Origin of the sequence: uncultured Tateyamaria sp. (genome assembly GCF_947487805.1) — a bacterium.
Classification (GTDB): domain Bacteria; phylum Pseudomonadota; class Alphaproteobacteria; order Rhodobacterales; family Rhodobacteraceae; genus Tateyamaria.
In genome coordinates this window covers 339,755-396,353 of record NZ_CANKXW010000002.1, presented here as the reverse complement: position 1 = coordinate 396,353, position 56,599 = coordinate 339,755, and the positions used below count along the sequence as shown (strand labels likewise).

General features: G+C 64.2%; 51 protein-coding genes (2 of these 51 cut by a window edge). 14 read left to right on the top strand and 37 right to left on the bottom strand.

The window, feature by feature from the left end:
• The 16 genes from Q0949_RS07505 to alr form a co-directional block, all read right to left on the bottom strand.
• Window positions 1-1,011, bottom strand: the 5' portion of a protein-coding gene (locus tag Q0949_RS07505) for a peptidoglycan DD-metalloendopeptidase family protein (protein WP_299370152.1). The gene continues 177 nt to the left of window position 1, outside the view; the window shows 1,011 of its 1,188 coding nt (coding positions 1-1,011); its start codon is at window positions 1,009-1,011; the stop codon falls past the left edge of the window.
• Window positions 1,012-1,080: 69 nt separating this feature from the next.
• On the bottom strand, window positions 1,081-1,740 hold the full coding sequence (locus Q0949_RS07500; protein WP_299370150.1) for a protein-L-isoaspartate(D-aspartate) O-methyltransferase: 660 nt from the start codon (window positions 1,738-1,740) through the stop codon (window positions 1,081-1,083).
• A complete protein-coding gene (surE, locus tag Q0949_RS07495; protein ID WP_299370148.1) occupies window positions 1,737-2,519 on the bottom strand; it encodes a 5'/3'-nucleotidase SurE in 783 nt (260 codons plus the stop codon). Before surE ends, Q0949_RS07500 begins: the two co-directional genes overlap by 4 nt.
• A gap of 107 nt (window positions 2,520-2,626) precedes the next feature.
• On the bottom strand, window positions 2,627-3,274 hold the full coding sequence (locus tag Q0949_RS07490) for a class I SAM-dependent methyltransferase (protein WP_299370146.1): 648 nt from the start codon (window positions 3,272-3,274) through the stop codon (window positions 2,627-2,629).
• A 31-nt stretch (window positions 3,275-3,305) separates the two neighbouring features.
• Window positions 3,306-3,947 carry an SDR family oxidoreductase gene (locus Q0949_RS07485; protein WP_299370144.1) on the bottom strand — a complete coding sequence of 214 codons (642 nt, stop codon included), beginning with the start codon at window positions 3,945-3,947 and terminating at the stop codon, window positions 3,306-3,308.
• Between the two features lie 31 nt (window positions 3,948-3,978).
• Window positions 3,979-4,257: an amidophosphoribosyltransferase gene (locus Q0949_RS07480; protein WP_299370142.1), complete on the bottom strand. Its 279-nt coding sequence runs from the start codon at window positions 4,255-4,257 to the stop codon at window positions 3,979-3,981.
• A gap of 546 nt (window positions 4,258-4,803) precedes the next feature.
• Window positions 4,804-6,258, bottom strand: a complete 1,455-nt coding sequence (gene purF, locus Q0949_RS07475) for an amidophosphoribosyltransferase (protein ID WP_299370843.1) — start codon at window positions 6,256-6,258, stop codon at window positions 4,804-4,806.
• Window positions 6,259-6,374: 116 nt separating this feature from the next.
• Window positions 6,375-6,947 carry a hypothetical protein gene (locus Q0949_RS07470; RefSeq protein ID WP_299370140.1) on the bottom strand — a complete coding sequence of 191 codons (573 nt, stop codon included), beginning with the start codon at window positions 6,945-6,947 and terminating at the stop codon, window positions 6,375-6,377.
• Window positions 6,948-7,160: 213 nt separating this feature from the next.
• Window positions 7,161-7,760: a hypothetical protein gene (locus Q0949_RS07465; protein WP_299370138.1), complete on the bottom strand. Its 600-nt coding sequence runs from the start codon at window positions 7,758-7,760 to the stop codon at window positions 7,161-7,163.
• Window positions 7,757-8,425, bottom strand: coding sequence for a hypothetical protein (locus tag Q0949_RS07460; protein ID WP_299370136.1), 669 nt, complete (start codon window positions 8,423-8,425; stop codon window positions 7,757-7,759). The genes Q0949_RS07465 and Q0949_RS07460 overlap by 4 nt, the downstream gene beginning before the upstream one ends.
• Window positions 8,426-8,490: 65 nt before the next feature.
• On the bottom strand, window positions 8,491-9,045 hold the full coding sequence (locus Q0949_RS07455; protein WP_299370134.1) for a CvpA family protein: 555 nt from the start codon (window positions 9,043-9,045) through the stop codon (window positions 8,491-8,493).
• A gap of 31 nt (window positions 9,046-9,076) precedes the next feature.
• The gene (gene radA / locus Q0949_RS07450; protein ID WP_299370132.1) at window positions 9,077-10,444 is read right to left on the bottom strand and encodes a DNA repair protein RadA; all 1,368 of its coding nucleotides are present in this window, start codon (window positions 10,442-10,444) and stop codon (window positions 9,077-9,079) included.
• A gap of 40 nt (window positions 10,445-10,484) precedes the next feature.
• The gene (locus tag Q0949_RS07445; protein ID WP_299370130.1) at window positions 10,485-10,925 is read right to left on the bottom strand and encodes a paraquat-inducible protein A; all 441 of its coding nucleotides are present in this window, start codon (window positions 10,923-10,925) and stop codon (window positions 10,485-10,487) included.
• Window positions 10,926-10,990: 65 nt separating this feature from the next.
• Entirely contained in the window at window positions 10,991-11,740 is a 750-nt protein-coding gene (locus tag Q0949_RS07440; protein WP_299370128.1) for an ATP-binding cassette domain-containing protein, read from the bottom strand.
• Window positions 11,741-11,807: 67 nt separating this feature from the next.
• Window positions 11,808-12,581 carry an ABC transporter permease gene (locus Q0949_RS07435; protein WP_299370126.1) on the bottom strand — a complete coding sequence of 258 codons (774 nt, stop codon included), beginning with the start codon at window positions 12,579-12,581 and terminating at the stop codon, window positions 11,808-11,810.
• A complete protein-coding gene (gene alr, locus Q0949_RS07430) occupies window positions 12,578-13,612 on the bottom strand; it encodes an alanine racemase (RefSeq protein WP_299370124.1) in 1,035 nt (344 codons plus the stop codon). The genes Q0949_RS07435 and alr overlap by 4 nt, the downstream gene beginning before the upstream one ends.
• Before the next feature lie 131 nt (window positions 13,613-13,743).
• Here alr and Q0949_RS07425 point away from each other — a divergent pair, with 131 nt between their 5' ends.
• The gene (locus tag Q0949_RS07425; protein WP_299370122.1) at window positions 13,744-14,874 is read left to right on the top strand and encodes a sterol desaturase family protein; all 1,131 of its coding nucleotides are present in this window, start codon (window positions 13,744-13,746) and stop codon (window positions 14,872-14,874) included.
• Here Q0949_RS07425 and Q0949_RS07420 read toward each other — a convergent pair.
• The 10 genes from Q0949_RS07420 to Q0949_RS07375 all read right to left on the bottom strand — a co-directional run bounded on the left by Q0949_RS07420 (window position 14,871) and on the right by Q0949_RS07375 (window position 26,157).
• Window positions 14,871-15,662: a DUF1194 domain-containing protein gene (locus tag Q0949_RS07420; RefSeq protein WP_299370120.1), complete on the bottom strand. Its 792-nt coding sequence runs from the start codon at window positions 15,660-15,662 to the stop codon at window positions 14,871-14,873. The genes Q0949_RS07425 and Q0949_RS07420 overlap by 4 nt on opposite strands.
• A gap of 125 nt (window positions 15,663-15,787) precedes the next feature.
• Window positions 15,788-17,287 (bottom strand): replicative DNA helicase, encoded by a 1,500-nt coding sequence (locus Q0949_RS07415; RefSeq protein ID WP_299370118.1) that lies wholly within the window; start codon window positions 17,285-17,287, stop codon window positions 15,788-15,790.
• 248 nt (window positions 17,288-17,535) lie between these two features.
• Window positions 17,536-18,210, bottom strand: coding sequence for an orotate phosphoribosyltransferase (locus Q0949_RS07410; RefSeq protein ID WP_299140668.1), 675 nt, complete (start codon window positions 18,208-18,210; stop codon window positions 17,536-17,538).
• Window positions 18,211-18,240: 30 nt separating this feature from the next.
• Window positions 18,241-19,275 (bottom strand): dihydroorotase, encoded by a 1,035-nt coding sequence (gene pyrC / locus Q0949_RS07405; RefSeq protein ID WP_299370116.1) that lies wholly within the window; start codon window positions 19,273-19,275, stop codon window positions 18,241-18,243.
• A 33-nt stretch (window positions 19,276-19,308) separates the two neighbouring features.
• Window positions 19,309-20,286: a phosphoadenosine phosphosulfate reductase gene (locus Q0949_RS07400; protein WP_299370115.1), complete on the bottom strand. Its 978-nt coding sequence runs from the start codon at window positions 20,284-20,286 to the stop codon at window positions 19,309-19,311.
• 104 nt (window positions 20,287-20,390) lie between these two features.
• Window positions 20,391-21,437: a glycosyltransferase family 2 protein gene (locus Q0949_RS07395; RefSeq protein WP_299370113.1), complete on the bottom strand. Its 1,047-nt coding sequence runs from the start codon at window positions 21,435-21,437 to the stop codon at window positions 20,391-20,393.
• Window positions 21,434-22,135 carry an FkbM family methyltransferase gene (locus Q0949_RS07390; RefSeq protein ID WP_299370111.1) on the bottom strand — a complete coding sequence of 234 codons (702 nt, stop codon included), beginning with the start codon at window positions 22,133-22,135 and terminating at the stop codon, window positions 21,434-21,436. Before Q0949_RS07390 ends, Q0949_RS07395 begins: the two co-directional genes overlap by 4 nt.
• A 1-nt stretch (window position 22,136) precedes the next feature.
• A complete protein-coding gene (locus tag Q0949_RS07385) occupies window positions 22,137-24,506 on the bottom strand; it encodes a glycosyltransferase family 2 protein (RefSeq protein ID WP_299370109.1) in 2,370 nt (789 codons plus the stop codon).
• Window positions 24,506-25,132: a sulfotransferase gene (locus Q0949_RS07380; protein ID WP_299370107.1), complete on the bottom strand. Its 627-nt coding sequence runs from the start codon at window positions 25,130-25,132 to the stop codon at window positions 24,506-24,508. Before Q0949_RS07380 ends, Q0949_RS07385 begins: the two co-directional genes overlap by 1 nt.
• Window positions 25,129-26,157 (bottom strand): glycosyltransferase family 2 protein, encoded by a 1,029-nt coding sequence (locus Q0949_RS07375; RefSeq protein ID WP_299370105.1) that lies wholly within the window; start codon window positions 26,155-26,157, stop codon window positions 25,129-25,131. The genes Q0949_RS07380 and Q0949_RS07375 overlap by 4 nt, the downstream gene beginning before the upstream one ends.
• Before the next feature lie 217 nt (window positions 26,158-26,374).
• Here Q0949_RS07375 and Q0949_RS07370 point away from each other — a divergent pair, with 217 nt between their 5' ends.
• Together Q0949_RS07370 and Q0949_RS07365 are read left to right on the top strand one after the other, a co-directional pair.
• On the top strand, window positions 26,375-27,283 hold the full coding sequence (locus tag Q0949_RS07370) for a MoxR family ATPase (RefSeq protein WP_299370103.1): 909 nt from the start codon (window positions 26,375-26,377) through the stop codon (window positions 27,281-27,283).
• A gap of 57 nt (window positions 27,284-27,340) precedes the next feature.
• A complete protein-coding gene (locus Q0949_RS07365; protein ID WP_299370101.1) occupies window positions 27,341-28,588 on the top strand; it encodes a VWA domain-containing protein in 1,248 nt (415 codons plus the stop codon).
• A gap of 60 nt (window positions 28,589-28,648) precedes the next feature.
• On the opposite strand, the gene purL is transcribed toward Q0949_RS07365, so the two are convergent.
• The 4 genes from purL to Q0949_RS07345 all read right to left on the bottom strand — a co-directional run bounded on the left by purL (window position 28,649) and on the right by Q0949_RS07345 (window position 35,218).
• Complete coding sequence (gene purL / locus Q0949_RS07360) at window positions 28,649-30,808, bottom strand: phosphoribosylformylglycinamidine synthase subunit PurL (RefSeq protein WP_299370099.1); 2,160 nt, start codon at window positions 30,806-30,808, stop codon at window positions 28,649-28,651.
• Window positions 30,809-31,133: 325 nt separating this feature from the next.
• Window positions 31,134-31,535 (bottom strand): hypothetical protein, encoded by a 402-nt coding sequence (locus tag Q0949_RS07355; protein ID WP_299370097.1) that lies wholly within the window; start codon window positions 31,533-31,535, stop codon window positions 31,134-31,136.
• A 222-nt stretch (window positions 31,536-31,757) separates the two neighbouring features.
• Entirely contained in the window at window positions 31,758-34,043 is a 2,286-nt protein-coding gene (locus Q0949_RS07350) for a mechanosensitive ion channel family protein (protein ID WP_299370095.1), read from the bottom strand.
• A gap of 269 nt (window positions 34,044-34,312) precedes the next feature.
• Window positions 34,313-35,218, bottom strand: a complete 906-nt coding sequence (locus Q0949_RS07345; protein ID WP_299370093.1) for a LysR family transcriptional regulator — start codon at window positions 35,216-35,218, stop codon at window positions 34,313-34,315.
• Between the two features lie 170 nt (window positions 35,219-35,388).
• Between Q0949_RS07345 and Q0949_RS07340 the strand changes: the two genes are divergently transcribed.
• The 10 genes from Q0949_RS07340 to Q0949_RS07295 all read left to right on the top strand — a co-directional run bounded on the left by Q0949_RS07340 (window position 35,389) and on the right by Q0949_RS07295 (window position 46,796).
• The gene (locus tag Q0949_RS07340; protein WP_299370091.1) at window positions 35,389-38,790 is read left to right on the top strand and encodes an indolepyruvate ferredoxin oxidoreductase family protein; all 3,402 of its coding nucleotides are present in this window, start codon (window positions 35,389-35,391) and stop codon (window positions 38,788-38,790) included.
• Window positions 38,791-38,877: 87 nt separating this feature from the next.
• Window positions 38,878-39,759: a lysophospholipid acyltransferase family protein gene (locus Q0949_RS07335; protein ID WP_299370841.1), complete on the top strand. Its 882-nt coding sequence runs from the start codon at window positions 38,878-38,880 to the stop codon at window positions 39,757-39,759.
• Between the two features lie 8 nt (window positions 39,760-39,767).
• A complete protein-coding gene (locus tag Q0949_RS07330) occupies window positions 39,768-40,577 on the top strand; it encodes an aspartate/glutamate racemase family protein (RefSeq protein WP_299370089.1) in 810 nt (269 codons plus the stop codon).
• Between the two features lie 27 nt (window positions 40,578-40,604).
• Window positions 40,605-41,633, top strand: coding sequence for an N-acetyl-gamma-glutamyl-phosphate reductase (argC, locus tag Q0949_RS07325; protein WP_299370087.1), 1,029 nt, complete (start codon window positions 40,605-40,607; stop codon window positions 41,631-41,633).
• Window positions 41,634-41,642: 9 nt separating this feature from the next.
• Complete coding sequence (gene ccmE, locus Q0949_RS07320) at window positions 41,643-42,086, top strand: cytochrome c maturation protein CcmE (protein WP_299370085.1); 444 nt, start codon at window positions 41,643-41,645, stop codon at window positions 42,084-42,086.
• Window positions 42,087-42,167: 81 nt separating this feature from the next.
• Window positions 42,168-42,779 carry a holin-associated N-acetylmuramidase gene (locus tag Q0949_RS07315; RefSeq protein WP_299370083.1) on the top strand — a complete coding sequence of 204 codons (612 nt, stop codon included), beginning with the start codon at window positions 42,168-42,170 and terminating at the stop codon, window positions 42,777-42,779.
• Complete coding sequence (locus Q0949_RS07310; protein ID WP_299370081.1) at window positions 42,770-43,342, top strand: holin family protein; 573 nt, start codon at window positions 42,770-42,772, stop codon at window positions 43,340-43,342. The genes Q0949_RS07315 and Q0949_RS07310 overlap by 10 nt, the downstream gene beginning before the upstream one ends.
• 185 nt (window positions 43,343-43,527) lie before the next feature.
• Window positions 43,528-45,492 (top strand): heme lyase CcmF/NrfE family subunit, encoded by a 1,965-nt coding sequence (locus Q0949_RS07305; protein WP_299370079.1) that lies wholly within the window; start codon window positions 43,528-43,530, stop codon window positions 45,490-45,492.
• Window positions 45,489-45,947 carry a cytochrome c-type biogenesis protein gene (locus Q0949_RS07300; protein ID WP_299370077.1) on the top strand — a complete coding sequence of 153 codons (459 nt, stop codon included), beginning with the start codon at window positions 45,489-45,491 and terminating at the stop codon, window positions 45,945-45,947. The genes Q0949_RS07305 and Q0949_RS07300 overlap by 4 nt, the downstream gene beginning before the upstream one ends.
• A gap of 72 nt (window positions 45,948-46,019) precedes the next feature.
• Entirely contained in the window at window positions 46,020-46,796 is a 777-nt protein-coding gene (locus Q0949_RS07295; protein ID WP_299370075.1) for an enoyl-CoA hydratase-related protein, read from the top strand.
• A gap of 60 nt (window positions 46,797-46,856) precedes the next feature.
• Here Q0949_RS07295 and Q0949_RS07290 read toward each other — a convergent pair whose 3' ends face one another.
• The 3 genes from Q0949_RS07290 to gltX form a co-directional block, all read right to left on the bottom strand.
• Window positions 46,857-48,611: a calcium-binding protein gene (locus Q0949_RS07290; protein ID WP_299370074.1), complete on the bottom strand. Its 1,755-nt coding sequence runs from the start codon at window positions 48,609-48,611 to the stop codon at window positions 46,857-46,859.
• 230 nt (window positions 48,612-48,841) lie between these two features.
• The gene (gene gltA / locus Q0949_RS07285) at window positions 48,842-50,137 is read right to left on the bottom strand and encodes a citrate synthase (RefSeq protein WP_299370072.1); all 1,296 of its coding nucleotides are present in this window, start codon (window positions 50,135-50,137) and stop codon (window positions 48,842-48,844) included.
• Window positions 50,138-50,238: 101 nt separating this feature from the next.
• Entirely contained in the window at window positions 50,239-51,639 is a 1,401-nt protein-coding gene (gene gltX, locus Q0949_RS07280; RefSeq protein ID WP_299370070.1) for a glutamate--tRNA ligase, read from the bottom strand.
• Window positions 51,640-51,720: 81 nt separating this feature from the next.
• Here gltX and Q0949_RS07275 point away from each other — a divergent pair, with 81 nt between their 5' ends.
• Window positions 51,721-53,814 carry a ComEC/Rec2 family competence protein gene (locus tag Q0949_RS07275; RefSeq protein ID WP_299370068.1) on the top strand — a complete coding sequence of 698 codons (2,094 nt, stop codon included), beginning with the start codon at window positions 51,721-51,723 and terminating at the stop codon, window positions 53,812-53,814.
• Window positions 53,815-54,086: 272 nt separating this feature from the next.
• On the opposite strand, the gene lexA is transcribed toward Q0949_RS07275, so the two are convergent.
• From lexA to trpC, 4 genes are all read right to left on the bottom strand, one after another.
• Window positions 54,087-54,773, bottom strand: a complete 687-nt coding sequence (gene lexA, locus Q0949_RS07270; protein ID WP_299370066.1) for a transcriptional repressor LexA — start codon at window positions 54,771-54,773, stop codon at window positions 54,087-54,089.
• A gap of 77 nt (window positions 54,774-54,850) precedes the next feature.
• Window positions 54,851-56,026, bottom strand: a complete 1,176-nt coding sequence (glp, locus tag Q0949_RS07265) for a gephyrin-like molybdotransferase Glp (RefSeq protein WP_299370064.1) — start codon at window positions 56,024-56,026, stop codon at window positions 54,851-54,853.
• Entirely contained in the window at window positions 56,023-56,496 is a 474-nt protein-coding gene (gene moaC / locus Q0949_RS07260) for a cyclic pyranopterin monophosphate synthase MoaC (RefSeq protein WP_299370062.1), read from the bottom strand. Before moaC ends, glp begins: the two co-directional genes overlap by 4 nt.
• Window positions 56,497-56,599, bottom strand: partial view of an indole-3-glycerol phosphate synthase TrpC gene (gene trpC / locus Q0949_RS07255; RefSeq protein WP_299370060.1) — the final stretch only. It continues 713 nt past the right edge of the window; 103 of the gene's 816 nt are visible here — the last part of the coding sequence; its start codon lies beyond the right edge, outside the window; it ends in the stop codon at window positions 56,497-56,499.

The window sequence follows — 56,599 nt, the reverse complement described above, 5'->3', positions numbered from 1 at the left end:
ATGGCGGATTACGATGATTGGAACACCGTCCGCGCTTTTGGTGATTGCGGCCACAGTGCCTGCGGTCGCGGCCTTGACCGGGCTGCCGGGGGCCGCCTTGATGTCGATGCCCTCGTTCCGGCCCTTGGCGTATTCACGGATGATGCTGCCCTGCACGGGCAGGCCCATCTGCGCAGGTTTGGCCGTGGCGGTGGTCTGGCCCACATCCGCGGTGGGCTTGTCCGGGTCAGGTGATCCGGGCGGCGGGTTCGCGGTGTCGTCGTCAGGCAGCGGTTTGGCCGCACTGGGCGGCAGCGGCGTGGGCGAACCCGACCCCGGCGCCGTGGTCGCCGCGGCCTGTCCCGTCGGGGGTGCCACGCGCGCCACGGGGATCAGCAGGTACTGCCCCTCGCGCACGGCAAAATCCGCGCCCAGCCCGTTCCATTCCGCCAGCGACTTGGCAGGCACCTGATAGAGCCGCGCAATGGTAAACGCCGTCTCGCCCCGTTCGACCCGGTGGCGGATCGGTTCCTGCCCGGTCTGCGGCAACGATGCCGTGGGTACCGTGCTGGCCGGGGTGGGGGCCGCGTTGTCGATGGCATTCCCGGCCAGCGTTGTCACATCGACCGAGGACGGCTGAATCGGGCCGGTGCCAATCGCACCTGTGGCGGGCGACGGTTCGGCCACACGGCGGGGCAGGGCAATAATCTCGCCCGAACGCAACGGCACGTCCGGCTCGATCCCGTTGAACCGGCCAAGCTCGTTTGGGGGCAGGCCCACCCGTGTCGCCACGTCCGTAAGCGTGTCGCCACGCTTGGCCACCGCAACCTGATAGTTCGGGTAAGAGATCACGCCGCGCGCATCGGGCCGCGGCCGGTCGGCCGTGGCATTCTGTGCTGCTTCGGCAGTGGAGAACCCGCCGCCAATCCCGCGCAGATCGAAATCCAGCGGTTCATCACAGGCGGCCAGCACCAGCAGGCCAGAGGTTGCCAATATCAGCGGCGCGCGCATGCGCGGGGTGGTCGGGATCATCTGCGTCGTCCTCTTGCCGGACCCCTCGTGAACGGAGGCCTTGTCGGTCAGCGACGTTTTACACCAGTTCTACTCTTTGCCCAAGCCCTCGAGCAGGGGAACAAAGCGGACGTCGCGCATTTCGTCATATTCGAGGCCCGTGGCGGTCTTGTGCACACGGATCAGGCTTTGCACCGCGTCCGACTGACCCACGGGCAGCACCATGATGCCGCCCTCCTTGAGCTGTGCCAAAAGCGGGCCCGGCGGGTCCTCGGCGGCGGCGGTGATGATGATCCGGTCAAAGGGCGCCTGATCCGGCAGCCCATGTGACCCGTCCGCCGTCAGCGCCGTGATCGTGTGCAGATCCAGCTCTTCAAAGATGGCGCGCGCCTCGTGGACCAGCCGCCGGTGCCGGTCGATCGTATAGACGCGCCGCGCCAGTTTCGCGAGGATCGCGGCCTGATAGCCCGATCCGGTCCCGATCTCGAGCACCTTGTCGCGTGGGCTGATATTCAGCGCCTGCGTCATCAGCCCCACCACCGACGGCTGGCTGATTGTCTGCCCACAGGCGATGGGCAGCGGCATATCCTCGTAGGCGCGTTCCGAGAAAAGCCCACGTACAAAGGGCCCCCGGTCGATTTCCTCCATCGCCTGCAACACGCGCTTGTCGGTCACGCCCTTGGACCGGAGCGCATAGAGGAACTGCATCTTGCGGGTGGCGAGGTCGTCGTCGCTGTGCTCTGCGCTCATGTGGCGATGGCCCCGAGCGTGTCCAGCATGTCATGGGCCGTCAGGTCCGCGCGCATTGGCGTGACCGAGATATAGCCATCCAGATTGACCGCCGCGTCCGTGCCTGCCGCCGTCTGCACCTGCTGGTTGCCGCCCTTGATCCAGAGATAATCGCGCCCCGTGGGCGATGTCGTCGCCTCGGTGTGAAATCCAGTGCCGGGGCGCAAGCCCTGCGGCACCAGCCGCGTGCCCTTGACGTCCCGCGCGGCGACGGGCGGCACGTTGACGTTATAGAACAGCTGATAGCCCGGCTGAGTGCTGGGCGTGGCGGCAATAATCCGCTCAACCACCGCTTTGCCATGGGTGGCGGACGCTTCAAACGGGTTGTCGAGGTCACGATTGGCGGGGCCGTAATATTGCGAGATCGCAATCGACAGCACCCCTTGCAGCGCCCCTTCGATGGCCGCGCCCAATGTTCCGGAATAGAGGGCATTCTCTGCCGAGTTGTTGCCCCGGTTGACGCCCGACAGGATCAGGTCGGGGGCCGTGTCCAGCACCTGGTGCAGCCCCGCCAGCACGCAATCTGCCGGGCTGCCCTCGACCGCAAACCGACGCGCGGCCAGCTGTTGGATCATGAATGGGCGGGAATAGGAGATACAGTGCCCCACGCCAGACTGCTCAAAGGCCGGGGCCACGGTCCAGACTTCGCCATCCGGTCCCGCAAGTGCGGTCGCGATGTCGGTCAGAACCGCAAGGCCGGGTGCCGAGATACCGTCGTCATTGGTGATGAGAATGCGCATGTTCTGCCCCTTTGCGCTTTACTAGGCGGGCGACGGTGGTGGTGGCAACGCATCGCGGGCCTCTGCATCGATTTTTTTGTGCCGCGGCACGGATCGTTGCGCACCCGCTACGCGCGCCGCGCGACATAGCCATGCGACAGCCGAGACGGGGGGCCTGCGGAAAACGGGTGCGCGGTGACGTCCCGGAACCCCGCGGCGCGCAGCATGCTCACCGCGTGCTCCGGCACGAACGCCGCATTGCCCCAGCGCCAGCGCACCAGCGCCGTACACCAATGCGGTTTCGATATGGCCATGACCAGCGTGCCGCCGGGCGCCAGCCGGTCATGCAACCAGCGCAGCGCCGCACCCGGATCCTCCAGATGTTCGACCACATGTGCGCACAGCACCACGTCCTGCGGGGGCAGGTCGGGTATGTCGGCCCCCAGTGGTGCGGCAACGGTCCGGGCAGGGTCCAGCCGGGCGTCTGCGGCCTCCAGCATGGCGGGCGAGATATCCGTCAGCGTCAGTGTGCCGGGCCGTCCGTGCCGCGCCACCCACGCGGTCGCAAAGGCCCCCGTGCCGGTGCCCACATCCAGCACCTTGGCATCTATGGCGGGGGCGGGCGTCTGCGCCATCACCTCTGCATAGGCCGTCAGGAACCCCAGTTTGGAAATCCCGTCCTGCCAGCCGGTCGCGGCGGCATCATAGACGGCGCGCAACGCGCCGCTTCGCGCCACGGGGCGGGGCCGGTCAAAGGTGGTGAAATATCTCAGCATTGCGCCATGGGGCCACGGCACGGCCCCAAGATCAAGCGCGAAGTTCCGCCAGAATGCGCGCGGCCTCGGCCTGCGGATCGGCCAGCGGGCCGCGGTCCTCGCCGGGATGGAACCGCGCGCGGGTGGCCGTGGGCATCGGCCGGGGCGTCGCGATATGCACGCGGGGCCCGGTTTTCGCGGCCTCGGCCTGCCAACTGCGCGCCAGCGCGATCTGTGCCGCCTTGGTTGCGCCATAGCTGCCATAAAAGGGCTGCCCGGCCTGCGGATCATCAAAGAACAGCGCGGTGCCGTCCGTGCCCAGCAGCGGCGCGAGATAGGTGATCAGCGTCGCGGTGGCCGTCACGTTGCCCGCCACCGACTTGGTCATGTCCTTGGCATCGATCATGCCTGCCGGGGCCAAAGGGGCCGCGTGTACCGCCGCATGTGCCCAGACGTCCAGGCTGCCCCACCGGTCGTGGATGCCACGGCACAGCGTCTGCATCGCCGCATCGTTGGTGATATCCATGGGCGCAAGCGTCGCCGCCCCTCCGGCGGCCTTGATCCGATCATCCAGCTCTTCGAGCGCGCCGGTGGTCTTGGCCACGGCGATGATGTGATGGGTGGGCGCCAGCGCGCGGGCCAAGGCCGCGCCCAGACCGCGCGAGGCACCGGTGATGAGGGCTGTTTGTGTCATGGCCGGGGTTTGCCCGTTGCGGGCACCCCCGTCAAGCGGCGGCCTGCGCCCGAGGTGTCGCAGGCATGGTCAGCACCCGCTCGCGCACGCCGCCATGCAGGATCACGGCGCTGTCGGAAATGGCAACGACAGTGCCTTGGGGCAGTGTGTCACCCATGCCTACGGTCCGGATCTGCCCTGCGGATGTGCGCAACAGCGCGCGGGGCGCTTCGGGCGTGCCCATGATCCCGATCAATTGCAGTTTGCGCAGCGGCAGCGCGCCGCGCATCGTTGCCAGATCGGCGGTGATTTCATTGGTGGTCTCGGACATATTTGCCTCCTGAGAAATGCTCGGAAGCGGGCGCTAACACACCGGTCTGCGGGGCGAAATCGGGGTCATCCGCCGTGCGCGTTCCGCCGCGCATTGACGTGCGGGCAGGTGGCAAACCTATGCCGATGCGCGCTTTCACCTGGAAATGCTACCGTTTGAATATCAGGTTCTCTGTTCCAAAGTTGCAGTTCCCGGTCTCGTACGAACGCGCACAGGAAGATCGGGTTGTCTGGACTTCGCCGTCAAAACTGCATGCAATGGTCGAGAAAGTTGTGTGCTTGTGGAGCGGCACAAGGACGAGTGCAGGGGTCGTGAATTCGGCAGAATAGTGTGCACTGTCGACTGTGCAACGCACTTGCCGCTCTTGAATGTACACCGACTTTCTGCCCACATTTTCATATGCGCGCACGGTGAGGCGGCCTTGTCCCAGAACTGTCAGGCTTTGCGAGGATGGCTTGGGCGACGCGAAAACAGGCGGGCTGGAAATCCGATCCGGGAAACAGCCGGCAAGCAGCAGAATCGCGCAACAGATTAACGCAAAGCGGTTCACTCCGCCGCCTTCATTTCGAACCCTTTTTCAATCATGTCGGCGGGCTCCACCGGGTACTCCCCGGAAAAACACGCATCGCAATATTGCGGGCTGGTGGCATCCCGGCCCTGCGCTTCGCCGACCGCGCGATAGAGACCGTCGAGCGAGATGAACTTGAGGCTATCCACGCCCAGATGCTGGCACATCTCTTCTTCGCTCATGGTCGCGGCCAGCAGCTTTTCGCGCTGGGGCGTGTCCACACCATAGAAACAGGGCCACGCGGTCGGCGGCGAGGCGATGCGGAAATGGACCTCGGCAGCGCCCGCATCCAGGATCATCTCCTTGATCTTGCGGCTGGTGGTGCCGCGCACCACGCTGTCATCCACGAGGATCACGCGCTTGCCCCGGATCAGCGCCCGGTTCACGTTCAGCTTCAGCCGCACACCCATGTTGCGGATGCTTTCGGTGGGCTCAATAAACGTCCGACCCATATACTGGTTGCGGATGATCCCCATCGCGTACGGTATGCCCGATTCCAGCGAGAACCCGATGGCCGCAGGCGTGCCGCTGTCGGGCACCGGACAGACCAGATCGGCCTCCACGGGTGCTTCCTTGGCCAGCTCGCGCCCGATATTCTCGCGGGTTTCATAGACGGACCGCCCGCCGAGGATGCTGTCGGGACGGCTGAAATAGACGTGTTCAAAGATGCAGAACCGCGATTTCTGCCGGCGGAAGGGGAACCGGCTCTCGATGCCCTTGTCCGTGATCACCACCATCTCGCCTGGCTCGATCTCGCGCACGAACTCTGCGCCGATGATATCTAGCGCGCAGGTTTCGGAACTGAGCACATAGCCCGTGTCCAGCTTGCCCAGCACCAGCGGGCGCACGCCAAGCGCGTCGCGCACACCGATCAACTTGGTACGGGTCATGGCGACAACCGAAAACGCCCCTTCGACACGGCGCAGCGCGTCTTCCATCCGCTCGGGGATGTTGCGTTGCAAGCTGCGCGCCATCAGGTGGATGATGCATTCGCTGTCCGAAGACGACTGAAAGATCGACCCGCGCTCGATCAGCTCGCGGCGCAGGGCATCGGCATTGGTGATGTTGCCATTGTGGGCAATCGCGGCCCCACCCATGGCAAACTCGCCAAAGAACGGCTGCACGTCGCGGATCGCCGTCTGGCCCTTTGATCCGGCGGTGGAATAGCGCACATGCCCGATCGACAGCGCGCCGGGCAGAGTCTCCATCACGGACTGAGAGGTGAAATTGTCGCGCACATAGCCAAAGCGGCGGGCGGAGTTGAACCCGTGGTCGGGATCATAGGCGACGATGCCGCCTGCTTCCTGTCCGCGGTGTTGCAGGGCGTGCAGGCCAAGGGCCACGAAATTGGCCGCATCCAGCGTACCCAGAACGCCAAAGATACCGCATTCTTCCTTGAGCTTGTCATCATCAAAGGGGTGAGCGGGGGGCATCAGCGCGTCGGCGTCGAGGTCGGACAAGGGGCAGCTCCGAATCCGTTGAGGGGTTAGGGCGGGGTTTAGCAAGCCCGGCCCCCACTGTCACGAAAGGATCACAAATCCCGCGCGCCTCAGGCAGCGGCCGCGTCCGGCTGTGTCATTTTACCCTCGCTCAGGGCCAAAAGGGCGCGGGTGTCGCCATATCCGAGTTTGCGGAAAAACCCTTGTGCCCCGCCGTCATGCGCATGGATCAACAGGCCTGATTGCGCAAAGATCATCTCTTCCTCGGCGAAATGCAGCGTGGCAAGGTCCGGCCCGGCAAAGAGGGTGGGGCGCACACCGCGGCATCCGCTCAAGGCCCGCAAAGGCACCGACACCACAGGCGCTTCCGACCACCGCGCAGGTGGCGTCAGGGCCACGCGGGCATCGGCAGGCAGGGCCACGTCCGAACAGGTCGACAGAACGCCGCCCGGCACATGCACCAGCGGCGCTGTCATCTTGGGCCGGCTGATCGCGGTGATGGTGGCAAAACCGCCATCCAGCGTGGCGACCCGGTCACCGGCCATCGCGTCGTCAACGCTGATCCAGCCGCGCGGGGTCTCGATCCGTGTCTGTGCGCTCAGTGTGGCACGGGCATCGCGGCGGCGGGCGGGACAGGTGGCAGGGGCAAACGTGGTAAATGCGGCGTCGTGGTTCAGGAACATGGGGTCGGTCCTCCGATTGGGCTGTTGGTTGTGATCTGGCTCAAAGGGGCACCACAAATCTGCCGCTTTTTCGTCACAACCACGGCCAAAGCCGGGCGCTGTTTCGCCACAGTGTCCAGTCGGGCGGAAACGGCGCGCACTCTCCCTAAGGGGGCCACGAAATTTACGAACCGTTTACCATGATGACGGCGGGAGGGCCGCGCGACTCAGGAGTTATTGGTCGGGTTCGACACCCGCACGGGCCAGCAGGGCGGACATCGCGTTTACCAGTTGGCCGAAATCGTCCGGGGGCGCGGCGCCTTCGGGCAGGTTGCGCGCCACCGCCAGATCCGCCGCCATCACCCCGGCACAGGTTTCCCCATAGAGCGTCACCACCCGCACAAACGCTTCGTCATGGGACAGGATGTCCGCATCGCTCAGCACACCGCGACAGAACGTCAGATGGTTCTGGAACGCCTCCACCGTGCCGCGTTTGATCGCAGACGAGGTAAAGCCAAGAAACAGCGACAGCCCAAAGGCCAGCGCACAGATCGACGCGATGATCCCCTTGCTGCGGTCCGTGCCAAACAGATAGGCCGCCGCACCGCCCGCCAACGCCAGTGCCGCCGGGATGATGTCGCCCACCGCCGCCGTGCGGCTGAGGCCCCCGGCATAGCCCGACACCAGCCCCAGCATCGCCAGTCCGGCAATCAGACCCAGCATCGGCGCTAGCTTTTCGCCGGGCGACAGCGCCTTGGCAAAGGCGAGCGTCAGCGCGCAGGTCAGCGCGAAAAACCCGATCAGGTGCGACAGTTCGAGAAAGGAATTGATCATGGCGATGTCCCCGCGCCCGACGGTGTGGTCAGCAGGATGCGCAACTGGCTGTCGGTCAGGCGATCCTCGATTTCAAACAGGGTGCTGCCGGGGGACCGGAACCCGGACCGGGCTGTGCCGGGGCAGGTGCATTTGCGGGTGATCAGCTTGGTATCGGGGGCCGTGGCAGACGGGGCGGCCAACAGGGCGCCGAGGGTCTGCTCCACATGGCCCTCGGGCGACAGGGGCGCAATCGGCACCGCGTTCAACGTCTTGGCGATCTCGGCCAGCGCCGCGCTGGGGGCGGTGCCGCTCAGCTCTGTCGACAGGGTAAAACCCGCGTCCGCATCCGGCACCACGTTCCACATCTCGCCGCCGCGCACGAAATTCTGCGCCGCGCGGTTGCAATTGCACCCGGAAGTGGCCGCGCCGATCCCCACCCGTGCCGCGCCGCGGATGTCTGTGACCCGCGTAGGCGGGCCCAGTGTCATCCGGTATCCTGTGACACCGGCGGGCGTGGCGAGGACATGACCCCGCTCCTCGCGCAGCAGGCAGGTGAGGGCGGCCAGCCTTGTGTTGGCGTCCGGTGCGGCGGCATAGGCGCTGGCCTGGAGCGTGCAGGCCTGCGCCATTGCAAGGCCCGGCGCGACCATCAAGGCCAGAGCCAACAGAAAACGATGCAGCATGGATGACCTCTTGCGGAGCATTCAACCGCAAGTGTTCCTGCAATCCGGTCCCGGATCAAGCCGGTTTATTCGATGCAGACGCCCACAAGGTTCTCATATTGCTGGGTGATCCAGCCCAGTGCCTCTTCGGGGTTCTGCTCTTCGATCTGGCCGGTAAACCGCCCGAACACTGCCGCAGACCGGCTTTCGTCGACGATTGTAAACTCCTGCCCGGTGATCACTGTGTCGTAGACAAAAAAGGCAATCGCCACGAGCAGCACACCACGCGCCACGCCAAAGAGGAACCCAAGCCCCTGGTCCAGCCCCCCCAGCGCCGAGCGCCGCACCAGCGACGAAAACAGCGGGGTGAAAAGCGACACGATGATCAACGCCACCGCAAAGACCAGCGCAAAGGCGCCGATGATGCTCAGCTCGCAACTGTCGGCCAGGAAATCACCCACCACGGGGATCTCGCGCACCAGCGGCTCGACGCGCGGCGCAAACAGGAACGCAAGGATCGCCGCGGCGATCCAGGCGGCGATGGCCATCGCCTCGCGCACCAATCCGCGCCCATAGGCCAAGAGGGCCGAGAGGATGATGACCACGGCAACGACGCCGTCAATGATGGTGAACCCTTCCATGGTCCTGCCCCTTTATTCTGCCCTGCGGCGCTTACCCTGCGCCAAATACATCACCAACGAATTCCGTCAGGGTGCTGAAGCGCTTCAGCGTCAATCCGGAAGCGCCCTGAGCTTTTCCGCCTTTGGGTGCGATGGCCGTGGTGAAACCAAGTTTTTCCGCTTCTTTCAACCTGTTTTCGGTCTGGGGTGCCGGACGAAGGGCACCCGACAGGCTGATTTCGCCAAAAACAACCGTGTCGGCGGGCAGGGCACTATCCTCGCGTGCAGACAAAAGCGCCGTTGCAACCGCAAGGTCAGCGGCGGGTTCGGAAATCTTCATGCCGCCCGCCACGTTCAGATAGACGTCGAGACCCGCAAAGGGGATGCCGCAGCGCGCTTCGAGCACCGCAAGGATCATGGCGAGCCGCCCGCCGTCCCAGCCCACGACCGTGCGCCGTGCCTGACTGTGGGGGGAGGGGGCGACAAGCGCCTGCAATTCGCACAGGACGGGCCGCGTGCCTTCGATGCCAGCAAAGACGACCGAGCCGGGCGACGGGTTGCCCCGCTCCGACAGGAACAGCGCCGAGGGGTTGGTGACCTCGGCCAGCCCCTTGCCTGTCATCTCGAACACGCCGATTTCGTCGGCGGGGCCAAAGCGGTTCTTGACCGCGCGCAGGATGCGGAACTGATGACCGCGCTCGCCTTCGAAATAAAGGACCGTGTCGACCATGTGTTCGACGACGCGGGGGCCCGCGATCTGGCCTTCCTTGGTGACGTGGCCAACGAGTACGATGCTGATGCCTTTGCGCTTGGCGAATGTGGTCAACTCGTGGGCGGCGGCGCGGACCTGGCTGACCGATCCCGGCGCGCTGTCGACGGTGTCGAGCCACATGGTCTGGATCGAATCGATGATGGCGAGGCCCGGGGCCTCGGCCTCGAGCGTGGTGAGGATGTTGCGCAGGTTGGTGTCGGCGGCCAGTTGCACCGGCGCATCGACGAGGCCCAGACGCTGGGCGCGCATGCGTACCTGCGCGCTGGCCTCTTCGCCGCTGACATAGATGGTTTTCAGCCCGTTGCGGGCAAAGCGTGCGGCGGCCTGCAAGAGCAGCGTGGATTTGCCGATGCCGGGATCGCCGCCCACCAGAATGGCAGAGGCAGGCACCAGCCCGCCGCCCAGCACGCGGTCCAGCTCGGCCACGTTGCTTTTGGTGCGGGGGGGCGGTGTTTCCTCGGCCCGCAGATCGGTGAGGGCGATGCCCGCGCCGCGCCTTGTGCCCAGCGACTTGGCCCCCGGTCCGGCAGAGAGGCCCGCGTCTTCGGTGATGGTGTTCCATTCCCCGCAGCTGTCGCAGCGTCCCGACCATTTGGAAAAGGACGCGGCACAGGCGTTGCAGGTGTAGGTGGTGGTGTGTTTCGCCATGGGCTGTCGTGTGCCTCAGCTGGGCTGCGGGGTCAAAGACTTAATCTGCGGGCGCACGGGCGCGCCCGGTGGCCCAGCTGACATAGATCGAGGCGAGGATGCAGGCGGTGAAGAGGTAGAGGCCCCATGCGGTTTCCAGACGGCCCACGCCGATGCCCTTGGCGAGCGTGATGTAGAGCGCGATGAGGAAGATGTCGGCCATGGCCAGCTTGCCCAGCACCGAGACGGCGGGGAGCAATCGCGGGCTGAGCAGGCGCCAGTGCATCAGAGCCAGCGCGATGGTTTTGAGATAGGGCGCGAAGAGCGCGAAGACGGTGACCACGAGGGCGAGGAAGACATCCGAGGCCCAGAGCGATTGCAGCCCGGTGATGACGGAAATTTCCTTGAGGTTGAAGAGGGGCAGGAGGCCTGCGCGCATCAGCGGTGCGAACCACGACAGTGGAAAGAGGATGAGCAGGGAGAGGTTGATCCAGCGGTGCATGGGGTTTGCCGTCGGGTGGCTCTGTTTGGCCTTGCGGCCAAAGGCGCCCACCCGCCGACCCTTTTTTATCTGACGGCTTCGATGGGGCCGGTGGCGCGGCCGTGGATGAATTGATCGACATATGGATCGCCTGCGCTGTCCATGTCCGAGACGGGGCCTGTCCAGCGGATTTTGCCCCCGTGCAGCATGGCGACGGTGTCGGCGATGCTGCGCACGGAGGTCATGTCATGGGTGATGGTCATGGTGGTCGCGCCCATTTCGGTGACAATTTCGCGGATGAGGTCGTTGATGACGCCGGCCATGATCGGGTCGAGACCCGTGGTGGGTTCGTCGAAGAAGATGATCTCGGGTTCGGCGGCGATGGCGCGGGCGAGGCCCACACGTTTCTGCATGCCGCCCGACAGTTCGGCGGGCAGCCGGTCGGCCACGTCCGGGGTGAGGCCCACGCGGCGCAGTTTTTCGATGGCGATGTGGCGCGCCTCGTCGCGGGGTTTGGCGAGGCTGCCGCGCAGCAGGCGGAAGGCCACGTTTTGCCAGACGGGGAGCGAGTCGAAGAGGGCCGCGCCCTGGAAGAGCATGCCGAAGCGCGCAAGGAAGGCGTCGCGGTCGCCGGTTTTGGTGACGTCCTGGCCGTCCACGGTGATTGTGCCCTGATCCGGGGTGACGAGGCCAAGTACGGTTTTGATCGTGATCGATTTGCCCGTGCCCGAGCCGCCGATGATCACCATGGAGGTGCCGCGCGCCACGTGCAGGTCGACGCCGCGCAGCACATGGTTGTCGCCAAAGCTTTTGTGGACGTTGTCGAGCGTGATCATGGGCGGGGGCCTTTGGCCAGGGTGGCATGCCTCCGGCGGGCATATTCGGGGAACAATGAAGGGGCGATCATAGCGAGAAGAACACCCCCGTGAGTACGAAGTTCGCAGCGAGGATGAGGACGGCGGCGGCTTCGACGGAGCCCTTGGTGGCGCGGCCCACGCCCTGGGCGCCGCGGCCCGAATTCATGCCGAAATAGCAGCCCATGAGGGCGGCGAGGCAGCCGAAGACAGCACCTTTGGCGAGGCTGGAGGTGATGTCGCGCAGTTGCAGGAAGTCGACGGTGTTCTGGATATAGGCCGCGGCATTGAAGCCCAGCGTGCCGGTGGCGACCGCATAGCCGCCGAAGATGCCGATGATGTCGCCCACGCCCACCAGCAGTGGCACCACCAGTGTGGCGGCCAGCACGCGCGGGGCGGTGAGGTATTTCATCGGGTGCGTGGACAGGGTGACCAGCGCGTCGATCTGTTCGGTGACCTTCATCGTCGCAATCTCGGCGGCGATGGAGGAGGTGACGCGGGCGGCGATCATCAGCCCCACCAGCACCGGGCCCAATTCGCGGACCATACCGATGGCGACGATCTGGGGCACCACGGCCTCGGCGTTGAAACGGGCCCCTCCTGCGTAGATTTGCAGTGCGAGCGCGCCACCGGTGAATATGGCGGTGAGGCCCACCACCGGCAGGGACAGCCAGCCGATGTTCAGGAGGGCGAGGCCAAATTCGCGCGGATAGAAGGGTGGGCGCAGGATGTGGGTCAATGTCGCCCACGCAAAGAGGCTGACCCGCCCGATGGCCGCGAGAAAGCCCAGCACCGTGCGTCCGATGGCGGCGACAAAGCTCATTCCACGTAGGACCTGTGATAGCGCAGGCCAAGCGAGGTCAGGATTTCGTAGCCGATGGTGCCTGCGGCGTCGGCCACGGTGTCGACCGATTGGTGCCGGCCCATCAGTTGCAAATAGCCGGGATCGCGGTCGAGCGTCGTCACATCCGCCGTGATCAGGTCCATGGACACGCGGCCCACCACGGGGCAGGGCGTGTCGCCCGCGTACAGCGTGGCGCGCGGTCCCATTGCGCGGATCAGCCCGTCCGCATAGCCGCCCGACACGGTGGCGATGCGACTGTCGCGCGGGGCGGTCCAGACATTGCCGTAGCCCACGGTTTCGCCCTGTGCCACGTCGCGCACCTGAATGACCGGCAAGTCCAGCGTCACCACCGGCACCGCATCCACAAAGGGCAGACCGCCATAGAGGCCGACACCGGGGCGGGTCATGTCGAAATGATAGTCCGGCCCCATCAGCGTCCCACCCGTCGCCGCGAGCGAGCGCGGCACATCCAGACCGTCGGTCATGGCGCGAAACTCGGCCAGTTGGTGGGCGTTCATCGGGTGACCGGGCTCGTCCGCGCAGGCCAGATGCGACATGATCAGCTGTGGCCCTTGCGCGATAGCGATGTCGCGCACGGCGGACCATTCGGCAGGCTCCATGCCCAGCCGGTTCATGCCGCTGTCAAGCTGGATGCCAAAGGGCGCGCCGGGCAGGGCCTCGACATGGCGCAGCATCTGGTCGACCGAGTTCAAAAGCGGGACAAGGCCCCCCTCTCGGATCGGTTTGGTGTCATTGGCCATATGACCGGAAAAGACAAAGATCTCAGGCCCCTGACCCAGGGCGGCACGCAACACGGTGCCTTCTTCGGCGGTGGCCACGAAAAAGCTGCGCACGCCCGCGCGCGCCAGCGCCCGGCCCACCACGGGCGCGCCCAGCCCATAGCCGTTGGCCTTGACCACGGCGCCGGTCTCGCCGTCGGATCGCGCATCAAGGGACTGCCAATTGCGCACAAGCGCGCCAAGGTCGATGGTGAGGGTCGCAGAGGTCATGCAGGGGGTTTTGACAGGCAATCGCCGCTTGGGAAAGGGCAAATCTGCGTGGCTTTCAAGGTGGGGAATACCCTGCTTGCGCCTGTGGCCTGCGTGATTACCTCTGTGCGACCCAACGGAGGAGAGGGCGCATGGGGCTGATCACGCGATTGCTGGCTGAATTTGAACGACCGCGGGCCAAACGCCCCTTTGGCAGCGGCTGGATCAGCGGCAGCCTGTCGGTTCTGGCCGGGTTGACAGGTCTGTTGATCATCCTGATCCGGTTTTTCCCTGAAACCTTCACCATGCCCGACTTGCAGGTGATCCATGACAGCGGGGCCACCACGACGGCGCTGCGGGTGATCCTGCTGACGGGCTATGCGCTGGCGCTGCTCAGCGTGATGCTCTGCCGCCGCAAGGTGCTGGGCTGGACGGGGCTTGGCCTTGTGGTGCTGGCCTCGCTCCTGGGCACGGCAGAGCCGCAGGCGATTGGGGAGGCGCGGCAGTCACTCTATTTCGGGCTGGACTATTTCATCATCAACATTGTCGTGATGGGGCTGCTGTTCGTGCCGATCGAACGGGTGTTCCCCAACCGCGCCGACCAGACCGTGCTGCGCGATGAATGGCGCGAGGACGTGTTCTATTTCCTCGTCAGCTCGCTCTTGGTGCAGGTGCTGACCTTCCTCGCCATGGCGCCCAGCAATGCGGTCTCGGGCTGGTTCGACTTTGCGGGCGCGCGCGCGGTGATCGGGCAGATCCCGTTCTGGGTGCAGGTGCTGATCATCATGGCGGCCACGGATTTCGTGCAATACTGGGTCCACCGCGCCTTTCACACCGTGCCGTTCCTGTGGCGCTTTCACGCCATCCACCACTCGCCCAAGCAACTGGACTGGCTGGCCAGCGGGCGCATGCACTTTGTCGAGATCGCGGTGCTGCGCGGGGTGACGGCGGTGCCGATGTTCACGCTGGGGTTCGATCCGGCGGCGATCCAGACTTACCTGCTGGTGGTCTATTTCTACTCGACCTTCATCCACGCCAACCTCAGCTGGCATTTCGGCTGGCTGGAACGGTTCCTCGTCACGCCGCGCTTTCACCACTGGCACCACGGCAGCGACCGCGCGGCCATCGACGTGAACTATGCCTCGCACTTCCCTCTCTATGATTTCCTCTTTGGCACGCACCATTTGCCCGACACCGCATGGCCGGACAGCTATGGCGTGGTGGGCGATGACGTGCCCAAGGGCTACTGGCGGCAATTCCTGCACCCGTTCCGCAGGCGCTAAGGAAGCGCAAAGATGTCGCGATTGCGCTCCCAGATCTCCTCGCCAATGAGACAGTTATAGCGCCCCGCCGCCTGCGCCCGCCACAGCCGTTCGGGCGGCAGGCCCGCAATCTCCAGCACCAGCTTTTGCCGCACCGCGTCGGCAAAGGCGCTCCACTCCACCACCGGCAACACGAACGACCCGGTGCCACCCGTCACGCAGGCGGTGTAGTAGACATCCAGATCGGGGATGTTCCAGCGGGACATGAAACTGTCATCCTGCGTCATTAGCGGCAGGCCGTTGATGGTGATGCCCTGCGCCAGCACCCGGTCGCGGGCTTGCGTCACCGGCGGGCCCATATTGTTGGGCCCGTCGCCCGAGATGTCGATGACCCGACGCAGCCCGTCAAACCCGTTGGCCTCGATCGAGGCCGCCGCATGGTCCAACGCGCCCGAAATCGACGTGCGCCGCAGCGCCTCGTCGAAATGGGCGGTGATCTGCGACGCCACGCGTGTGGCATCCTCGGCCCCTTCGATCATCGTCCACGGCACGATGACCCGTTGGCTCTGTACGCCCGCCCATTCCACATAGGTCACGGCCACCCGGCCCAAAAGCCCACCGGTGATTGCCGCCTGCACCTCCGGGCTGACCAGCGCCTCGGCATAGCCGCGCCGCTGGATCTCCAGTTCATAGGGCTGCATCGACCGGCTGACATCCACGGCCAGAAACAGCTCCACATCCACCTCCGTGCGATCCTGTGCACACAGGGGCGCGGCGAAAAGGCTCAGCAAAAGGGCAATCAAACGCATGCGCCCAGTGGGCCGCAGATTTCCACGCCTGTCCAGTCACAGCACAGTGTGCGTGCACCAGTTCGGGTCGATTGCGCAGAAAGTTTAGCGCGCAGCCACAAAACCGCGCGCAAAAATATGGACGCCTAGAACCCGACGTCGCCGCCGCCACCCGCACCCTGCTGCCAGGGCTGCACAAGGTTGCCGAACCGCGTGAACCGGCCCTCAAAGGACAGATCGACCGTGCCGATGGGGCCGTGACGCTGCTTGCCGATGATGACCTCGGCGCGGGCGTGCAGGCGCTCCATCTCTTCCTGCCACTTGGCCATGGCCTCCAGATCGTGATCGCCGGGCTTCTCACGCTCTTTGTAATACTCCTCGCGGAACACGAACATGACCACGTCCGCGTCCTGCTCGATCGATCCCGATTCCCGCAGGTCCGACAGTTGCGGCCGCTTGTCCTCGCGGTTTTCCACCTGACGCGACAGCTGGGACAGGGCGATGACGGGAATGTTCAGCTCCTTGGCGATGGCTTTCAGGCCCATCGAAATCTCCGCGATTTCCTGCACCCGGTTCTCGGCCCCGCCGCGCACCAGCTGAAGGTAATCGACCAACAGCACGTCCAACCCATGCGTCCGCTTCAACCGCCGCGCCCGCGCGGCCAGCTGCGCAATCGGGATGGCGGGCGTGTCGTCGATGAACAGCGGACAGGCCTCCAACTGCTTGGCCGCATCCACGAACCGGCGGAACTCGGCCTCGGTCATGTCGCCCCGGCGGATCTGTTCGCTGGGCACCTCCGAGGCCTCCGACAGGATCCGTGCCGCAAGCTGCTCCGCGCTCATCTCCAGCGAATAGAAACCAACGACGCCACCCTCGATGGCCCCTTCGGACCCGTCGGGCTTGATCCCCTTTTTATAGGCCTTGGCGATGTTGAAGGCGATGTTGGTGGCCAGCGACGTCTTGCCCATCGACGGACGCCCCGCAAGGATCAACAGGTCAGACGGATGCAGCCCCCCCAGCTTCTTGTCCATGTCAATGAGACCGGTGGAAATGCCCGCCAGGCCGCCCTCGCGCTGATAGGCGGCATTGGCCACATTGACCGCGTCCGTCACCGCCTTGAGGAAGGACTGGAAGCCGCCCTCGGTGCTGCCCTGTTCGGCCAGCTTGTACAGCGCCTGTTCCGCCTCGACGATCTGCTCCTTGGGCTCGGACGCCACATCGACCTTGGCCGCGCGCGCCGAAATGTCCCGCCCAAGCAGGATCAGATCGCGCCGCACCGCCAGATCATAGATCATCTGCGCATAGTCCCGCACGGCAAACGCACTGATTGCCGCGCCGGCCAGACGCGCCAGATAGGCCGGACCGCCCAGCTCCTTGAGGCCCTCGTCATCCTCCATGAACGCCTTGAGCGTCACGGGGCTGGCCAGGTTGTTCTTGGCAATCCGCGCGGCAGAGATTTCAAAGATGCGCGCATGCACCGGGTCATAGAAATGGCCCGGATTGATGATCGCCGCGACCCGGTCATAAACGTCATTGTTGGTCAGAATCGCGCCCAGCAACTGCTGTTCCGCCTCGATCGAATGCGGCATCGTCTCCGCATCCTGCACGGCCACGCCGGTCGGATTGATCGCTGCAATTTCATTCATGGCCCGGCCCCGATTTTCTTATCCCCATTGGCCATCGCAATGCCACAGCGCGCACGCGCTGCAAAGGTGCAACAAGCCTGTGGGCAAACCTCTGGATAAGGCACAGAATGCCACGGCGCACCGCAGATGTCGACGCTTGATGCGCCCACTCTACCACATATGGTTGGGCCTTGCGCACAGAATCGCTCTTGTCCACATCCCGTCCACAGGACGCGTCACGCGACGTCGGCGGGATTTTTTCCGACGGCTCAGGCGCGGTCGGCCTGCCATTTGCGCGGGTCGTTCAGAAACGCCTCGACCCCGCTCAACGTGTCCTCGTCAAAGGCCCCGCTGGCGCGCGCCTCGGCCAGAACATCCCACCACGTGCACAGGTAATGCAACTCAACCCCATGATCGCCCAGCGTCTTTTCCGTCTCCGGGAAAATGCCGTAATAGAAAATCACCGCCGTATGCGCGCAACTGGCCCCGGTCTCGCGGATCGCATCCACAAAGGACAGCTTGGACCCCCCATCGGTGGTCAGGTCCTCAACCAGCAGCACACGCTCGCCCTCGGTCATCACGCCTTCGATCCGGGCGTTTCGGCCATATCCTTTGGGTTTCTTGCGCACGTATGTCATCGGCAGGCCCATCCGCTCCGCCACCAGCGCGGCAAAGGGCATGCCCGCCGTCTCGCCACCCGCGATGTTGTCGAACGCTTCGAAGCCCGCGTTGCGCATCACCGTCACGGTCATGAAATCCATTAGCGTCGCACGGATGCGCGGGAACGAGATCAGCTTGCGACAGTCGATATAGGTCGGGCTGGGCAGGCCGGAGGACAGGATGAACGGATCGGCCGCATTGAAATGCACTGCCTTGATCTCCAGCAACATGCGCGCGGTCAGGCGCGCCATCTCTTCGGCGGTGGGATAGCTGGTGGGGATCATGGGCGTGCCTTTTTGGTCAGGAAAACAGGATCAGCCGACGCGCCAGTGCAGCGGACGGCCAGCGTCAAAGACGGTGACGGGTCCGGCACCGGTGTCGACGGATGCGGGGGGCGTGATCGGGTCACCCTTGGTCAGGGTGATGGTGTCGGTGTTCACGGGCAGGCCATAGAACGCAGGGCCGTTCAGCGACACAAACGCCTCCAGCCGGTCCAGCGCGCCCGCCGCCTCGAAGGTCTCGGCCAGACAGGACAGCGCCACAGGCGCTGTGAAACACCCCGCACAGCCACAGGCGTTCTCCTTGGTGTGCGTCGCGTGCGGCGCGCTGTCGGTGCCGAGGAAAAACCGCGCCTCGCCTGATGTCGCCGCGTCCAAAAGCGCCGTCTTGTGCGACCCGCGTTTCAGGATTGGCAGGCAATAGTAATGCGGCCGTATCCCGCCCACCAACATGTCATTGCGGTCCAGCATCAGGTGCTGCACCGTGATCGTGGCCCCAAGGCTGCCATCCTGCGCACGCGCGTAAGCCACGGCGTCCGAGGTCGTGATATGCTCCATCACCACCCGCAGGCCGGGGGTCGCGCGCCGGATCGGGTCCAGCACCCGGTCGATGAACACGGCCTCGCGGTCAAAGATGTCGATATCGCCATCCGTCACCTCGCCATGCACACAAAGCGGCAGACCAATCTCCGCCATCCGCTCCAGCACAGCGCGCACATTGTCGAAATTCGCCACACCCGAGGCGGAATTGGTCGTGGCCCCGGCGGGGTAGAGCTTCACCGCCTTGACCAGACCACTTGCATGGGCCGCGGCCACATCGTCCGCATCCGTGTCCTCGGTCAGGTACAGCGTCATCAGCGGATCAAACGCCATCCCCGCGGGCAGGGCCGCCAGTATCCGGTCACGATAGGCGGCGGCCTGCGCGCCCGTCACCACGGGCGGCACCAGATTGGGCATGATGATCGCACGGGCGAAATCGCGGGCGGAATGGGGCAGGACGCCCTCCATCATCGCGCCATCGCGCAGATGCAGGTGCCAGTCGTCGGGGCGGGCAAGGGTCAGTGATGTCATGGCCCGCGCGTTAGCACGGGCGTGGCCGGTGCCTCAATCCCCCGTGACGTCTTCGGCCTCTGCCGCGTCACTGTTTTCGGCCGCCAACTTGCGCTGCGCCTCGATCTCGGCCATCCGCCGCTGGAACCTGGGCGCCTTGATCCGGCTGGTCACGTTGCGCGCCAGCGCATAGGTCAGATCGGTCCGCTCGGCGGCGTCCAGCGCCGCCATGACCCGGCGCAGATAGGGCGGATAGGTCCGCCGCGCCCGGTACGCCTGGGCAAAGCTCAGGTCGGTCAACGCGCCTGCCATCGCCTGTTCCATCAACGGCTCAAGCATCTCCAAGTCCATCAGATCGCTTTGCAGGGCCGCACCCATGTTGCGCATCCGGAAATGCGACACGCCCGACCGCGCAAAAAGCGCCGCATGCATCGCATCCAACCGCTCTGCCGGATCATGCACCACATAGGCCGCCGCACTCGCATCCAGCATGTCGGGCGCAAACCCATAGCGCGAAGTGAAATCCGTCCGGCGCATCTCGACAAAACGGTCGTCCCACTCGGTCACGCGTGGATCAAGCGTCGCCTGCGGCTGGATCGCCAGCACCCGCGCACCGGGGGCCGCCACCGAAAACGCCGCCGCCGCATAGCCGCCGGGGCCTGCGCCGTAAAACAGGATCGTCTCGAAATCGTCGAAAAACCCGTCATCGATCATCCGGTCGAACAGGCCAATCACATGCCGGTCGCGAAACCACGTATCGCCGTCGGACGCCACGCACAGATGCGACCACCCATGCGCGCGCACCATCGGCCAGCCCACAGGCTCGGCATCATCCGACAGCGCACGAATGCCCTGGATCGTCTCGAAGGTGACCAGCAGCGTATCGCTCCGGCGCACCAGTGCCGCGAAATGCTTGCGGCCCAAGGGTTGGAAAAACCCGGCCTTGTCCGTGGCCTTGGCCAAGCGCGTCAGCCATTCACCCTTTGGCAAATCGGCCAGATCGACGTCAAAGTTTTCTGTTGCGTCCTGCATCGCATCATCCTCTTGTCCCGCTGATAAAATGCGGGTTTGGGGCACCCTAGGCAGGCAATGCGGCAGAATTAGGGAAAACTTGAGCGATTATGAGATCGCTGCGGTCACTGTGCGGATTGGCGCGCTTTGTTGGCATAGCGGATCATGAATTCTGCGGCCTTCGGGGGCACCGGCCGGGTGGGCGGCGTCATCAACAAACGGCCAAAGAGGGCGCGGAACGGCTCTTGCTCCATCAGCGCATCAAACCGGTCGCGCCGCCACGCCACCGCCGCATCGTGCAGCGCCACAAGGGCCGCATCCGCGCGCAGATCGTCCCAGATCGCGTCCCGCGCGGCGTCATAGCGCCGGATCGTGTCATCCGCATCGGTGCTGAAATTCCGCTCGACCCAGTAATCGACGCCCAACAGGTCGTCCGAATGTACTGCCCGCCCACGGTCCGCTTTCAGGACATAGCTTTCCATCGCGCCCAGCGGATAGTGATTGATCTGCGCCAGCCCATAGTTCGGGCGCCCGTAACTCGAGAATATCCGCCGCGTCTTGAACTGGTCATCCAGCGGGCGGCCATGGCTGTCGTACCAACGCGCGCGTTCCAGCCGATCGTGATCGGGGCTGCGCGGACGGTGCACGCCGGGTTTGCGATAGGTCCCGTCATTGGCATAAAGCGTCTTGAACATCGACGCGCGCCACGGCCAGTGCAGGATCTCCGGTGCGCCCCTGGCAAAGGTCGCGGTGACAGGCTCGTCCAGAAACCGCACCTGTCCGTTGTTGCCAAACAGCCGCCAGGTCAGCGTGATCGCCGTCGCATCGGGCAGGGCGGCATGCAGCGCGCCCAGCGTCCCGTTGCCTGCATGGATGTTCACGAATTCATCGACATCCAGCGGCAGAATCCAGTCGGCGTCGCGCACCACATCCATCTTGGCCGCCTGCTTCAACGCGGTAAACTGGATGCCCCCCTGATCATAGGGGCCGTCATTGCGCACATGGGTCAGCCAGCCTTGCTGCGCCAGATGGTCCAGCATCGCATCGGTGCCGTCATCGCAATCGTTTGAAAAGACAAGGAAATGATCGAACCCTATGGCACGGTGATGGGCCAGCCATTCCAACAGGAACGCCGCCTCGTTGCGCACACACAGGATGGCCAGATGGCTCACGCAGGATCAGCCGCAGCCACGAACCCCACAATGCGCCCCGCACTCAGCCGCGGGTCATAGGCGAGACCTGCCTTGCTCATCGCGTCGAACACCGTGCGCACACCCGCAAGGCCAATGGGGCCGGGGTGCAGCTTGACCACGACCTGCCGCACGTCCTTCAGCGTCACGCCATCCAGCAACTCCGCCTCGCCGCCCTCGATATCGCAGATGATCACCGTGGGTTTGACCGCACTCAGCACGGTCTTGATGTTCTGCATCTCCACTTTGACCTCTTCGGCCTCCTCCCCCTCAATCGGGGTCAGCGACGACGCGGCAAAGGGTGCGCGCACGTAAAACGGCACGCTCGACTTGCGCTTGCCCAGCACACCGGGGGTCAGCGTCACATTGTCGATCCCGTTGGTGGCCAGCATCGCCTCCGCATAGGTCAGCAGGGTCGCATTGCCGTCGAACCCGTGTATCTCCTTGATATTGCGCCGTTTCGCGATCATGCCGGACACGAACCCCAACCCGCATCCCAGATCCAGAACCGTGTCACCCTCGCGCGTGGCCTTCAGCGCCGCCGCCGTCAGGTCCCGTTCGTAATCGCCCGCGCGCAACAGCCCGCGCACCTTGCCGGTCAGATATGTCCCGTCCTTAGGGAACTTGAGCCCCCGCGACTTGATAAAGCCCGTGGGGTCGATGGTATTGCTGCCGTCCATGTCAGCTCTCCATGTCTAGGGCGAGGGCATAGGCCACCCGCTCGGTCTCGGTCAGTTTGACCTTGAGCGCCTGGTCATACAGGTCTTGGAACTCCGGGTTGGCGTGAAGCTCATCCGCCTTGGCACGGTGCCATTCCAGACCCTTCTCGTGCCAGCCGCGCAGGGTGTCGTCCTGCATCAGCGTCTCGTATTCCGTGCGCATCCGGGGCAGGTTGCGCTTGATCGTGATGTCGCGGAAATCGGACCAGTCCATGCGGATCCAATAGTTGATCCCGATAGACCGATCCACGTGCAGCGCGCGGCCCCGCTGCCGCTTGATCAAAAAGCTCTCGGCAGACCGCAACGCATAGTGATTGAGCTGAAGCAGGTCATAGCCGATTGACTTTTTCGAACTTCTCCACCCGTTCTCGGCCACTTCCTTGGTCATATCCTTGCCGGATCCATTCACCCAGCGCACTTTCTTGGCAAATTTCGGATCCAGCTTGTTGGGCCGGTGGCAGCTGATCTTTTCGTAGGCGCCGATGTTCTTGAACATCGTCTTGAACCCCCAGACCGTGTGCGGCTTGGGGCAGAATTTCGGCGCGCAATGGTCGAACTGATCGATGACAAACTCATCCTTCAGATCCGTCACCCCGTTGTGCCCAAAGAGCCGCCAGGTCATCGCCACATTGGTCGCATCCGGCACTGCGTCAAAGAAATCCTGCAACGTCCCATTGCCCGTGCGCACATTCATGAACTCGTCCACGTCGATGTGGATGATCCAGTCGGCCTTCTTGATCAACGGCTCCTTCAGCGACTGGTTCAGCGCGTATTGCTGGGGCGAATTGCCCTTCCAGTTGTCGTTGTTGCGGTGCTGGATCACGCCCATCTCTTGCAGCCGGTCGAGGATCTCGCTCGTCCCGTCCTCGCAGCCATTGGTGTAGATCAGGAAATTGTCCACGCCCATCGCGCGGTGATAGGCGACCCATTCGACAATGTATGGTGCCTCGTTCTTCATACAGCCGACAATCACATTCCCGGTCGACCCCTTGGGCAGGTCACGCGGGGGCAGGGGCGTATAGGCCGCGGCCAGCTCTTCCTCGTTCACCGCGCCCAGCTTGTTGTGCGGCGCAAAGGAGGACGTGCGCAGTTTCTCGAAATTCTGCACGGCAAGCGGCGGCATCAGCGCCCGCGCACTGTCGGTCAGCCCATCATCCGGCGTGGCAACAGCGGCAGGTGCAGGGGCGGCGGTCCCGTTCAGCCGCGCCAGATCGGCGGCCTTGCTCTTGCGTTCCTCCTGCGTGGCCTTGTCGATGCGCCACATGAATCCAAGCAGGTATTGCGACGCCCGGAACCCCAGTGTCGGGTCCGCCTCTTCCCACGCCTTCTTGGCACGCGGGGCCTTGAACAGGTCCGCAGGCAAGCCATGCGCCTTGGCAATCGCCTTGTTCTGGGTGGCAAAGGTCTTGGAAATGGCCGACAGGGATGCCGGATCAATTGCGTCCCCGTTCACCTTGATTTCATTGACAAAAGATCGCCACAACTGCCGTGGCAATATCCGCTTTTCGGCCTTGAGGACCCGCAGGATCAGATCGTTCAACTGCCGCCCGCGCGCCAGCCATGCCGCCGACGGGGCCTCCGGCACATCGACCGCCGTGGCTTTGCCAATCGCACTCTCGATCTCGAACGCCGCGCGAATCTCATCCGTCACCGTCTCGGCGGCAAATGCCTCCGCGTCATAGGCGCGGAAGGTCAGAGCGCCCGCGCCAAACACCGCGTTCCAGTGACGTTCCAACGCTGCATAATCCAGCCAGAACGGCGCGCCCTGGTTCTCAATAAACACACCCGCCTGCGGGTTCACCTTGGGCGCCTCGGCCAGCGCATCGGCCCACCACGTGTCCGTCCCCGCCAGCGCCATCTCCTGCGCCAGCGACACGCCGCGCCCCTCAAGGATCTGTTCGCCGTAGTGCCGCGTCAGCAAGCGCGCAGGCTCGTCCACATGCGCAATGATCCGAATGTCGTCAGACAGCGGCGTCAGCAGCGCCTTCAACGTCTCCAGCTCCGACCGCGCAATCAGGCTGACCCCAAGTTGGGAGGCCGACAGGATCAGGTGATCGGGCTCATGTTGCGCCACTTCCTTGGCCAGATCACCCGCCAGCGCATCGCGCAGCACCTTTTGCTTGTCGCCGGTGATATACCCGCGATTATACCGCAGCGGATCGATATGCGCGGGGTCCGTGACGGCCATATAAAGGCGCGTATGGTTCTTGTTGCCGGGGCTGCGCGCATAGAGCACCCCCTTGGTGATCAGCTGATCCCGCTTGGTGGCCAGCACCGATTGCAGGCGATCCGCGCCCACCTGTTCCAGTCCGATATGCAGGTGGATTTTCATCACGCAACCTCGTTCAACTTGTTCACATTCGTCTTGCCCCACCAGTTGATCGGTGTCCCGAGGAACCCGCTGATCAGGTCGCGCGCGGCCGGGTCGGCCACGTCATATTCCAGATAATCATCGTCATCGCGAAAGATGGCGCGCAGATGGGCATAATGCGCCTCGATCCACTGCATCCGTTCGATGCTGGTCTCGCCGAATCCCTCGGGCAGGCCCGGAATGTTCGACCCCGGCAGGCGCGAGGTGCCCAGATCGGACCAGGCCAGCATGCTTTGCGACATGGCAAACGGATCGCGCGACGAGGCGAGGAATTTTACACCCGGATTGTGTGCCCGAATGGCCATGATCAGCCCGTAATCCATCTGCGGCCACAGTGACCGCCCCTCGCGCAGCACGCTCATCTCCGAAATCGCGTCAAAGTCCTGGAAATACACGCCCGGATCACCCGTTTCGAAATACCCGCGATAAAGCAGGTCCGCCACAAAGGCGTTGTGCAACTGCGTATTCTGCGTCTGGCGCGGGCGAATACGGTGGTCAGCCACATGGTGTCCGGCCCGGCGCAGCGCGCGCGCCAATGTGGTCGTCCCGGTCTTGGGCAGGCCCAGATTGACGACCTTGAGTGTCATGCCGCAGGCTCCATCAGCCCCAGCTCGATCAACATCGCTTCTTCCTGCGGTGGCAGGGTCGAGGCGGCGCGCAACTGCGCCTGCATCGCCTGATAAGCAGGCTGGGCCAGCAACTCATCGCGCTTGGCAATGTGCAGCGTCACCGCTTCGTCATGCAGCGCCTTGATCTCCTTGTCTTTCTTCAACTCCGCCAGCGCCTTTTTCAACCCCGGCAGGTACCGCTGGATCGACAGGTCTTCCCAGGCCGGGTCATTGCGCTCGCGCCAATAGGTGTCGTCAAAGGCGCGGTTTTCGCGGTTCACATCGCCGCGGTCGTTTTTAACCAGATAGCTATCGAGGCTGCGCAGCGCATAGTGGTTCAACGTCGCCATCTGCCGCGCCCCCTGCGCCGGGAACCGCCGGATGCGGCGCGGATTGGCCGCCACCAGAAACTTGTGCGGCACCTTGCGGCCGGACCCATCGGTCCACTCGGGCCGCGCCTTGCCCTTTTGAAAAGGGCGGTGCGCGCCAAAATACTGCAAGGGAAAATCATGTCGCACCAGGGACTTGACCTCGATCGCGGCCTCGCCACACCACAGGTCCGGGTTGTGGCTGCGGGTGAACTGCTCGATCACCGGCCTGTCCTCGAACCCGTCCACACCGCCGCTGGCAAAGAACTGGAAATTCACCGAAATCGCCTGCGGATCACCACACGCCTCGATCAGCGCAGGGATCGTGTGATCGCCCACATGGATGTTCAGAAACTCGTCCACATCCGCGACCCAGACCCAGTCGGCCTGGGTGATGATGTCATGACGGCGCGCGTCCTTCAGCGCCTCCATCTGGTAATTGCGCCCCTCTGCGGGGTTCGGCAGATGCTGGCACAGGCCCCGGTCCGCCAGCGCATCCAGCAACCGGTCCGTGCCGTCGGTGCAATCGTTGGAATAAAACAGGTGGTCCGTCACGCCGATCAAACGGTTGAAAGCGATCCATTCCAACAGGAACGGGCCTTCGTTCTTGACGCAAGTCACAGCCGTCACGCGCATGCGCTCTCCGCCTTTCTGATGGGGTCCATTGCCCGCCGCCTCGATGGGTTCACGGTCCTGAATGCCGCAAACCTCTTGTTCTGTGGTTAACGCAAGCTCCGCCTGCGTTGCGCACAACATGCCATTTGCGGCGAATCACGTCAACGTTAACGACGCCGCGCCCCTTGACGGCAGGCATCAGCGGTGCACCTTGGGCGCAAAGCTGCAAGGAACACCCATGCCCGACATCTCTTCCATCGACGCCGTCCAGTCCATGCTGGCCGAACAGGGCTATGTCTGTGACCGCAGCCTCGGCACCGTCACCTTCCTCAGCCTGTCGCTGGGCCGCCCGCTCTTTCTCGAAGGGGAGGCCGGCACCGGCAAGACCGAGATCGCCAAGGCGATCAGCGCAGGCCTCGGCCGCCGCCTGATCCGCCTGCAATGCTACGAAGGGCTCGATGCGTCCTCCGCCGTCTACGAATGGAACTTCGCCGCGCAGATGGTGGCCATCCGCACTGCCGAAGCCGCAGGCACCGCCGACCGCAAGGCGCTGCAGGCGGAACTCTTTTCCGACGACTACCTGATCGAACGCCCGCTGCTCGACGCCATGCGCCCGGACGCGGGTGGCGCGCCCGTGCTGCTGATCGACGAACTGGACCGCACCGACGAGCCGTTCGAAGCCTTCCTGCTCGAAGCGCTCTCCGACTTCCAGGTCACCATCCCCGAACTGGGCACGATCAAGGCGCCCGAACCCCCCATCGTGATCCTCACCTCCAACCGCACCCGCGAGGTCCACGACGCGCTCAAGCGCCGCTGCCTCTACCACTGGGTCGACTACCCCGACTTCGACCGCGAGATGGAGATCCTCACCGCCCGCGCGCCCGAGGCTGCTGAAAGCCTCAGCCGCGAAGTGGTGGCCTTTGTCCAGCGCCTGCGCACCGAGGACCTCTTCAAGAAACCCGGCGTCGCCGAAACCATCGACTGGGCCAAATGCCTGCTGGCGCTCGACGTGCTGACGCTGTCGCCCGAGGTCATCGCCGACACGCTGGGGGCGGTGCTGAAATACCAGGACGACATCCAGAAACTCCAGGGCTCCGAGGCCAAACGCCTGCTGGACGAAGCCAAAGCATCGCTCGAACCCGCCTGATGCTTCCTTTCGCCTCAAATACCTCGGGGGTCCGGGGGCTGGCCCCCGGTCGCGGGCATGGTTGAATACGCGCCCCTCGATCTGCCGGACGACCCGAAACTGGCGGGCAACATCACCCATTTCGCGCGGGCACTGCGGCGCGCGGGCCTGCCCATCGGCACGGGCCGGGTCATCGATGCGATCGCTGCGGTCTCTGCTGCGGGTTTCACGGACAAGCGCGACTTCTACTGGACGCTGCACGCCTGTTTCGTAGCCAAACCCGAACATCGCGCGGTTTTTGCTCAGGTGTTCCGCCTCTATTGGCGCGATCCGCGCTATCTGGAACATATGATGGCCGCGATGCTGCCGGCGGTGCGCGGCGTGCAGGAGGATCGCGGCGCGCAGGCGGCGGAAAAACGCGCGGCCGAGGCGCTGCTGGATGGGGCGGGCGGCGATATCGACCTGCCCGAGGACAGCGACGAGGGCACAGAGATCGAGATTGATGCCTCGCTGACCATGAGCCACGAGGAACAGTTCAAGACCCTCGACTTCGAACAGATGAGCACGGCGGAGATGGCCCAGGCCAAGGCGATGCTGGCGCGCATGGCGCTGCCAGTGGACCCGGTGACCACGCGGCGCACGAAGGCGGCAGCGCGCGGCGGCATCGATGCGGCCCGCACCCTGCGCGCCGCTTTGCGGCAGGGTGGCGATCTGGGCGATCTGCGGCGCAAGACGCCCAGGGTGCGCTTTCCGAACCTCGTCGTGCTCTGCGATATCTCGGGGTCGATGAGCCAGTATTCCCGCGCGGTGCTGCACTATGTGCACGCGGTGGCCAATGCGCGCGGCGCGGGCTGGTCGCGGGTGCATGCGTTCACCTTTGGCACGCGGTTGACCAATATTTCGCGCCATTTGCATCAGCGCGACGTGGATGCCGCCCTGCGGGCAGCCGGGCAGGAGGCACAGGACTGGGAAGGGGGCACGCGCATCGGCGCCTGTCTGGAGGCGTTCAACCGCGACTGGTCGCGGCGGGTGCTGGGGCAGGGTGCGGTGGTGCTGCTGATCACCGACGGTCTGGACCGCGACGACCCGGGGGCGCTGGCGCGGCAGATGCAGCGTTTGCAGCTGTCATCGTCGCGGCTGATCTGGATCAACCCCTTGTTGCGGTGGGGCGAATTCGCCCCGAAGGCGCGCGGGATCGCGGCGATGCTGCCGCATGTGGACAGCTTTCGCGCAGGTCACTCCATCGCGTCGCTGGAAGAGCTGGCAGCGGTGATTTCCCGGCGCGACGATGCGGGTGAGAAAGCCCGTTTGATGGCGCTGCTTTAGGTCGTCGGGCGGGACTGTTCCGGACCTGCGGTCCGAAAGGCGCCCGCCCACCGACCCGTTTCAGGCAAAGGTGTCGGCGAAGGTGCTGTGGTAGATGGCGCTGAGCTCGGCCAGGGGGGCGGAGCTGTTGCCCATCCAGACCGTATCGCCGGAGAATTTGCCCACGGACACGATCGGCACTCCGGCCTGGCCTGCGGCGATCATCAGCGCTTCGGCCTTGTCGAAGTTGCAGGCCACGAGGTAGCGGGCCTGATCCTCTCCAAAGAAGCTGCCCATCTCGCTGGCGTCGATCCAGACGCCGACACCGGAGGCGTCGGCCAGTTCGAACGCCGCCATGGCGAGGCCCCCGTCGCTGAGGTCGGTGCAGGCGGTGATCAGGCTGCGGTTGGCGCGGATGAAGTCGCCATTGCGTTTTTCCGCCGCCAGGTCGACATGGGGGGCGTCGCCATCGGCGCGGCCAAAGACTTCGGCCAGCAGGGCCGACTGGCCAAGATGCCCGCCGCATTCGCCCACCAGCAGGGCCACGTGGCCGTCGCGCACGTCGCAGCCGATGATGTCGTCCGGGTGATCGATCAGGCCCACGGCGCCGATGGTTGGGGTGGGCAGGATGCCGGTGCCGTCGGTTTCGTTGTAAAGCGAGACATTGCCTGACACGATGGGCATGTCGAGAGCGGCGCAGGCCTGTCCGATGCCGTCGAGCGCGCCCACGAACTGGCCCATGATTTCGGGTTTCTCCGGGTTGCCGAAGTTCAGGTTGTCGGTGGTGGCGAGCGGCGTGGCACCTGAGGCGGTGAGGTTGCGGTAGGCTTCGGCGACGGCCTGTTTGCCACCCTTTACCGGGTTTGCCTTGACGTAGCGGGGGGTGACGTCGGAGGTGAAGGCGAGGGATTTTTCGGTGCCGTGCACGCGCATGATGCCCGCGCCCAAACCGGGCGTGCGGGCGGTGTCGGCCATGACCATCGTGTCGTATTGCTCGAAGACCCAGGTCTTGGCCGCGTAATTGGGGCTGGAGAGCAGCGCCTTGAGCCCGTCGATGGGGTCGATGGCGGGCACGTCGTCCAGCGGTGCTGCGGCGGGGGTCGGCACCCAGGGGCGGTCGTATTCGGGCGCTTCGGAGGAGAGTTTCGACAGCGGCAGGTCGGCCTTGATCACGCCGTCATGTTCGATGACGAAGCGGTCCTCGGGGATGGTTTCGCCGACGATGGCAAAGTCGAGGTCCCATTTGTCGAACACGGCCTTGGCTTCGGCCTCTAGCTCGGGCTTGAGCACCATGAGCATGCGTTCCTGGCTTTCGGAGAGCATCATTTCATAGGCGGTCATGTTCTCTTCGCGCACGGGCACGGCGTTGAGGTTCAGCTTGACCCCGAGGCCGCCCTTGTCGCCCATTTCCACGGCCGAACAGGTGAGGCCCGCGGCCCCCATGTCCTGGATCGAGATCACGGCGCCGGTCTGCATCAGCTCGAGTGTCGCCTCCATCAGCCGCTTTTCGGTGAAGGGATCGCCGACCTGCACGGTGGGGCGTTTCTCTTCGATCGTGTCGTCGAACTCGGCGGAGGCCATGGTGGCGCCGCCCACACCGTCGCGGCCCGTCTTGGCCCCGAGGTACACAACTGGCATGCCGATGCCGGAGGCGGCGGAGTAGAAGATCTTGTCCGCGTCTGCGAGGCCAGCGGCAAAGGCGTTCACGAGGCAGTTGCCGTTATAAGCGGGGTCAAAGCGGACTTCGCCACCCGCGCAGGGCACACCGAAGGCGTTGCCGTAGCCGCCGATGCCTTCGACCACGCCGTGCACGAGCTGGCGGGTCTTGGGATGGGAGGGCTCGCCAAAGCTGAGCGCGTTCATGGACGCGATTGGGCGCGCGCCCATGGTGAAGACGTCGCGCAGGATGCCGCCCATGCCGGTGGCGGCCCCCTGGTAGGGTTCGATGTAGGAGGGGTGGTTGTGGCTTTCCATCTTGAAGACCACGGCCTGACCGTCGCCGATGTCGACGACGCCTGCGTTCTCACCGGGGCCGCAGATCACTTGCGGGCCGGTGGTGGGCAGCTTTTTCAGGTGCAGTTTGGAGGATTTGTAGGAACAGTGCTCGTTCCACATGGCCGAGAAGATCCCCAGCTCGGTGAAGGTCGGTTCGCGGCCGATGATCTCGAGGATGCGGTCGTATTCATCCGGGCTGAGCCCGTGGCTGGCAATCAGGTCCTCGGTGATCTTTGGTTCTGGCATGGTGTCCCCCGTCGGTTGCCGCGCGTTTTAGGCCAAGGGCGGGGCGGGGGAAAGTGGGGAAACGACATGAATCGCGCGCTGTCCCCGCGGGGACAGGGTGTTCGGTGTGTATACCGGAAATCAATGCCTTTCCATTCCGCACGGCCTTTCAGACAGTTGGACCACCGTGCGCCCGGTCCATACAAATGAAAGGAGTTGCGCGCATGCTGAGCGCCGAAGGGGTGCAAGGGCGTACCCGACCGACAGGCAAACAAGAAAAAAGGCCACCCTGCGGGATGCAGAGTGACCTTTTCGTCAGGTCCGGCAGAATTGCCGAAATACGGTCTTATTTGTAGTCGACCTGCACGGCACCACCCACTGCACCACGTGCGGCAAACAGCTCTTCTTCGCTGGCGTTCAGCGCCACGGCGCCGTCCAGAATGGTCACGTTGGCGGGATCAATGGTCAGGTCCATTGTGTCGCCTTCAAACAGCAGGTCAGCTTCGAGGTCCACCTGCATGTGGGCGCGGCCATCTTCGGTGATTTTGAAATCTTCCAGGGTACCCAGCAGTTCACCTTCGCGTGTCACGATCTGGTCGCCCACTTTGTCGCCCATCACATCGACGCTGTAGACTTCGCCGGCCAGTGTGTTCGATGCGTCGAACTTGTAGTCGGTGTTGGCCAGCAGCGGTGTGGCGGCCAGTGCGATTGCGGTCGAGGCGATCAGTGCATTCTTACGAAGAGTCATTTCGTTTCCTTTCGGTTTTTCGTTTCGTTTCGTTTCCGATGTTGGCACAACGCGGGCATTCGGATTTGGTTGCGAAAAAAATCATGAAACAAACGTGAAAAATCGCTTGGAACCAATTGGTTGGCTTGAGTGTTTACCTTCGTTTAATCTGCGTGTGGACGTGAAAACGGCGCTGCGGGAGGAAGCCGCAACGCCGCTGGATTGATGTGCGCGTCCGGTGTGTCAGTCGCCGGGTGCGTCGCCCTTGGGGGCTGTGGGGGCCATGTCCTGTGCGGCCTGGGTGGCGGCGGCGGCGATGGCCTTTTTGTCGTCCTCGGACAGGGATTGGGTGTCGTCGCGACCGGGCAGGGCCACGCGCACCTCGCGGCGGGCAAATTCGAGGCCGTTTTCCTCGAACGCCTTGTTGACGCGGTTGTAGATTTCCTTGCGCAGGGTGAACTGGGTGCCGGGTTTGGCCATGAACTTGCCCCGGATCACGATGCCGACGTCGTCAAATTCGAACACGCCCTGCGATTTGAACGGTTGCAGGAAGTCGTCCTTGTAGAGGTCGTTTTCCATCATCTCCTTGCCGATGTTCTTGAAGAGCTTGCGCACCTTTTCGGGGTCGGTGCCGAAGGGCACGGTAAACCGCAGTTTCATGATCACCCAGTCGCGGGAGAAGTTGGTGATCTTGGGGATCTCGCCGTAGGGCAGGGTGTGGACCGGCCCCTTGTGGTGGCGCAGCTGCATGGAGCGGATCGAGATTTTCTCGACCGTGCCCATGGTGCCGTCGACCTCGACATATTCGCCTGTGCGAAAGGCGTCGTCGATCAGGAAGAAGATGCCGGAGACAACGTCGGTGACCAGTTTCTGGGCGCCAAAGCCGATGGCCAGACCGACGATACCGGCACCGGCCAGAAGCGGGGTGGTGTCGACGCCGATATTGCCAAGGCCCAAGAGAAGGAACACGACGACAATGGCCGCGCGGGATACGCCGAGGATCAGGGGCAGCACCGTGGACAGGCGCGACCCGCCTGCGCCGCCGCCGTCACCGCCGCCCATTTCCTCGCTTTCGAGGTCATAGCCTGCGGCGGTCTGTTCGGCGGCGAGTTTGCGGTTGATCCAGAGTGAGACGACTTCGTAGACCAGATAACCCACGGACAGGATCATCAGGAATTCGATGATGTGTCCGGCAAAGCGTTCGCCCACGCCCGCCGATGCGATGCTGGTGGGGTCCATCCCCCAGAAGCCCGCGATGGTGATCAGGACGATGCCAAAGACGATGACGCGGCCAATGCGGATATAGGACCGTTTGGTGGAGGCATAGGCGCGTTCGGCAATGGGCCCTTCGCCGGTCATGGGAGGGGCGAGGTGGCGCACGAGGCCCCGGATCAGCGTGTCCATGGCGGGGGCAAAGAGCAGGAGGCCCATGGTCTTGTAATGGGGCGATCCGGCCAGCAGCTGGAAGTTGCCTGTGGAGACCACGATGTTGACGATCCACCATGTGCCCAGTGCCACGATGACGCCGAAATAGGGGAAGGCGCGGGCGATGCGGTCTTCGACTGGGCTGACATCGGGGTCGGCCCCGCGCATCATCATCACGGTTGCCTCGCGGTAGCGCCAGATGACGATGGCCGCATAGAGGTGGATGCCGAGGTTGAGCCAGAAGCCCAGCCGGGTTTCTCCCATGGGCACGCCGTTGGCCGCGTTGAAGCGGATGATGAAGGTCGAGAACCCGACGAGGAAGACGAACCAGAACATGTGGAACACCATCGCGCGCGCAGTGGCGTCGGTGGCGTGCACGATGCGATAGGCCGGGTTGTTGGGGGCCATGAGAAAGCGTGACACGGCCACCGCCAGCCGCGGCAGGCCGATGAGCAGCGGGCCCACGGTGCCGATGAACGGCCGGTAGAACGGGGGCACGAGGTTGTAGGTGATCAGGAAGGCCACAGCGACAAAGACGCCCACGGCGCCGATCTCGCTGGTCAGGCGTTTGGCCAGCAGGAACAGGTTTTGGCGCAGGGTCGCGTCCTGCGGCATCTCCTTGGGCAGGATGAGCCACCCGCGGGTGATGCGGCGGAACAGCAGTTCGGCGGCGAGACCGCCCGCGATGGACAGGAGCAGGTAGCCAAAGAGCCGCGCCAGCCCGTCTGCGCCGAGGAAGGTGGCAAAGTTGGTGAAGGCCCGGGCCTGGCTGGAGAACAGGATGGGGAGTTTTTCGATCGACACGGTGATGGTGGAGAACGCGCCTGCGGTGGCGTGGTACCACAGCTGCGAGGCGTCTTCTTCGAGGGTGTCGTCGGTGGCCTGGGTGTTGAGTTGGTCCAGCAGGAGGTCGCGGACCTGTGTGTCACTGAGCCGGGAGATCAGCGCATTCGCCGCCTCGGGCGTGAGCGGGTCGGGCAGGGTGACGGTGGTCTCGGCAGTGCCGGTGCCGGTGTTGACCAGCGATTGCGCGTGCACCCGTGCGGGCAGCATCAGCGCCAGAAACGCGATCAAAAGACCTGCAAACCTGATTGTCGAGACCATGATATCCCCCCCGGACCCCTTGTTTTACGGTGACACTGATCAATTCCGTCGCGCAGCCGCAAGGTTTTTCGACACGCGCACGTGGCGGGGGCGGCAGGCGGGCAAAAAAAAGGCCGAGCGCGAAGCTCGGCCAAGTCCAACAGGGAGGTATGAAGATGGCGCGATGTGCGCCGTGTCTCTTCATGAGGCGAGGTAGGGTCGGATTTGCCGCCGATCAAGGCACTTTTTGAAGTCAGTGCAGCATGGCCGCTATGCAATTACTGCATAGCTCAGGGCTTTTCTTTATTTCTCAACATCTTGCGGTAGGCCACGATTTCTTCCTGTACGAAGTCGCGGAAGGCGGCGATCCGCTTGGAATGTCGTAATTCTTCCGGGTATGCCAAAAAAACAGGCACATCGGCCGACTCGATCTCTGGCAGGACGCGGACGAGTCGCGGGTCGTCGAGGCTGACGTAGTCGGGGAGAATCCCCAGACCCAGATCCTGAAGCACCGCTTGCAGCACGCCGAAATAGTTGTTCACCGTCAGCAAGGACTTGATGTCGTAGGTCAAGAGGTGCTGGACTAGGCTGGAGCCTGCGCCGACCTGGGCCGCGTTCACGTTCTGACAGATCAGGCGGTGATCCTTGAGGTCGTCCGTGTCCTCGGGCACGCCGTTGGCATCGAGATAAGCGCGGGTGGCAAAGACCTGCATCTTGACGGTCATCAGGCGTTTGCGGATCAGGTCCGCCTGGCTGGGTTCCTTCATGCGGATGGCCACGTCGGCCTCGCGCATGGGCAGGTCGAGCACGCGTTCCTCGAGCATCAGGTCGACGCGCAGGTCGGGGTATTGTTCATAAAGCTTCACCAGCCGGGGCGCGAGCCACAGAGTGCCGAAGCCGATGGTGGTGGTCACGCGCAGGTCACCAAACGCTTCTTCTTCGCTGTCGCGGATGCGGGCGCTGGCGGTGTCGAGCCGTTTGTTCATCGCGGTGGTCGCGTCAAAAAGCAGTTCGCCCTGTTCGGTCAGGATCAGCCCCCGCGCATGGCGGTGAAACAGGGTCGCGTTCAGCGATTCTTCGAGCCCGCGAATTTGCCGGGACACCGCGGATTGGCTCAGATTGAGCTTGTCGCCCGCGTGGGTCAGACTGCCCGCATCGGCCACCGCGTGAAATATCCGTAACTTGTCCCAGTCCATCTGCATCACTTCCGTAACGTCAACGCCACCTTATCCGAAGTCTTCGTATTTCACACCGCTTGCCAAAGCGGAACCGCAGAAACCGTAAAATACTCCTATGCAGGTCAGTATTTGTGACCTATTATTGTGCGTAAGTTATGCAAGACTGATCACGGCAGGGGAGGCCAGCGATGAGCACGCAGAAGATATCCTTGAACGACCGGTATGATCTGGACAAGAGTCCCGTCCTTTTGAACGGCACGCAGGCGCTGGTGCGGCTGATGCTGATGCAGAAGGCGCGGGATGTGGCCGCGGGGCTGAACACTGCGGGCTATGTGACGGGCTATCGCGGATCGCCTCTGGGCGCGGTCGACATGCAGATGACGCGGGCGCTGAAACAGCTGGCGGCGGCGGATGTGACATTCGAGCCGGGCTTGAATGAAGACCTGGCTGCCACGGCCCTGTGGGGGGCGCAGCAGGCGGAGCTGCGCGGCGAGGGCAAATATGACGGTGTGTTCGGTCTGTGGTACGGCAAGGGGCCGGGCGTGGACCGGTCCGGCGATGTGATGCGCCATGCCAATATGGCCGGGTCGTCGCGCCATGGTGGCGTGCTGATGGCGATGGGGGATGACCATACCGGCGAATCCTCGACCGTTCTGCACCAGTCGGAATTCGCGATGGTCGATGCCTATATGCCCGTGGTGTCGCCTGCGGGGGTGCAGGAGATCATGGATTACGGGCTGTACGGCATTGCGCTCAGCCGGTTTGCCGGGGTCTGGGTCGGCCTCAAGACGATGAAGGACACTGTGGAGGCCACGTCCGTGGTGGATGGCGATCCGCATCGGTTGTCCTTTGTGGCGCCTGCCTTTGACATGCCCGAGGGCGGCCTGAACATCCGGCTGGTCGATGACCGGATCGAACAGGAGGCGCGGCTGATCGATTACAAGCGCCATGCGGCGGAGGCCTTTGCCAATGCCAACAAGATGGACAAGCGCGTCTGGGGCAAGCCGGGGGCCAAGATCGGCTTTGTCGCGGCGGGCAAGAACTGGCTGGATCTGGTGCATGCGCTGTCGCTGCTGAACATTGACGCGGACGAGGCCGAGCGGCTGGGGATCACCACCTATAAGGTGGGGCAGACATGGCCGCTGGATATGCGCGGGTTCAACGACTGGGCCGAGGGGCTCGACCTGATTGTCGTGGTCGAGGAAAAGCGCAAGCTGATCGAGGTGCAGATCAAGGAAGCCATTTTCGACAACCGTCAGGGGCGGCGTGTCTATGGGGGCATGAAGGACGGCGAGGTGTTTTTCAGCGCCAAGTGGGCGCTGGACCCGGTCGAAATTGCCACCAAGCTGGGGCAGGTATTGATCGATGAGGGGCGCAATACGGACGGCATTCAGGCGGGGATGGCGACGCTGGATGCCGCGCGCCGGTCTGACAATGCCGAAGAGATCACCGCGCGGCTGCCCTATTTCTGTTCGGGCTGTCCGCATAATTCATCGACCAAGGTGCCCGATGGCAGCCGCGCCTATGCGGGCATCGGTTGTCATTTCATGGCGCAGTGGATGGACCGCGAGACGCTGGGGTTCACCCATATGGGGGCCGAGGGTGCCAACTGGATCGGGGAGGCGCCGTTTTCGACGCGCGAACACGTGTTCCAGAACCTTGGAGACGGGACCTATAACCATTCCGGTGTGCAGGCCATTCGCGCCGCTTTGGCGGCGGGGACGAACATGACCTACAAGATCCTCTACAATGACGCGGTGGCGATGACCGGCGGGCAGGGCAACGAAGGTGGGCTTGATCCCTACCGCATCGTGAACGAGGTCCGTGCGATGGGCTGTCAGACGGTTGCAGTGGTCTATGACGACAAGGAAGACGTGGATCTGTCGCGGTTCCCGTCCGGCGTGGCCACGCATGAGCGGGCCGAGTTGCAGGCCGTGCAGGAGCAGATGGCGAAGACCCAAGGTGTCAGCGTCATTGTCTATGTACAGACCTGTGCGGCGGAGAAACGGCGGCGGCGCAAGCGGGGCACCTTCCCGGATATCGACAAGCGCGTGTTCATCAACACGGATGTCTGCGAGGGTTGTGGCGATTGCGGGGTGCAGTCGAACTGTGTCTCGATCGTGCCCGCGGAGACGGAGCTGGGCCGCAAGCGGGCGATTGACCAGTCGTCCTGCAACAAGGATTTCTCCTGTGTCAAAGGGTTCTGTCCGTCCTTTGTGACGCTGGAGGGCGCGCAGGTGAAGAAACAGGCGACGGCCGCGCTGGACCTGCCGGACCTGCCGATGCCGGCGCTGCCCGCGATTGATGGCACGTGGAACGTGGTGATCACCGGGGTGGGTGGCACGGGCGTTGTGACCATCGGGGCCGTGATGGCGCAGGCCGCGCATATCGACGGCAAGGGTGCGGGCATGATGGAGATGGCGGGCCTCGCCCAAAAGGGCGGCGCGGTGCACATCCACTGCCGTCTTGCCAACGATCCCGCCGACATCAGCGCCATTCGTGTGGCGACGGGTGAGTGTGACGCGCTGATTGGCGGCGATCTGGTGGTGAGTGCGGGGGCCAAGACGCTGGGGCTGATGAGCACGGGGCGCACGGGTGCGGTTGTGAACAGCCATGAGATCATCACCGGGGATTTCACGCGCGATACGGAGTTTGCGTTGCCGACGGATCGTTTGTCACTGGCGCTTGAGGCGCGGTTGCGGGACCGGGTGGACATGTTCGATGCCTCCGATCTGGCCAAGGCCACGATGGGCGACAGCATCTTTTCCAACATGATGATCTTTGGCGCGGCGTGGCAACGGGGACTGGTGCCGTTGACCTATGACGCGATCATGGCGGCGATTGATCTGAACGGGGCGGCGGTGGACAAGAACACCCGCGCCTTTGACATCGGGCGCTGGGCGGTGCTGCACCCCGAAGAGGCGGGACGCGTGGCGGAGCCGAAGGTCGTGCAACTGCCCAAGTCGCTGGACGACAAGATCGCGTTCCGGGCGGATCACTTGGTCAAATATCAGGGCAAGCGGCTGGCGAAGCGGTACCGCAAGCTGGTGGACGGGGTTGCCGATGTGGCCGTCAAGGAGGCGGTGGCAAAGGGCTATCACAAGCTGCTGGCCTATAAGGACGAATACGAAGTTGCCCGCCTGCATCTGGAGACCGAGGCCAAGGCGCGCGAGCAGTTCGACGGGGATTTCACAATGAAATTCCATCTGGCGCCGCCGATGCTTTCCAAGGTCGGGTCCGACGGGCGGCCCATGAAGAAAGAGTACGGACCGGGCATGATGCGCAATTTCCGCCTGCTGGCGCGGCTCAAGGGGCTGCGCGGCACGCCGCTGGACGTCTTTGGCCGAACCGAGGAACGGCGGATGGAACGGGCGCTGATCAAACAGTACGAGGCGGATATGCAAGCGGTGCTGCCGCAGCTGAACGATGCCACGCGTGACGCGATTGTGGCGCTGGCGTCGCTGCCGCTGGACATCCGCGGCTTTGGCCCGGTCAAACAGGCCAACGAGGCGCGGGCCGCCAAACGGCGCGAGGAACTGTTGGCTGTCATCCGGGCAGGCGGGCCGGAACAGCGTGCGGCGGCTGAGTGATCGCGTCACACTCGTGTCATATGGGCTAGGCAGTCTTGTCCGAAGCCCGTAGAACGGGAAGCGAGCACACCCGACAGGCCAGATATGATGCCCAGCCGCCAACGCGAAATCACCCGTGAGATCAGCTATTCCCACTCGGCAGAGACCAAGGGGGGGCGGGCGATGATCCGCCTGCTGGAGAACACCACCGGCAGGCTGCGTCTGATCAAGCGGGCGCAGGGCTATGAGGACGAGGTGGCGGCGGGCCGCGATTTCTGGGCCGTGATGGTCGAGCGCTATGGCCTGACGCTGAACGTGGTGGCGGGGCATCTGGACAATATCCCGCGTGAGGGGCCGCTGATCCTGATTGCGAACCACCCGTATGGGATCATGGACGGGCTGATGATGGGCCATATCCTGTCGACCATCCGGGGCGATTTCCGGATCATGGCGAACTCGGTCTTCAAAAAGGCCGAAGAGTTGAACCGCGTTCTGCTGCCGATCAGCTTTGACGACACGCGCGCCGCGATGGCCATGAACGTGGAGACCCGCAAGGAGGCGCTGCGCTATCTGGGCGATGGCGGGGCGATTGGTATCTTTCCCGGTGGCACGGTCAGCACGGCGGCCAAACCGTTTGCGCGCCCCATGGATCCCGGTTGGCGCAGTTTCACCGCGCGCATGGTGGCCAAGTCAGAGGCGACGGTTGTGCCGCTGTATTTCGACGGACACACCAGCCGGTTGTTCCAGATTGCGAGCCACCTGCACAACACGCTGCGGCTGGGCCTGTTGATCAAGGAATTCAAGAAACGGGTGGACACGCCCGTGGATGTGGTCGTGGGGCAGCCTATTGGCCGCGATGTTCTGGACCCGATGGCGCGCGATCCGAAACAGATGATGGAATTCCTGCGAAAAGCCACGTATGAGCTGAACCCGAACCCGGTGAAGGTTTTTGACCTCGGGTATGAATTCGAAGAGCGGCATCGCACGTAAGGCGGAACATGGCAGTTGGTATTTTCGATTCCGGTCTGGGCGGTCTGACCGTGCTGGACGCCGTACAGGCGCGGTTGCCGGAGGTGGAGTTTGTCTATCTCGCGGACAGTGCCCATGCGCCTTACGGGGTGCGCACGGCGGACGATATCTTTGACCTGACTTGTGCGGCGGTGCAGCGGCTGTTTGATGCGGGCTGCGATCTGGTGATCCTGGCGTGCAACACGGCGTCGGCTGCGGCACTGCGGCGGATGCAGGAATCCTGGGTGCCCGAGGACAAGCGGGTGCTGGGTGTGTTCGTGCCGATGATCGAGGCGCTGACCGAGCGGCGTTGGGGCGACAATTCCCCGCCGCGCGAGGTGGGCGTGCAGCATGTGGCGCTGTTTGCGACCCCTGCAACGGTGGCGTCCCGCGCGTTCCAGCGCGAGCTGGCGTTTCGCGCGATTGGCGTGGACGTCGAGGCGCAGGCCTGCGGCGGTGTGGTGGACGCCATCGAAGACGGCGACATGATCCTGGCCGATGCGCTGGTGCGGTCCCATGTGGATGCGCTGCGCCGCAAGATGCCCGAGCCGCAGGCAGCCATTCTGGGCTGTACACATTACCCGCTGATGCAGGAGGCGTTCCAGGAGGCGCTGGGCCCAAATGTCAGCGTCTATTCGCAGGCCGGTCTGGTGGGCGAGAGCCTCGCCGATTACCTTGAGCGGCACCCAGACAAGATGGGCGCGGGGCCGGGAGCGTTCCTGACCACGGGCGATCCCAAGACCGTCAGCCAGCGCGCCACGCAGTTCTTGCGACGACAGATCACGTTCGAAGCCGCCTGATCTGACACCTTATTCAAGAAGACTGACATGACCTATAACATCGCAATTCTGGGCGCTTCCGGCTATACGGGCGCTGAGCTGATCCGGTTGATTGCCGGGCATTCCTCTATCCAAATCAAGGCGCTGGGCGCGTTTTCCAAGGCGGGCCAGCCGGTGTCGCAGGTGTATCCGCATCTGCGCCATCTGGATTTGCCGGACATGGTGCCGTTTGACGCCATCGACTGGGCGGGGATTGACCTGTGTTTCTGCGCCTTGCCGCACAAGACGAGCCAAGAGGTGATTTCCGGCCTGCCGCGCGATTTGCGGATCGTGGACCTGTCGGCGGATTTCCGGCTGGAAGATCCGGCGGAGTATCAGAAGTGGTATGGCAACCCGCATGCGGCGGTCGAGATGCAGGGCGAGGCGGTTTATGGCCTGACCGAGTTTTACCGGGACGAGATCCGTGCCGCGCGGTTGGTGGCCGGGACCGGGTGCAATGCGGCGACGGGGCAGTTTGCGTTGCGGCCGCTGATTGCGGCGGGGGTGATTGATCTGGATGATATCATTCTGGACCTCAAGGCGGCGGTGTCGGGCGCGGGTCGGGCGTTGAAGGAAAACCTGCTGCACGCAGAGCTGTCGGAGGGCTATCACGCCTATGCGACGGGCGGGGCGCACCGGCATTTGGGCGAGTTCGATCAGGAGTTTTCCAAGGTGGCGGGCCGGGACGTGCGCATCCAGTTCCAGCCGCATCTGATCCCGGCGAACCGGGGGATTCTGGGCACGGCCTATGTGAAGGGCGACGCAAGGGCGGTGCATGACACGCTGGCCGCGGCCTATGCGGGTGAGCCGTTCATCGAAGTGCTGCCCATGGGCGAGGTGCCGTCGACACGGCACATTCGCGGGTCGAACTTTTGCCATATCGGCGTCGCGGCGGACCGGTTGCCGGGACGGGTCGTGGTTGTGGCGGCGCTGGACAACCTGACAAAAGGTTCATCGGGGCAGGCGTTGCAAAACGCCAACCTGATGTTAGGTATTGAAGAGACCGAGGGGCTGATGATGGCCCCGCTATTCCCGTAACGAGACCGCATGAAAAGCCTCAAGAAACAGCGCCGTATTCAGATCATCGCTTTGGCCACCGTGGCCTTGGCCTTGTCCACGGCGCTGATTGGCTATGCGATGCGGGACGGCATCAACTTTTTCCGCGCGCCGAGCCAGATCATCGCCGAACCGCCCGGTCCCGCAGAGGTGTTCCGCATTGGCGGGCTGGTGGCCGAGGGGTCGCTGATCCGCGGGGACGGGGCCACGATTCGGTTCGAGGTGACGGATGGGGGGGCGGCTGTGCCGGTGACCTATACCGGCGTGCTGCCCGATCTGTTCGAAGAGAACCAGGGCATGGTCGGCACCGGGCGTTACATCAACGGTGTATTCGAAGCCTCTGAAATCCTTGCTAAACATGACGAGACCTATATGCCGTCCGAAGTGGTTGATGCGCTGAAAGAGCAGGGTGTCTACCAGGACCCCAACGGCTAGCGTACGGTCGGGTTAAGGCCCGTTAACCAACATTGAAGCAGTGTTGCCCCAAGGAACGGAGATGTGCCGAGGGGGCCCGCCATGCAGACCGTCAAAGAGATTGCCGAAGAGATTGTCGTCCGTGAGGGCGGGTTCGTGGATGATCCGGATGATCCCGGAGGGGCCACGAATTTCGGCGTGACCATTCACACGATGCGGCGGCTCAAGCTGGATCTGGACGGGGACGGGGATGTGGATGTGCGCGACGTGGCGCGTCTGACCCGTGGGCAGGCGGTCGAGATCTTTGTCACGCATTATTTCGAGCGTCCTCTGATTGCCGAACTGCCCGAGCCGCTGCATGCGACGGTTTTTGACATGTATGTCAACGCAGGCGGCAACGCGATCAAGATCCTGCAACGGCTGCTGACCCAGATGGGATTTCCCTGCGTCGTCGATGGCGCGCTGGGGCCGCAATCGATTGCGGCGGCGCGCAGTGCTTATCAGGCTGCGCCGGAGCATCTGGTGGACGCCTACGGGATCGCGCGGCGCAATTACTATTTCCGCATCGCGGACCGGCGTCCCGCCAGCCGCAAATACGCGCGCAGCCGCGCAGGCCGGAAAGGGGGGTGGATCAAGCGGGCCGAAGAGTTCATCACGCCCCGCTATCATCTGAGCCAGGCGCAATTTCAGGAGAGGACCAAGGCATGGGGTTGATGGAACGGATGTTCGGGCTGTTGTTCGGCAGCGGTGGCAATGTCGTGAAGGACACGGTGGAGGTATTCCGCGAGAATGCCGAGGCCGGGTCGGCGCGTGCGCATGCCGTGCAGGTGCAGGCCATGACCGAGTTCGGACAGGAATTCATGGTGCCGCGCCAGGGGGTATTTGACCGCATCATGGACGGGGTGAACCGGTTGCCGCGCCCGGCGCTGGCGCTGGGGACGTTGGGGTTGTTCGTGTCGGCCATGGTTGCACCGCTCTGGTTTGCCGAGCGCATGCAGGGCATCGCGCTGGTGCCCGAGCCGCTGTGGTGGCTGCTCGGTGTGATCGTGTCGTTCTATTTTGGGGCGCGACATCAGGTGAAGGCGCAGCAGTTCCAGCGCGAGATCGTCACCACCATGAGCCGTGTGCCGCAGGTGATGGAGAACGTCGCCGCCTTGCGCAAGATGCGCGCAGACAGTGTGGGCGTTGCGGCCACGGGGGCAGATGCGCGGTTGACGGCCGCGGCGATCCTGCCGGATGCGAACCCGGCGCTGGAGGCGTGGCGGCAGGCGGCGTGATGCCCGCCCCGGTGATCTTGCGGACGCCCTGACGGGCGACGCTGTTGTCAGGGGGCTTTGCCCCCGTCCTTGCGGACTCCCCCAAGGTATTTGGGGCGAAAGGAAGCGGGCAACTGGCGATGTCGTGATGGGGGCGATGCGTTTGTCGCATTGGCGTTTGGGGGGCGGTGCACTAGTGTTTGGGCATGATTACAGAACTCGGTCACTTTGCCCTTATTCTTGCGTTTCTGGTGGCGATCTTGCAGGCGACTGTGCCCCTTGTGGGGGCGTGGCGGCGCAATGATCGGTGGATGGCCGTGGCAGAGCCTGCGGCGTCGGCGCAGTTTCTGCTGATCGGGTTTTCCTTTGCCGCGCTGATGTACGCCTTCATCGTGTCGGATTTTTCGCTGCGGCTGGTGGTGCTGAACAGCCATTCGGCCAAGCCGATGCTCTACAAGATTTCGGGCACCTGGGGGAACCACGAGGGGTCCATGCTGCTTTGGGTGCTGATCGTGGCCCTGTTCGGGGCCATGGCGGCGTGGTTCGGGGGCAACCTGCCGCCCAGCCTGCGCGCCCGTGTGCTGGCGGTGCAGGGGGCGATTGGCGTCGCGTTCCTTGCCTTTATCCTGTTCACATCCAACCCGTTCCTGCGTCTGGCCGTGCCGCCCTTTGACGGGCAGGATCTGAACCCGCTGTTGCAGGACCCCGGTTTGGCGTTCCATCCGCCGTTCTTGTACCTTGGCTATGTGGGTTTGAGCATGGCGTTTTCCTTTGCCGTGGCCGCGTTGATCGAGGGGCGCGTGGACGCCGCATGGGGCCGTTGGGTGCGCCCGTGGACATTGGCCGCATGGGTGTTTTTGACCATCGGCATCGCGCTGGGGTCCTGGTGGGCCTATTACGAATTGGGTTGGGGCGGGTTCTGGTTCTGGGATCCGGTGGAGAATGCGTCGTTCATGCCGTGGTTGTTGGCGGCGGCGCTGCTGCATTCGGCCATCGTGGTGGAAAAGCGCGAGAGCCTGAAATCCTGGACCATTCTGCTGGCGATCCTCGCCTTTGGTTTTTCGCTGATTGGCACGTTTATCGTGCGGTCGGGCTTGCTGACATCCGTGCATGCCTTTGCCAATGATCCCGAACGGGGTGTGTTCATCCTGATGATCATGGGCTTTTTCATGGGCGGCGCGTTGATCCTGTTTGCGCTGCGGGCCGGTGCGATGGAGGCGCGGGGCGTGTTCGGCATGGTCAGCCGCGAAAGCGCGCTGGTGGCGAACAACCTGTTGCTGGCGGTCAGTTGCCTTGTGGTTTTTGTCGGCACGATGTGGCCGCTGGTGGCGGAGATGTTCTTTGACCGCAAGCTGAGCGTGGGGCCGCCGTTTTTCAACATGGCGTTTACGCCGTTCATGGTGGTGCTGGGGCTGATCCTGCCGGTGGGCGCGATGATGCCGTGGAAGCGCGGCAGCGTGGCGCGCGCGGCGTGGCCGCTGCGCTATGTGTTTGTGGCGGCGATTGCCTTTGGCGGGTTGGCCTGGGCATTGCAGACGGGGCGCAGCCTGATCGGGCCGATGGGCGCGTTTCTGGGCGCGTGGCTGGTCATGGGGGCGGCGGTGGATATCGCGTCGCGCACGGGCCAGCGGTTCAATGCGGCGCGCCTGTTGCGGTTGCCGCGGGCCGACTGGGGCAAGGCGGTGGCGCATGCGGGCCTGGGCATCACGATGCTGGGGGTGGCTGGGCTGACCTCGTGGCAATCCGAGGACATCCGCGTGGCGCAGATCGGCGAGACGTTCAACGTGGGCGGATATGACCTGACGCTGGATGCAGTGAACGACGTGGAGGGGCCGAATTACCTTGCCACGGTGGCGGAGATCACGCTGGCGCGCGGTGGGCGCGAGATTGCGCAGTTGCGGCCCGAGAAGCGGATCTATCCGGTGGCGCAGATGCCCACGACGGAGGCCGCGATCGACTACAACCTGGCGCGCGACGTCTATGTGGTGATCGGGGATGCGCAGGTGAACGGGGGCTGGGCCGTGCGGACCTATATCAAGCCGCTGACCAACTGGATCTGGATTGGCTGCACCTTGATGGCCTTCGGCGGATTGCTGAGCCTGACGGACCGCCGGTTCCGGGTGGCGGTGGGCGCGCGCAAGAAGGCCGCAGCCGCGGTGCCCGCGGAATGATCCGGCTGTGGGTCGCGATCTGGCTTTTGCTGGCCACGGCGGCGCTGGCGCTGGATCCGTCCGAGATGCTGCCCGACCCCGATCAGGAGGCGCGGGCGCGGGTGTTGGACCATGCGTTGCGCTGTGTCGTGTGCCAGTCGGAGTCGGTGGCATCGTCCAACGCGCAATGGGCCGTGGACACCCGCCGGGTGATCCGGGAGCAGGTGGCGGCGGGCCAGACCCATGAGCAGATCGTGGATTTCTTTGTCGAGCGGTATGGTGAGTTCGTGCTGATGACGCCGCGCACGTCCGGGGCGAACTGGTTGCTTTGGGCGGCGGGGCCGCTCATGTTCCTGATCGCGGCGGGCATCGGGGTGTTTTATCTGCGGGGGCGCAGTCAGGCCGCACCGCCCGAGGGTGAGGCGGGGCTGAGCGCGGAGGAGGCCAAGCGGCTGCGCGAGATTTTGGACGACTGACGGCGCGTTGGGGCTTTTCTAAACTGAACGGTTTGATATGCAGATCGGGAACCCATGGGGGAGAGACCCGAGATGAACTATGAGACCCTGACATATGATCTGACCGACGGTGTTGCGCTGATTACGCTGAACCGTCCGGACGTGATGAATGCGCTCAACACCCAGATGCGGGCCGAGATCGACGTGGCGGTGACCCATGCGGCCAAATCTGCGCGGGTTGTGGTGCTGACCGGGGCGGGGCGCGCGTTTTGTTCGGGGCAGGATCTGGGCGACCGGGCGAATGCGTCAAACCTGGATCTGGAACGGACCCTGCGGGATGAATACACGCCCATGTTGGAGGCGATCGTGCACTGTCCGGTGCCGACCATTGCGGCCGTGAACGGGGCTGCGGCGGGGGCTGGGGCCAATCTGGCGCTGGCCTGCGATGTGGTGATCGCGTCGCAAAGCGCCTATTTCCTTCAGGCCTTTACCCGGATCGGACTGATCCCGGATGCGGGCGGCACCTATGTGATGCCGCGCACGATGGGGATGGCCAAGGCGATGGGTGCTGCACTTTTTGCCGACAAGATCACGGCGGCACAGGCCGATGCCTGGGGCCTGATCTGGGAAGCGGTGCCGGATGCCGAGTTCGAGGCACAATGGAAGGCGCGCGCGACCCATCTGGCGCAGGGGCCGACGCAAGCCTTTGCCGCCGCCAAGCGAGTGATCCGTGCAAGCTGGCAGAACGATCTGGAGGCCCAGCTGGCCATCGAGGCGTCAGAGCAGGGCGACTGCGGTCAGAGCCGGGATTTCCGCGAGGGCGTTCTGGCCTTTGTCGAAAAGCGCAAACCTTATTTCGAAGGGCGCTGATGCAAAAAAGCCAGCGCCCTTCACGGGGCGCTGGCCTTTGTCCAATTCAGGTGTCGTGGATCAGAAGAGATCCGCGCGCACGCCGCTGATCACCTGGATCTCGCTAGCCACAACCGTACCTGCGGCGCCTGTCACCCGCATGATGGCTTCGCCATTCATCCGCACGATAGCGTCGTCGCCGTCGGTCGTGACCGTCACCGTAGGCGCAGGGCCGTTGGTGATGGAGGGATCGATCAGGACAAGCCCGTCTTCGGCCGGGTTGAAATCGGTGACGATGGATTCAGCGACGGGATCCGCGGCGCCAAAGGCCGCGAACACATCGGCACCGGCGCCGCCCGTGGCGATGTCACCCTGTCCAAAGATCAGCAGGTCATCGCCATTTCCGCCGTCCAGCGTGTCCATGAGGAACTGGTCATCGACAGCCGTTACGACACCGTCCGAAACGGCATCGGGTGCCACGTCCTCGAGTGATGCACCGCCGCGCAGGGCAGCGAATTCGCCATTGGTCAACGGATCCCTGAGCAATTCGCCAGCGACAACGATATCGTTGCCTTCGCCGCCGCTGAGCAGATCGACCCCGAGACCACCGATGACCGTATCTGCCTGAAGCCCGCCGTTCACCTTGTCGTCGCCGTCATTGCCGTCGACCCAGTCAAAGCCCTGGTTGCCGGACAACGTGTCTTCGCCTCCGCGGCCCTGAAGGAAATCATTGTCGGCATTGCCGGTGATCACGTCAAAGCCGGACTGGCCCTGAATGATGTCCGATCCATCCCCGCCGCTGATCGTGTCACTGCCGGCACCGCCGGAGATCTCGTCCTCTTCGCCCAGGCCGTTGATGATTTCGTCTGCGCCGGTGCCAAAGATGGTGTCGTCGCTTTCTGTGCCGTCGATCACGGGCGGTTCGGCGGTGTCGTCGAATTGCAGGATGCCGATGTCTTCGGCGGTCAGCGTACCCGCAGCACCCGTGACACGTGCCAGCACCTCGCCATCATAGCTGACCAGTGCATCGTCGCCGTCGTCGGAGACGGAGATGTCGGAGGGCTCTACCGTTTCGTCTGCGCGGAAATAGAGGGCGATGCCTTCTCCGGCGGGGCTGTTGAAGTCGTTGATGACCGCCGGACCCAGATCGCTGTCATCCTGATCGGCGATGACGGCGAACGCATCCAGTTCGCGCCCGCCCGTCGCCTCGTCGCCTGCGCCGAGGATGAGAAGGTCGTTGCCGTTGCCGCCCGCGAGGGTGTCGGCCGCGCCATCATCGCGCATCTCGGCCAGAGGCGAGGTTTCGTCGGGGAAGAGGTCATCAACATCGGCCCCGTCCAGAAGTGCGCGCAATTGTGCGTTGGTCAGCGGGTCGGCGATCAGTTCGCCGCCCACGACGACGTCATCACCGCTGCGGCCATCGACCACGTCCGCGCCCTTGCCGCCGATTGCGACATCGTCACCACCGCCGCCGCGCACGACGTCCTCGCCATCATTGCCATCGACCCAGTCGTCGCCGGAAAAGCCCTGAACCGTATCGTTGTCGCCGCGGCCCTGAAGGCCGTCATTGCCTTCGCCACCGATGATCAGATCGTTGCCGTTGAAGCCCTGAATGACGTCATTGCCGCCGAGACCGCCGTCGAGTGTGTCGTCGCCCAGAAGACCGATGATGTCGTCATTGCCTTCGCCGCCCGTAATGTCGTCCGGGCCGCGCGTGCCGACGAGAACCTGATCCGCGTCGTTTTCGGCAAATTTTTCGTCTTCAGCAAAGACATCTTCTTCGGTCGAGAAAGAGCCTGCGAACATGGCTGGAAACAGTGAGAGCAAGAAAAGCATGAAAATTCCCCCCGGAACAAATACACGCGTCATTTGGCGCTCGGGGCAAATCAGAGTCAAGTTTTCGCTGGATTTGTTCGGTTTTTTACATGGAATATGAACAAGTTAACCCGTGTGGCGGAAATTGACGCGAATTGGGAAACAAAGCGCGGCGCCCGGGCGTATTGGGCAAAAGAAAACGCCACACGGCTGGCGTGTGGCGTTGTCGATTCCTGATCGTGTCGCGGGTATCAGCGGCTTTCGATATCCACGTAGTCGCGGGCCGTCTCGCCGAGGTAGAGCTGGCGTGGGCGGCCGATCTTGTTCTGTGGATCGCCGATCATTTCCTTCCACTGCGAAATCCAGCCCACGGTGCGCGATAGCGCAAAGATCGGCGTGAACATCGACGTGGGGAAGCCCATCGCCTCGAGGATGACACCGGAGTAGAAATCCACGTTCGGGAACAGTTTCTTTTCCGCGAAATACGGATCTTCGAGGGCCTGTTTTTCCAGTTCCTTGGCAACGGCCAGAACGGGGTTGTTTTCGACGCCCAGCAGTTCTAGCACCTCGTCGGCGGACTGTTTCATTACCGTCGCGCGCGGGTCGAAATTTTTGTAGACCCGGTGGCCAAAGCCCATCAGGCGGAACGGGTCGTTCTTGTCCTTGGCGCGGGCGATGAATTCTGGGATGCGGTCGACGCTGCCGATTTCCTTGAGCATCTCGAGGCAGGCTTGGTTTGCGCCACCGTGGGCCGGACCCCAGAGGCAGGCGATGCCTGCGGCGATACAGGCGAACGGGTTGGCACCCGAGGACGAGGCCAGACGCACGGTCGAGGTCGAGGCGTTCTGTTCGTGATCCGCGTGCAGGGTAAAGATGCGGTCCATCGCGCGGCTGAGGATCGGGTTCACTTCGTAGTCTTCGGCAGGGACGGCAAAGCACATGCGCAGGAAGTTAGAGGCATAGTCCAGATCGTTGCGCGGATAGATGAAGGGCTGGCCGATGGAGAACTTGTAGGCCCAGGCCGCAATTGTCGGCATCTTCGCAATCAGGCGGATCGAGGCAACCTCGCGCTGGTGCGCGTCGTGGATGTCGGTGCTGTCGTGGTAAAAGGCGGACATCGCCCCCACAACGCCGGTCATGATCGCCATCGGGTGCGCGTCACGGCGGAACCCGCGATAGAAATAAACCATCTGCTCGTGCAGCATGGTGTGGTTGGTCACGAGGCTTTCGAATTCTTCCAACTGCGCGGCTGACGGCAGTTCACCGTAAAGCAGCAGGTAGCAGACCTCGAGATAGTGGGATTTCTCGGCCAGCTGGTCGATCGGATAGCCGCGGTGCAGCAGCACGCCCTCGCCACCGTCGATAAAGGTGATGGTGCTGTCGCAGCTGGCCGTGGAGGTAAAGCCGGGGTCATAGGTGAACACGCCCGCCTGGCCATAGAGCTTGCGGATGTCCACGACGTCAGGGCCCGCCGTGGGCGAGTGGATCGGCAGGTCGTAGGTGTTGTCACCAATTGTCAGGGTTGCGGATTTGGGTGCGTCAGCCATCAGGGTCGTTCCTTTTCGTCGCAGGGCAGGGAGACCCCGCCGCGGGCCACTGGTCGTGGCCCTATCGTTAGACTGCGCACCGTAAACGAATTGCGAACCCGTCAGGTGGCAGCATCCTCAAGCCTGGCAAGGGTTTCTTCGCGCCCCAGAACCAGCATCATGTCAAAGACAGAAGGCGTCACGGCCCGGCCCGCAAGCGCCGCCCGCAAAGGCCCCGCCAACTTGCCGAATTTCGTGTCCTGTGCCGCAGCAAAATCGTTCAGGACCGCCTCCAGAGTGTCACGTTCCCACCTAACGGTTTGCAGCTGCGGCGTCAATTGGCTCAGTATACCACGGGATACCGGATCAAGCGCCTTGGCTGCTTTTTCATCTGGCGTGATCGGGCGCGAAGTTAGGGAAAAGTGCGCCTTTTCAAGTAAATCAGGGAAGGTCTTGGCGCGTTCCTTGACGAAGGGCAGCGCCTTGAGCAGCATGTCCTGCTGTGAAATTGTGATCGGATCCATGTCCGCGGCGGCCAGAAAGGCGATGATCTCGCGCTGCAATGCAGCGTCATCCGCCTGTGCCATGTGCTGACCACACAAGGATTCCAGCTTCTTGACGTCGAAACGGGCGGGGCTTTTGCCGATCCCACCCAGATCGAACCAGTCGCGCGCCTGCGCGTCGGTAAAGAATTCGTCGTCCCCGTGGCTCCAGCCCAGACGCGCCAGATAGTTGCGCATGCCCGCCGCCGGGTAGCCCATCGCCTGATATTCCTGTGCGCCGAGTGCGCCATGGCGTTTCGACAGTTTCTTGCCATCGGCGCCGTGGATCAGCGGGATATGCGCCCAGACGGGCACACCCCATTCCATCGCGTCATAGATCATCATCTGGCGTGCGGCGTTGTTGAGGTGGTCATCGCCGCGGATCACGTGGGTGACGCCCATGTCATGGTCGTCCACCACCACCGCCAGCATGTAGACCGGCGTGCCGTCCGCGCGCAGCATGACCATGTCGTCCAGCTGGTCGTTGCGGATGGTCACATCGCCCTGCACCGCGTCGCGGATCACCGTCTCGCCGTCCTGCGGGGCCTTGATCCGGACCACGTAGGGCGCGTCAGGGTGCGTGGCAGGATCCGCGTCACGCCAAGGCGAACGATAGAGGGTCGAACGCCCTTCGGCGCGGGCGGCCTCGCGGAAGGCGGCGATTTCCTCTTGCGTGGCAAAGCACTTATAGGCCTTGCCTTGTGCCAGCAGCTGATTGGCGACCTCTGCGTGACGGTCGGCGCGGTCGAACTGGCTGATGACCTCGCCGTCATGGTCGAGACCCAGCCATGCCATTCCGTCCAGAATGGCCTGCGTCGCCTCGGGCGTGGAGCGGGCGCGGTCCGTGTCCTCGATCCGCAGCAGGAACGTGCCGCCACGACCGCGGGCAAACAGCCAGTTGAACAGCGCGGTCCGCGCGCCGCCGATATGCAGAAAGCCGGTGGGCGAGGGCGCGAAACGGGTGACGACGGCCTGGGTCATGGGGGCACATTTACCTTTGCTTAACCAAGAAGGGACTACGGTTTCGGCTCCTGATACTCACCAAGGACGACAGGGGCAAGCATGGGCCTTGGGCTGCGCGTCTCAGAGGTGTTTCTGCATCAACGGGGCAGCCTGTTTGGCTGGTTGCCCGTGGGCATGGCCACGGGTGTGGCCCTGTTTTTCGCGATGCGGTTCGAACCGGGTGTTGCGCAGATTGCGCTGGTGGCGGCGGGCGGTGTCTGGGCCGCGCTGGCGGCGTGGCGTCTGGACGAACGTGTGTCGCCGCTGCCGGTGTTTGTGGCGATGGTTGCACTTGGTTTTGTCGTGGCGGGGGTGCGGGCGCATCAGGTGGCGGGGCCGGTGCTGGACTGGCGGTATTACGGCGCGGTCGAGGGGCGTATTGTGGGCATGGACCGCAGCGGGTCGGACGCCGTGCGCCTGACGCTGGACCGGGTCAAGCTGGACCGCGTGGCCCCGTTCGAGACGCCGACACGGGTGCGGATTTCGCTGCATGGCGATGCGGATCTGGGGGTGGCGCCGGAACCGGGATTGCGAGTGATGACGACCGCCCATTTGGGCCCTCCGGGCGGGCCGGTGGAGCCGGGCGGCTTTGACTTTCAGCGCCACGCGTGGTTCGCGCGACTGGGGGCGGTGGGCTATACCCGTGTGCCGCTGGTCGCGATAAGCGCCGCGGAGTTTGACCTGCGCCAGACCGTGTTCCGCATCCGAATGACTGCGTCGGCCCGCGTGCGCGCGGCACTGCCGGGCGATGTCGGTGGCTTTGCCGCCGCCGTCACGACGGGCGACCGCAGCGGGATCAGCCAGGACGGTCTGGACGACCTGCGCGCCTCCAACACCGCGCACCTGCTGGCCATTTCGGGGCTGCATATGGGGCTGCTCAGCGGATTTGTCTTTGGGCTTTTGCGGCTGATCTTTGCGCTGATCCCGGTCGTGGCGCTGTCCTGGCCTGCGCGCAAGCTGGCGGCGGCGGGTGCGCTGGTGGCGGCGTCAGTCTATCTGGCGCTGTCGGGGGGCAATGTCGCCACGGAACGCGCGTTCATCATGGTCGCGGTCGCCCTGTGCGCGATCATGGTCAACCGCCGTGCCCTGAGCCTGCGGGCGGTGGCGATTGCGGCGATGATCGTGCTGCTGTTGCGGCCCGAGGCGCTGATGGGGCCGGGGTTCCAGATGTCCTTTGCCGCCACGACGGCGCTGGTGGCGGTGTTCGGCTGGATGCGCGATGCGCAATGGACGCCGGGGCCGCGCTGGATCCAGCCCGCGATGGGGGTGGTGATTTCGTCGGCGGTGGCGGGGCTGGCCACGTCGCCCATCGGGGCCGCGCATTTCAACACCATGGCGCATTATGGCATTTTCGCGAACCTGGCGAGCGTGCCGCTGATGGGGGCCATCGTAATCCCGGCGGCGGTGCTGGCACTGGCGCTGGCCCCGTTCGGGGCCGAGATCGTGGGGCTGTGGATCATGGGGCTGGGCCTTCAGTGGATCCTGTGGGTGGCGGATTTCGTGTCGGGCCTTGAGGGTGCCCGTGGGTACGTGACGGGGCCGCAGCCCTGGGTGTTGCCGGTCATGGCGCTTGGTGCGCTGTTTGTGATCCTGTGGCAGGGGCGCGCGCGGTGGGCCGGGACGGCCGTGATCGCCGCCGCATTGCTGGGCTGGCAGGTGGGGGACCGGCCCGCGGTTCTGGTGGCTGATACCGGCGGTCTGGTTGGCGTGATGACGCCCGAAGGCCGGGCGCTCAGCAAACCCAAGGGGGCGGGGTTCGTAGCGCGCAACTGGCTGGAGAACGACGGCGACGGCGTCGATCAGGCGCAGGCGGCGGCGCGGTGGTCTGGCGGGGATGTCACAGGGCTGCGCGTCGTGCACCTCACGGGCAAACGCGCGGCAGCCGCATTTGACGGCTGCGCGCCCGGCGAGGTGGTGGTCACAAACGCCAAGCTGCCCGCGATCCGGGATCTGCCCTGTCTGGTGCTGGACCCCGCGACGCTGCGCAAGACCGGTGCGGTGGCAGTGGTGGCGCAGGGGGACCAGCTGCGCCTGGTCACGGCGCGGGCCGTGGCGGGGGACAGGATGTGGTCCGGCTGGGCGCGGCACGCGGCCCCCGATCTGAAACTGGGGCCACTGACCGAGACCTTGGCCGCGCAGGCCCTGCGTCCTTGACAGGTGCGGATCATCTCGCAGAGCATGCTCTGCATCTTAAGCTGTCCCAAGGGGGAAGAAGAGGTCCGGCCAGGCGCGGCCCCCGATCTGAAACCGGGGTCACCGTCTGAGACGTTGGCCGTGCGGATCGCGCGCCCTGAGTAGATGCAGATCAGCTCGCTTGTCCGGCACCCGAACGTGTCCCAAAGGGACGAGCGTTACAGCCAGACGCGGCCCCCCGATCTGAAGCCGGGGCCGCTGTCCGAGACCTTGGCCGCGCAGGCCCTGCGTCCTCAATACGTGCGGATCAGCCCGACCAGCTTGCCCTGCACCTTGACATGACCCACAGGGAACACGCGGGTCTCATAGGCGGGGTTGGCCGCCTCGAGCGCGATGGTGTCGCCCTTGCGCATATAGCGTTTCAGCGTGGCCTCGTGATCCTCGACCAGTGCGACGACGATGTCTCCATTGTCCACGGCAGAGGTTTCGCGGATGACCACGACGTCGCCGTCATTGATGCCCGCGTCGATCATCGAGTCGCCCTTGACCTCGAGCGCATAATGCTCACCCTTGCCGCTGAGCATCTGGCCGGGCACGGCCACGGAATGCGACACTTCGGAAATGGCAGAGATCGGCACACCGGCGGCGATCCGGCCCATCACGGGCAGTTCGACCGCATGCGCCGCCTCGACCGTCTGGGCGGCGGCGGGGGGTGGGACGTCGGGGCGGTCGCCATCGATGACGCGGGGGGTAAAGCCGCCCATGCTATCGGGCAGGCGCACCACCTCGATGGCGCGGGCGCGGTGCGCCAGACGCCGGATAAAGCCGCGTTCCTCAAGGGCCGTGATCAGACGGTGAATGCCGGACTTAGACCGCAGGTCCAGCGCCTCTTTCATCTCATCAAAGCTGGGCGGGACGCCGTCCCGCTGGACACGTTTGTGAATGAATTGCAGTAGATCCAGCTGCTTTTTCGTCAGCATGCTCCGTCCTCCGTTGGCCGTTACCAATTGCGTTGGTTTGGGTTTGTTCTACGGACGTTCTTGTTTTGTGTCAACAGTCAGTCGAGCGGGATGACATCCACCGGCGTGCCCGCGTCTTGGGCGGGCGCATGGGGCGGGCGCACGATAAGCGCGTTGGACCGCGCGAGCACGGTCAGAAGCGAGCTGTCCTGTGCGCCTGCGTCACGCACGGTGCCCCCCTCGATCACGGCGCGCATATAGTGTTCGCGTGGGCCGTTCTGGCCCAGCGGTGCGGCCAGCGGCATCGATGTGCGCGGCATCGCCGCCTGTCCAAGGCCCAGCATCGCCGACAGCATCGGTTGCAGGAACACGGTGCCGCAGACCATGGCAGAGACCGGATTGCCCGGCAGGCCCACCATGGGTGTGCCGTTCAGACGGCCTGCCATCAGCGGTTTGCCGGGGCGCATGGCGACCTTGTAGAAGGACTGGTCCATGCCCATTTCGGCGGCGACATGGGCCACGAGGTCGTGGTCACCCACGGACGCCCCGCCGATGGTGACGATCAGGTCGGCCCCCTGCGCCAGCTCAAACGCAGTGCTCAGCGACGATGCGGTGTCGCGCGCGATGGGCATCATCCGTGCAACCGCGCCGAACCGTTCCAGCATCGCGGCCAGACCAAAGGTGTTGGAGGCGATGATCTGGTCCGGGCCCGGTGCCTCACCCGGTTGCACCAACTCGTCACCCGTGGCCATCAGTGCCACGACTGGCGCGCGGCGGACGGGCACCTGGGCGATGTTCATGGCCGCCAGCAGCGCCACGTCGCCCGGTGTCAGCCGCCGGGCTGCGTCCATCTGCATGCCCGCCGCGAAATCGACGCCGGCGGGGCGGATGTTGCCCTTGGGGCCGGGATCGGCGGTGATGGCGATCAGGTCGCCGGTGCGGGTCACGTCCTCCTGGATCACGACCTTGTCGGCACCATCGGGTACCGGCGCGCCGGTAAAGATGCGCACCGCCTGACCGGCACCCAGCGTCCCTGTCCAGCGATGTCCGGCGGAAGATTCCCCCACAACTTTGAACTGCGCGTGCAGGTCGGCCTCGATGGATTTGAGCGCGTAGCCGTCCATGGACGATGCGGCAAAGGGCGGTTGCGTGCGCTGTGCGGTGACCGGTTCGGCCAGCACGCGGCCCGCGGCGGCACGCAGGGGCACGACCTCGACCGGCAGCGGGTCGGCCAGCGCAAAGAGGTGATCAAGGGCGGTGTCGACCGGGATCATGGGGCCTCGAAACGCCCGGATTTGCCGCCATCCTTGAGCCGGACGTGGATGCCGCCGATCTCCATGTGCTTGTCCACGGCCTTGGCCATGTCATAGACGGTCAGCGCGCAGGTGCTGGCGGCGGTCAGCGCCTCCATCTCCACCCCGGTCTGGCCCGTGGTCTTGACCGTTGCGGTGATGCGCAGGCCCGGCAGGGCGGGATCGCGGTCGATCTCGACCCCGACCTTGGTGATGGGCAGTGGATGGCACAGCGGGATCAGGTCCGCCGTCCGCTTGGCCGCCATGATCCCGGCCAGCCGCGCCACGCCGATCACGTCGCCTTTCTTAGCCGTGCCTTTAGTAATGATTTCAAGCGTTTCCGGCGACATCTTGATCCACGCGGCGGCCACGGCCACACGGTCGGTCACGTCCTTGTCGGACACATCGACCATATGTGCGGCCCCGGCGGCATCGAAATGGGTGAGCGCCATCTACATGCCCCCGCCGGACACGAGCGGATTGGCCAGCAGGGTGCGCGTGGCCCCGGCCACATCGTCCTGCCGCATCAGGCTTTCCCCGATCAGGAAGGTGCGC

What these genes read in the sequence shown, in the direction of transcription:
- Q0949_RS07500 (WP_299370150.1), bottom strand. Translation starts at nt 1,740, where the DNA reads ATGAGCGCAGAGCACAGCGACGACGACCTCGCCACCCGCAAGATGCAG.
- surE (WP_299370148.1), bottom strand. Translation starts at nt 2,519, where the DNA reads ATGCGCATTCTCATCACCAATGACGACGGTATCTCGGCACCCGGCCTT.
- Q0949_RS07490 (WP_299370146.1), bottom strand. Translation starts at nt 3,274, where the DNA reads ATGCTGAGATATTTCACCACCTTTGACCGGCCCCGCCCCGTGGCGCGA.
- Q0949_RS07485 (WP_299370144.1), bottom strand. Translation starts at nt 3,947, where the DNA reads ATGACACAAACAGCCCTCATCACCGGTGCCTCGCGCGGTCTGGGCGCG.
- Q0949_RS07480 (WP_299370142.1), bottom strand. Translation starts at nt 4,257, where the DNA reads ATGTCCGAGACCACCAATGAAATCACCGCCGATCTGGCAACGATGCGC.
- purF (WP_299370843.1), bottom strand. Translation starts at nt 6,258, where the DNA reads ATGCCCCCCGCTCACCCCTTTGATGATGACAAGCTCAAGGAAGAATGC.
- Q0949_RS07470 (WP_299370140.1), bottom strand. Translation starts at nt 6,947, where the DNA reads ATGTTCCTGAACCACGACGCCGCATTTACCACGTTTGCCCCTGCCACC.
- Q0949_RS07465 (WP_299370138.1), bottom strand. Translation starts at nt 7,760, where the DNA reads ATGATCAATTCCTTTCTCGAACTGTCGCACCTGATCGGGTTTTTCGCG.
- Q0949_RS07460 (WP_299370136.1), bottom strand. Translation starts at nt 8,425, where the DNA reads ATGCTGCATCGTTTTCTGTTGGCTCTGGCCTTGATGGTCGCGCCGGGC.
- Q0949_RS07455 (WP_299370134.1), bottom strand. Translation starts at nt 9,045, where the DNA reads ATGGAAGGGTTCACCATCATTGACGGCGTCGTTGCCGTGGTCATCATC.
- radA (WP_299370132.1), bottom strand. Translation starts at nt 10,444, where the DNA reads ATGGCGAAACACACCACCACCTACACCTGCAACGCCTGTGCCGCGTCC.
- Q0949_RS07445 (WP_299370130.1), bottom strand. Translation starts at nt 10,925, where the DNA reads ATGCACCGCTGGATCAACCTCTCCCTGCTCATCCTCTTTCCACTGTCG.
- Q0949_RS07440 (WP_299370128.1), bottom strand. Translation starts at nt 11,740, where the DNA reads ATGATCACGCTCGACAACGTCCACAAAAGCTTTGGCGACAACCATGTG.
- Q0949_RS07435 (WP_299370126.1), bottom strand. Translation starts at nt 12,581, where the DNA reads ATGAGCTTTGTCGCCGCCATCGGACGCACGGTGCTGGGCTTTCTCGCG.
- alr (WP_299370124.1), bottom strand. Translation starts at nt 13,612, where the DNA reads ATGACCTCTGCGACCCTCACCATCGACCTTGGCGCGCTTGTGCGCAAT.
- Q0949_RS07425 (WP_299370122.1), top strand. Translation starts at nt 13,744, where the DNA reads ATGGGGCTGATCACGCGATTGCTGGCTGAATTTGAACGACCGCGGGCC.
- Q0949_RS07420 (WP_299370120.1), bottom strand. Translation starts at nt 15,662, where the DNA reads ATGCGTTTGATTGCCCTTTTGCTGAGCCTTTTCGCCGCGCCCCTGTGT.
- Q0949_RS07415 (WP_299370118.1), bottom strand. Translation starts at nt 17,287, where the DNA reads ATGAATGAAATTGCAGCGATCAATCCGACCGGCGTGGCCGTGCAGGAT.
- Q0949_RS07410 (WP_299140668.1), bottom strand. Translation starts at nt 18,210, where the DNA reads ATGATCCCCACCAGCTATCCCACCGCCGAAGAGATGGCGCGCCTGACC.
- pyrC (WP_299370116.1), bottom strand. Translation starts at nt 19,275, where the DNA reads ATGACATCACTGACCCTTGCCCGCCCCGACGACTGGCACCTGCATCTG.
- Q0949_RS07400 (WP_299370115.1), bottom strand. Translation starts at nt 20,286, where the DNA reads ATGCAGGACGCAACAGAAAACTTTGACGTCGATCTGGCCGATTTGCCA.
- Q0949_RS07390 (WP_299370111.1), bottom strand. Translation starts at nt 22,135, where the DNA reads ATGGACGGCAGCAATACCATCGACCCCACGGGCTTTATCAAGTCGCGG.
- Q0949_RS07385 (WP_299370109.1), bottom strand. Translation starts at nt 24,506, where the DNA reads ATGAAAATCCACCTGCATATCGGACTGGAACAGGTGGGCGCGGATCGC.
- Q0949_RS07380 (WP_299370107.1), bottom strand. Translation starts at nt 25,132, where the DNA reads ATGACACTCAAGGTCGTCAATCTGGGCCTGCCCAAGACCGGGACGACC.
- Q0949_RS07375 (WP_299370105.1), bottom strand. Translation starts at nt 26,157, where the DNA reads ATGCGCGTGACGGCTGTGACTTGCGTCAAGAACGAAGGCCCGTTCCTG.
- Q0949_RS07370 (WP_299370103.1), top strand. Translation starts at nt 26,375, where the DNA reads ATGCCCGACATCTCTTCCATCGACGCCGTCCAGTCCATGCTGGCCGAA.
- Q0949_RS07365 (WP_299370101.1), top strand. Translation starts at nt 27,341, where the DNA reads ATGGTTGAATACGCGCCCCTCGATCTGCCGGACGACCCGAAACTGGCG.
- purL (WP_299370099.1), bottom strand. Translation starts at nt 30,808, where the DNA reads ATGCCAGAACCAAAGATCACCGAGGACCTGATTGCCAGCCACGGGCTC.
- Q0949_RS07355 (WP_299370097.1), bottom strand. Translation starts at nt 31,535, where the DNA reads ATGACTCTTCGTAAGAATGCACTGATCGCCTCGACCGCAATCGCACTG.
- Q0949_RS07350 (WP_299370095.1), bottom strand. Translation starts at nt 34,043, where the DNA reads ATGGTCTCGACAATCAGGTTTGCAGGTCTTTTGATCGCGTTTCTGGCG.
- Q0949_RS07345 (WP_299370093.1), bottom strand. Translation starts at nt 35,218, where the DNA reads ATGGACTGGGACAAGTTACGGATATTTCACGCGGTGGCCGATGCGGGC.
- Q0949_RS07340 (WP_299370091.1), top strand. Translation starts at nt 35,389, where the DNA reads ATGAGCACGCAGAAGATATCCTTGAACGACCGGTATGATCTGGACAAG.
- Q0949_RS07335 (WP_299370841.1), top strand. Translation starts at nt 38,878, where the DNA reads ATGCCCAGCCGCCAACGCGAAATCACCCGTGAGATCAGCTATTCCCAC.
- Q0949_RS07330 (WP_299370089.1), top strand. Translation starts at nt 39,768, where the DNA reads ATGGCAGTTGGTATTTTCGATTCCGGTCTGGGCGGTCTGACCGTGCTG.
- argC (WP_299370087.1), top strand. Translation starts at nt 40,605, where the DNA reads ATGACCTATAACATCGCAATTCTGGGCGCTTCCGGCTATACGGGCGCT.
- ccmE (WP_299370085.1), top strand. Translation starts at nt 41,643, where the DNA reads ATGAAAAGCCTCAAGAAACAGCGCCGTATTCAGATCATCGCTTTGGCC.
- Q0949_RS07315 (WP_299370083.1), top strand. Translation starts at nt 42,168, where the DNA reads ATGCAGACCGTCAAAGAGATTGCCGAAGAGATTGTCGTCCGTGAGGGC.
- Q0949_RS07310 (WP_299370081.1), top strand. Translation starts at nt 42,770, where the DNA reads ATGGGGTTGATGGAACGGATGTTCGGGCTGTTGTTCGGCAGCGGTGGC.
- Q0949_RS07305 (WP_299370079.1), top strand. Translation starts at nt 43,528, where the DNA reads ATGATTACAGAACTCGGTCACTTTGCCCTTATTCTTGCGTTTCTGGTG.
- Q0949_RS07300 (WP_299370077.1), top strand. Translation starts at nt 45,489, where the DNA reads ATGATCCGGCTGTGGGTCGCGATCTGGCTTTTGCTGGCCACGGCGGCG.
- Q0949_RS07295 (WP_299370075.1), top strand. Translation starts at nt 46,020, where the DNA reads ATGAACTATGAGACCCTGACATATGATCTGACCGACGGTGTTGCGCTG.
- Q0949_RS07290 (WP_299370074.1), bottom strand. Translation starts at nt 48,611, where the DNA reads ATGCTTTTCTTGCTCTCACTGTTTCCAGCCATGTTCGCAGGCTCTTTC.
- gltA (WP_299370072.1), bottom strand. Translation starts at nt 50,137, where the DNA reads ATGGCTGACGCACCCAAATCCGCAACCCTGACAATTGGTGACAACACC.
- gltX (WP_299370070.1), bottom strand. Translation starts at nt 51,639, where the DNA reads ATGACCCAGGCCGTCGTCACCCGTTTCGCGCCCTCGCCCACCGGCTTT.
- Q0949_RS07275 (WP_299370068.1), top strand. Translation starts at nt 51,721, where the DNA reads ATGGGCCTTGGGCTGCGCGTCTCAGAGGTGTTTCTGCATCAACGGGGC.
- lexA (WP_299370066.1), bottom strand. Translation starts at nt 54,773, where the DNA reads ATGCTGACGAAAAAGCAGCTGGATCTACTGCAATTCATTCACAAACGT.
- glp (WP_299370064.1), bottom strand. Translation starts at nt 56,026, where the DNA reads ATGATCCCGGTCGACACCGCCCTTGATCACCTCTTTGCGCTGGCCGAC.
- moaC (WP_299370062.1), bottom strand. Translation starts at nt 56,496, where the DNA reads ATGGCGCTCACCCATTTCGATGCCGCCGGGGCCGCACATATGGTCGAT.